44 protein-coding genes (1 of these 44 running past the window's edge) are annotated in these 57,671 nt (G+C 71.9%); 20 read left to right on the top strand and 24 right to left on the bottom strand.

The annotated features are described in order from the left end of the window. The 7 genes from CAP_RS23470 to CAP_RS45380 all read left to right on the top strand — a co-directional run. The coding region (locus CAP_RS23470) for a chemotaxis protein CheW (protein ID WP_044244874.1) at nt 1–348 on the top strand (348 nt) is incomplete at its 5' end. Further along, entirely contained in the window at nt 345–776 is a 432-nt protein-coding gene (locus CAP_RS23475) for a chemotaxis protein CheW (RefSeq protein ID WP_044244876.1), read from the top strand. The genes CAP_RS23470 and CAP_RS23475, both read left to right, overlap by 4 nt. Continuing rightward, complete coding sequence (locus tag CAP_RS23480; RefSeq protein ID WP_063748742.1) at nt 773–3,514, top strand: methyl-accepting chemotaxis protein; 2,742 nt, start codon at nt 773–775, stop codon at nt 3,512–3,514. The genes CAP_RS23475 and CAP_RS23480 overlap by 4 nt, the downstream gene beginning before the upstream one ends. Next, entirely contained in the window at nt 3,511–5,541 is a 2,031-nt protein-coding gene (locus CAP_RS23485) for a HEAT repeat domain-containing protein (RefSeq protein WP_052375726.1), read from the top strand. Before CAP_RS23480 ends, CAP_RS23485 begins: the two co-directional genes overlap by 4 nt. A 1-nt stretch (nt 5,542) precedes the next feature. Next, nucleotides 5,543–6,370, top strand: a complete 828-nt coding sequence (locus CAP_RS23490; RefSeq protein WP_044244878.1) for a CheR family methyltransferase — start codon at nt 5,543–5,545, stop codon at nt 6,368–6,370. Next, complete coding sequence (gene cheB / locus CAP_RS23495) at nt 6,367–7,545, top strand: chemotaxis-specific protein-glutamate methyltransferase CheB (protein WP_156041078.1); 1,179 nt, start codon at nt 6,367–6,369, stop codon at nt 7,543–7,545. Before CAP_RS23490 ends, cheB begins: the two co-directional genes overlap by 4 nt. Before the next feature lie 73 nt (nt 7,546–7,618). Next, nucleotides 7,619–9,427: a hybrid sensor histidine kinase/response regulator gene (locus CAP_RS45380; RefSeq protein ID WP_052375728.1), complete on the top strand. Its 1,809-nt coding sequence runs from the start codon at nt 7,619–7,621 to the stop codon at nt 9,425–9,427. A gap of 665 nt (nt 9,428–10,092) precedes the next feature. Here the strand turns inward: CAP_RS45380 and CAP_RS23505 are convergent. The 5 genes from CAP_RS23505 to dapA all read right to left on the bottom strand — a co-directional run bounded on the left by CAP_RS23505 (nt 10,093) and on the right by dapA (nt 17,768). Next, complete coding sequence (locus CAP_RS23505) at nt 10,093–10,797, bottom strand: hypothetical protein (RefSeq protein ID WP_044244880.1); 705 nt, start codon at nt 10,795–10,797, stop codon at nt 10,093–10,095. A gap of 254 nt (nt 10,798–11,051) precedes the next feature. Continuing rightward, the gene (gene glyS / locus CAP_RS23510) at nt 11,052–13,151 is read right to left on the bottom strand and encodes a glycine--tRNA ligase subunit beta (protein WP_044244882.1); all 2,100 of its coding nucleotides are present in this window, start codon (nt 13,149–13,151) and stop codon (nt 11,052–11,054) included. A 12-nt stretch (nt 13,152–13,163) separates the two neighbouring features. After that, entirely contained in the window at nt 13,164–15,881 is a 2,718-nt protein-coding gene (locus CAP_RS45385; RefSeq protein ID WP_052375730.1) for a serine/threonine-protein kinase, read from the bottom strand. A 163-nt stretch (nt 15,882–16,044) separates the two neighbouring features. Beyond that, nucleotides 16,045–16,845, bottom strand: a complete 801-nt coding sequence (gene dapB, locus CAP_RS23520) for a 4-hydroxy-tetrahydrodipicolinate reductase (protein ID WP_231511641.1) — start codon at nt 16,843–16,845, stop codon at nt 16,045–16,047. Next, nucleotides 16,842–17,768, bottom strand: coding sequence for a 4-hydroxy-tetrahydrodipicolinate synthase (gene dapA / locus CAP_RS23525; RefSeq protein ID WP_044244883.1), 927 nt, complete (start codon nt 17,766–17,768; stop codon nt 16,842–16,844). The genes dapB and dapA overlap by 4 nt, the downstream gene beginning before the upstream one ends. A 530-nt stretch (nt 17,769–18,298) precedes the next feature. On the opposite strand from dapA, the gene CAP_RS23530 reads away from it, so the two are divergent. Further along, nucleotides 18,299–18,481 carry a hypothetical protein gene (locus CAP_RS23530; protein WP_231511642.1) on the top strand — a complete coding sequence of 61 codons (183 nt, stop codon included), beginning with the start codon at nt 18,299–18,301 and terminating at the stop codon, nt 18,479–18,481. A 385-nt stretch (nt 18,482–18,866) separates the two neighbouring features. Here CAP_RS23530 and CAP_RS45390 read toward each other — a convergent pair whose 3' ends face one another. The 6 genes from CAP_RS45390 to CAP_RS23560 form a co-directional block, all read right to left on the bottom strand. Beyond that, nucleotides 18,867–21,107, bottom strand: coding sequence for a serine/threonine-protein kinase (locus tag CAP_RS45390; protein WP_081865186.1), 2,241 nt, complete (start codon nt 21,105–21,107; stop codon nt 18,867–18,869). 62 nt (nt 21,108–21,169) lie between these two features. Further along, on the bottom strand, nt 21,170–21,601 hold the full coding sequence (locus CAP_RS23540; protein ID WP_044244886.1) for a hemerythrin domain-containing protein: 432 nt from the start codon (nt 21,599–21,601) through the stop codon (nt 21,170–21,172). An 85-nt stretch (nt 21,602–21,686) separates the two neighbouring features. After that, the gene (locus CAP_RS23545) at nt 21,687–22,220 is read right to left on the bottom strand and encodes a hypothetical protein (protein WP_063748743.1); all 534 of its coding nucleotides are present in this window, start codon (nt 22,218–22,220) and stop codon (nt 21,687–21,689) included. A gap of 188 nt (nt 22,221–22,408) precedes the next feature. Further along, on the bottom strand, nt 22,409–23,107 hold the full coding sequence (locus CAP_RS55075; RefSeq protein WP_044244964.1) for a hypothetical protein: 699 nt from the start codon (nt 23,105–23,107) through the stop codon (nt 22,409–22,411). A gap of 36 nt (nt 23,108–23,143) precedes the next feature. After that, the gene (locus CAP_RS23555; protein WP_231511643.1) at nt 23,144–23,542 is read right to left on the bottom strand and encodes a YXWGXW repeat-containing protein; all 399 of its coding nucleotides are present in this window, start codon (nt 23,540–23,542) and stop codon (nt 23,144–23,146) included. Further along, nucleotides 23,524–24,489 carry a prepilin peptidase gene (locus CAP_RS23560; RefSeq protein ID WP_044244889.1) on the bottom strand — a complete coding sequence of 322 codons (966 nt, stop codon included), beginning with the start codon at nt 24,487–24,489 and terminating at the stop codon, nt 23,524–23,526. Before CAP_RS23560 ends, CAP_RS23555 begins: the two co-directional genes overlap by 19 nt. Before the next feature lie 97 nt (nt 24,490–24,586). On the opposite strand from CAP_RS23560, the gene CAP_RS23565 reads away from it, so the two are divergent. Further along, the gene (locus CAP_RS23565; protein WP_156041090.1) at nt 24,587–25,804 is read left to right on the top strand and encodes a formylglycine-generating enzyme family protein; all 1,218 of its coding nucleotides are present in this window, start codon (nt 24,587–24,589) and stop codon (nt 25,802–25,804) included. Here CAP_RS23565 and CAP_RS23570 read toward each other — a convergent pair. The 5 genes from CAP_RS23570 to CAP_RS23595 form a co-directional block, all read right to left on the bottom strand. Then, the gene (locus CAP_RS23570; protein WP_044244892.1) at nt 25,791–26,213 is read right to left on the bottom strand and encodes a CesT family type III secretion system chaperone; all 423 of its coding nucleotides are present in this window, start codon (nt 26,211–26,213) and stop codon (nt 25,791–25,793) included. The genes CAP_RS23565 and CAP_RS23570 overlap by 14 nt on opposite strands. A 65-nt stretch (nt 26,214–26,278) precedes the next feature. Further along, on the bottom strand, nt 26,279–27,481 hold the full coding sequence (locus CAP_RS23575; protein WP_052375738.1) for a hypothetical protein: 1,203 nt from the start codon (nt 27,479–27,481) through the stop codon (nt 26,279–26,281). Beyond that, on the bottom strand, nt 27,478–28,494 hold the full coding sequence (locus CAP_RS23585; protein WP_081865187.1) for an alpha/beta fold hydrolase: 1,017 nt from the start codon (nt 28,492–28,494) through the stop codon (nt 27,478–27,480). The genes CAP_RS23575 and CAP_RS23585 overlap by 4 nt, the downstream gene beginning before the upstream one ends. A gap of 187 nt (nt 28,495–28,681) precedes the next feature. Then, complete coding sequence (locus CAP_RS23590; RefSeq protein ID WP_044244894.1) at nt 28,682–28,909, bottom strand: TIGR04563 family protein; 228 nt, start codon at nt 28,907–28,909, stop codon at nt 28,682–28,684. 178 nt (nt 28,910–29,087) lie between these two features. Then, nucleotides 29,088–31,070 carry an aconitase family protein gene (locus CAP_RS23595; protein ID WP_044244896.1) on the bottom strand — a complete coding sequence of 661 codons (1,983 nt, stop codon included), beginning with the start codon at nt 31,068–31,070 and terminating at the stop codon, nt 29,088–29,090. Between the two features lie 256 nt (nt 31,071–31,326). Here CAP_RS23595 and CAP_RS23600 point away from each other — a divergent pair, with 256 nt between their 5' ends. The 4 genes from CAP_RS23600 to CAP_RS23615 are packed head-to-tail and all read left to right on the top strand — an operon-like array spanning nt 31,327 to nt 36,571. Next, nucleotides 31,327–32,688, top strand: a complete 1,362-nt coding sequence (locus CAP_RS23600; protein ID WP_044244898.1) for a protoporphyrinogen/coproporphyrinogen oxidase — start codon at nt 31,327–31,329, stop codon at nt 32,686–32,688. Further along, the gene (locus CAP_RS23605; protein ID WP_044244899.1) at nt 32,685–33,395 is read left to right on the top strand and encodes a glycosyltransferase family 2 protein; all 711 of its coding nucleotides are present in this window, start codon (nt 32,685–32,687) and stop codon (nt 33,393–33,395) included. Before CAP_RS23600 ends, CAP_RS23605 begins: the two co-directional genes overlap by 4 nt. A 30-nt stretch (nt 33,396–33,425) precedes the next feature. Then, nucleotides 33,426–35,318, top strand: coding sequence for a glycerol-3-phosphate dehydrogenase/oxidase (locus CAP_RS23610; RefSeq protein ID WP_231511644.1), 1,893 nt, complete (start codon nt 33,426–33,428; stop codon nt 35,316–35,318). Continuing rightward, complete coding sequence (locus CAP_RS23615; RefSeq protein ID WP_231511645.1) at nt 35,303–36,571, top strand: FAD-binding protein; 1,269 nt, start codon at nt 35,303–35,305, stop codon at nt 36,569–36,571. Before CAP_RS23610 ends, CAP_RS23615 begins: the two co-directional genes overlap by 16 nt. Here the strand turns inward: CAP_RS23615 and CAP_RS23620 are convergent. Next, the gene (locus CAP_RS23620) at nt 36,561–37,883 is read right to left on the bottom strand and encodes a S41 family peptidase (protein WP_044244901.1); all 1,323 of its coding nucleotides are present in this window, start codon (nt 37,881–37,883) and stop codon (nt 36,561–36,563) included. The two genes, CAP_RS23615 and CAP_RS23620, sit on opposite strands and share 11 nt — an antisense overlap. Before the next feature lie 346 nt (nt 37,884–38,229). Here CAP_RS23620 and CAP_RS23625 point away from each other — a divergent pair, with 346 nt between their 5' ends. From CAP_RS23625 to rpsT, 4 genes are all read left to right on the top strand, one after another. After that, nucleotides 38,230–38,817, top strand: a complete 588-nt coding sequence (locus CAP_RS23625) for an RNA polymerase sigma factor (protein ID WP_044244903.1) — start codon at nt 38,230–38,232, stop codon at nt 38,815–38,817. After that, nucleotides 38,814–40,313, top strand: a complete 1,500-nt coding sequence (locus tag CAP_RS45395) for a hypothetical protein (protein WP_052375744.1) — start codon at nt 38,814–38,816, stop codon at nt 40,311–40,313. Before CAP_RS23625 ends, CAP_RS45395 begins: the two co-directional genes overlap by 4 nt. A gap of 64 nt (nt 40,314–40,377) precedes the next feature. Further along, complete coding sequence (locus CAP_RS23635) at nt 40,378–40,575, top strand: hypothetical protein (RefSeq protein ID WP_044244978.1); 198 nt, start codon at nt 40,378–40,380, stop codon at nt 40,573–40,575. Nucleotides 40,576–40,584: 9 nt separating this feature from the next. Beyond that, entirely contained in the window at nt 40,585–40,863 is a 279-nt protein-coding gene (gene rpsT / locus CAP_RS23640; RefSeq protein WP_044244904.1) for a 30S ribosomal protein S20, read from the top strand. A 116-nt stretch (nt 40,864–40,979) separates the two neighbouring features. On the opposite strand, the gene polA is transcribed toward rpsT, so the two are convergent. The 3 genes from polA to CAP_RS23655 form a co-directional block, all read right to left on the bottom strand. Beyond that, a complete protein-coding gene (gene polA, locus CAP_RS23645) occupies nt 40,980–43,685 on the bottom strand; it encodes a DNA polymerase I (protein WP_044244905.1) in 2,706 nt (901 codons plus the stop codon). 75 nt (nt 43,686–43,760) lie between these two features. Beyond that, complete coding sequence (locus tag CAP_RS23650) at nt 43,761–45,077, bottom strand: carboxypeptidase regulatory-like domain-containing protein (protein ID WP_156041081.1); 1,317 nt, start codon at nt 45,075–45,077, stop codon at nt 43,761–43,763. A 368-nt stretch (nt 45,078–45,445) separates the two neighbouring features. Then, a complete protein-coding gene (locus CAP_RS23655) occupies nt 45,446–47,290 on the bottom strand; it encodes a S8 family peptidase (RefSeq protein WP_052375746.1) in 1,845 nt (614 codons plus the stop codon). A gap of 142 nt (nt 47,291–47,432) precedes the next feature. Here CAP_RS23655 and CAP_RS23660 point away from each other — a divergent pair, with 142 nt between their 5' ends. The 3 genes from CAP_RS23660 to CAP_RS23670 all read left to right on the top strand — a co-directional run bounded on the left by CAP_RS23660 (nt 47,433) and on the right by CAP_RS23670 (nt 51,462). Further along, on the top strand, nt 47,433–48,647 hold the full coding sequence (locus CAP_RS23660; RefSeq protein ID WP_044244907.1) for a pyridoxal phosphate-dependent aminotransferase: 1,215 nt from the start codon (nt 47,433–47,435) through the stop codon (nt 48,645–48,647). 99 nt (nt 48,648–48,746) lie between these two features. Further along, complete coding sequence (locus CAP_RS23665) at nt 48,747–50,306, top strand: Kelch repeat-containing protein (RefSeq protein ID WP_044244908.1); 1,560 nt, start codon at nt 48,747–48,749, stop codon at nt 50,304–50,306. Then, on the top strand, nt 50,275–51,462 hold the full coding sequence (locus CAP_RS23670) for a sulfate ABC transporter substrate-binding protein (protein ID WP_052375748.1): 1,188 nt from the start codon (nt 50,275–50,277) through the stop codon (nt 51,460–51,462). The genes CAP_RS23665 and CAP_RS23670 overlap by 32 nt, the downstream gene beginning before the upstream one ends. A gap of 41 nt (nt 51,463–51,503) precedes the next feature. On the opposite strand, the gene CAP_RS23675 is transcribed toward CAP_RS23670, so the two are convergent. The 4 genes from CAP_RS23675 to CAP_RS23690 all read right to left on the bottom strand — a co-directional run. Then, entirely contained in the window at nt 51,504–52,622 is a 1,119-nt protein-coding gene (locus CAP_RS23675; protein WP_044244909.1) for a S8 family serine peptidase, read from the bottom strand. Nucleotides 52,623–52,779: 157 nt separating this feature from the next. Continuing rightward, nucleotides 52,780–54,804 carry an HTTM domain-containing protein gene (locus CAP_RS23680; protein ID WP_052375750.1) on the bottom strand — a complete coding sequence of 675 codons (2,025 nt, stop codon included), beginning with the start codon at nt 54,802–54,804 and terminating at the stop codon, nt 52,780–52,782. Between the two features lie 11 nt (nt 54,805–54,815). After that, nucleotides 54,816–57,023, bottom strand: a complete 2,208-nt coding sequence (locus CAP_RS23685) for a DCC1-like thiol-disulfide oxidoreductase family protein (protein ID WP_063748744.1) — start codon at nt 57,021–57,023, stop codon at nt 54,816–54,818. A 1-nt stretch (nt 57,024) separates the two neighbouring features. After that, a protein-coding gene (locus tag CAP_RS23690; RefSeq protein WP_044244910.1) for a tryptophan 2,3-dioxygenase family protein crosses the window boundary here: on the bottom strand, nt 57,025–57,671 show its 3' portion. 472 nt of this gene lie beyond the right edge of the window; 647 of the gene's 1,119 nt are visible here — the last part of the coding sequence; the start codon falls outside the window, past its right edge; the stop codon is at nt 57,025–57,027.

Here is a 57,671-nt window from a genome sequence, read left to right on the forward strand (position 1 = left end):
GCGCTGCCGGCGCTGCCCGCGTCAGCGGCGCCCCCTGCCGCGCAGGGGCCAACCGAGCCGCCCGCGTCGCCCGAGCCGCCTGCGTCGCCCGAGCCACCTGCGCCGCCTGCGTCGCGCAAGGCGCTCATCGTGCGCCGCGGCGGCGAGGCCACGGCGCTCCTCGTCGACCGCCTCCTCGGCCACCGCGAGGCGGTGATCCGGCCCCTGACCGACCCGCTCGTGCAGGTCGTCGGCGTCTCTGGCGCCACCGACCTCGGCGACGGCAAGCCGACCCTGGTGCTCGACCTCATCGCCCTCGTGGGCGCCGTGAGCGGGCAGCGCACCGCGCTGCGCCCGGAGGGTGGATGAACGCGTTGCATGTGGTGTTCAAGGTGGGCGACGGTGACTACGCCTTGCCCGCGGACGAGGTGCTCCAGCTCGAGTCCTTCGAGGGAGCGACCCACGTCCCGGGCGCGCCGCCCTACGTGACGGGCATCGTCCAGAGCCGCGGCCGGGTCGTGCCCGTCGTGGACCTCCGCGTCCGCTTCCAGCTCCCGCCCGCCCCGCGCACCCTCGACACCCGCATCATCCTGGTCACCGTCGACGGCCGGGTGGTGGGGCTGCTCGTCGACAGCGCGCGCGAGGTGGTCACCCTGCCGGCCACCGAGGTCGCGCCGCCGCCGCGCCTCGTCGCCGAGCGCTCGGATGGCTTCGTCCGCGCCGTCGCCCGCACCGCGGGCCGACTGCTCATGCTCATCGACACCCGGAACGTGATCGGAGGGGTACCGCTGCCATGAACGTGCTTGGGAATGGGGGACTCACGGCTGGCCTCGCGGCCGCCCAGGAGCGCGCCGCGCGCGCGCTCGCCACCCTGCGCAAGACGGCGGCTTCGGCCCGGTCCGTCGCCGAGGCCACGGGCCGCGTCGAGGTGGCCCTCGACGAGCAGGCCACGACCACGGGCACGGCGAGGACCACCCTCGACGGGCTGAACGAGACCCTCGACCACACCGTCAAGCGCGCCCAGGACCTCGCCCGCGCGCAGCAGGTGATCGCCGACGTCGGCCGCGAGGTCGAGCAGTCGCTCTCCAGCACCGCCGCCTCGCTCCAGGAGGTCTCGGGCTCCATCGGCGGCGTCAAGAAGGACACCGCCGCGCTCGCCTCGCTTGCCGACGCGAACGCCACCACCCTCGAACAGTTGGCGCGCTCCATCAAGGGCGTCGCCGCCGACGCCGAGGACCTCGCCGCCGCGAGCGAGGAGCTGCTCGCCTCGGTGACCCAGACCGCCGCCTCCCTCGACTCCATGACCCGCCAGGGGCAGTCGAGCTCCGCGGCCATCGAGGAGACCGCCACCACCATCGAGCAGATGGCCCGCGGCGTGACCCGCCTCTCCACCGACGCGGGCGCCGTCTCCGAGCAGATCACCCGGATGTCCACCTTCCTCTCCGGCATGAACGCGGGGATGGCGGACGCCGCGAAGAGCTCCGCGGGCATGCTGACCGCGGTGGAGGAGACCGCGAGCACCGTCGAGCAGCTCGCGCGCTCCATCGGCGCCGTCGCCGAGCACGCGCGCGCCCTGGAGGGGATCGCCTCGTCGAACGCGGTCACCGTCGACGAGCTGGCCGCCTCCGTCGAGGAGGTCGCGGCGACGGCCGAGAAGAACGCCGCCGTCATCGACGCCAACGCCTCGGCGATCGAGGAGCTGGCGCGCTCCGCGCAGGTGGTCGCCGGCAGCGTCGAGCAGATCCACACGCTCGCCGCGAACAGCGCCTCGGCCTCGGCCCAGCTCGACGGGAGCGTGCAGCGCATCGCCGAACTCGCGGGCGGCGCCCGCGAGGCCGCCGATCGGGTGGGCCAGGGCGCGCGCGAGGGCGGCGCCACCGTGTCCCGCTCCATCGGCGGCTTCGGCAAGGTGCGCCAGTCCATCCTCGACGCCGCGGGGGTCATGAAGGAGATGGGCCGCCGCGCCGAGGAGATCGGCGACATCGTCCAGACCATCAACCTCATCGCCGACCGCACCAACCTGCTCTCGCTGAACGCGAGCATCGAGGCCGCGCGCGCCGGCGAGCATGGCCGCGGCTTCGCGGTGGTGGCCGAGGAGATCCGGGTCCTCGCCGACCGCGCCGCCGCCGCGAGCGCCGACGTCGCCAAGATCGTGCGCGGCCTGCAGAGCACGGCGCGCGAGGCGAGCGTGGCCACGGGCGAGGGCGTGCGCGCCGCCGACCAGGGCGCCGAGCTCGCGGGCGAAGCCGAGCGCGCGCTCGACGGCATCCTCCGGGGCATCAACGACGTGGTGGGCGCGGTGCGCGAGGTCTCCCAGGCGAGCGCGGAGCAGGCGCAGGCGAGCCGCACCCTCGCCGAGAGCACCGCCAAGCTCAGCGCCGAGGGGCGGGTCATCGCCAAGGCCGCGGGCGAGCAGGCGCAGTCCGTCAAGGCGCTCGCCAGGAGCGCCACCGAGATGCGTCAGATGGCGAAGCAGACCGTGCAGGCGACGTCCGACCAGGCGCGGGCCCTGCGCGATACGGCGCGCGGCAACACCCAGCTCACCCAGAGCGCCGAGCAGGTCGCGCGCGGCTCTCAGGAGCAGGCCACCGCCGCCGCCCAGCTCACCAGGACCGCCGCGCAGATGCGCGATCTCGCCCAGCGGACCACGGCGATGATGACCGAGCAGAGCCGCGCCGTCGCCGCGTCGAACAACGCAGCCCAGGAGGTCGCCAGCGCCACCGCGCGCACCGTCACCGGCCTGAACGAGCAGGCCAAGGGCGCCACCGAGGTCGCCCGCGCCATGAGCGACGCCCGCCAGCAGGCCCAGGGCACCGCGCGCGCCGTCGCCGAGCAGTCGCGCAGCACCCGCCAGGTGGAGGCCGCCGCGCGGCAGCTCGCCAAGCTCGCCACCTCGCTCACCAAGGCCAGCAGCGAGCAGGAGAAAGCCGCCGTCGACCTCGCGAAGAGCGGCGACGAGGTGCGCCTCATCGCCCGCCAGACCGCGCGGGCCGTGGACGAGCAGACCGACGCGATGCGCCAGGCAGCGCAGGCCACCACGCGGCAGGTGAGCGGCCTCGGAGCCGTCACCGGCACGATGCGCGAGCAGCTCACCACGAGCGAGGAGCTGGCCCGCGCCCTGGAGGCCATGAAGGCCAGCGCCCGCGAGGGCGCGGCGTCCCTCGGCAAGCAGGCGCGTCGCGCGGCCGACAGCGCCGCCGACGTCCGCAGCCTGGCCCGGCAGTCAGCGGAGATCGGCGACGCCGTCGCCGCGCAGACGGCGTCCCTCGCCGACCTCGTCGCCGCGGCCGGAGGTCCGGTCGGCTCCCCGGAGCCGCTCCTCAGCCCCTCGCCTGGCGGCCAGCCCCCCCCGGGCCGCGCGTCTCGCGCCCTGGAGGAGACGCTCGACGGCCGGCCCCCCTACGCCCTGCGCGACACTCGAGAAGTACGCGACACTCGCGACGCTCGCGACGCTCGCGATCCGACGCAGCCCGCGGTCGACACGGCGCACGCGGCGCCCGGGGATTCGCGTGAGGGGCGTGAGGAGGAACCGTGAGCGCGACCCGCCCCGACACGTCCCTGTCGACCGCCGAACGTGACCGCGTCGCCGAGGTGCAGCGCCTGGAGGGCACCGGCGCCGAGGGCGTGCCGGAGCTTCTGCGCACGCTCGACGATCCGAGCTGGAGCGTGCGGCGCAACGTCGTCGCAGCCCTGGCCCGCCTCGGCGACGTCGCGATCCCCACCCTCTTCAAGGAACTCTGCGAGAACCGCGCGAGCGAGGCCAAGATCGCCGCCTGCGTCGACGCCCTCGCCGCCTCCACGGGCGACGCCGACACCCCTCTCATCGACCTCCTCGCCCGCACCGAGCAGCCCGCGCTCGCCTGCGACGCCGCCCAGGTGCTCGGCCGGCGCCGCAGCGAGCGCGCCCTCGCGTCCCTCGCCGCGCGCGTGCTCGATTCCGACGACAACGTCGCCATCGCCGCCATCGAGGCGCTCGGCCGCATCGGCGGCCCGGTCTCGGTCGAGCCGCTCATCGCCGCCATGAACACCGGCAACTTCTTCCGGGTCTTCCCGGCCATGGACGTCCTCGGCCGCACCGGCGATCCCCGCGCGGTCGGCGCGCTCGTCGCCCTGCTCGACGAGCCCCTCTACCGCCAGGAAGCCGCCCGCGCGCTCGGCCGCACCGGCGATCCGGCGGCGCTCCCGCCCCTCGTCAACCTCCTCAGCCGCTCCGGCGACACCCTGCTGCGCGTGGCGGCCTCGGCCCTCGTCGAGCTGCATGACCGCGCCCTCGCGGCCGAGGAGCCCGGGGCTCAGGGCAGCGACCCCGAGTGGGGGCGCGCGCTCGCCGAGGTGGTGCCCTCGAGCCTCACCCCCCTGCGGAGCCGCCCCTCCATCGCCCGCCGCCTGGCGCAGTGCCTCACCGGCGCCGACGCGGCCGGGCAGGCCGCCCTCTGCCGGGTGCTCGCCTGGATCGGCGGCGAGCCGGCGATCGCGGTGCTCGTCGAGCTGCTCGACGCCGAGCCCCTCGCCGCGCAGGCCGCAGCTCAGGCCCTGCGCGACATGGGCCCCGAGGCCGAGCCCCTGCTCGGCGCCGAGCTGCGCGACAGCGGCTCTGCCCGGCGCGCGCGCATCCTGCCGCTCATCGGCCCCGGCGCCGTGCTCGTCGCCGAGGTGCTCTCCGCCCTCGACGACCCCGAGACGCGCGTCCGCGCCCTCGCCTGCGACGCCCTCGGCCGCGTCGGCGATCCCTCCGCCGTGCCCGCGCTCTTCGGGCGCCTCGACGACGAGGACCCCTACGTGATCCACGCCGCGACCGGCGCGATCCAGGCCCTCGGCGGCCCCGAGGCCGAGGCCCTCGCCCTCACCGCCGCGCGCTCCCCCTCGTGGATGGTGCGCCGCGCCGCCCTGCAGGTCCTCGGCCACCTCGGCAGCACCGCCGGCCTCGACATCCTCCTCGACGCCACCTCCGACCCCGACGACCGCATCCGCGAGGCCGCGGTGCAGGGCCTGCCGCAGAGCCACGACCCGCGCGCCGTCGCGGAGCTGCTCACCCTCACCCGCCACGCCGCCTCACGCACCCGCGCCGCGGCGATGCGCGCCCTCGGCCGGATCCAGCGCGAGCCGAGCACGGTCGAGGCCCTCGGGCGCGGCGTCGCCGACGCCGACCCCTGGGTCCGCTACTACGCCTGCCAGTCCCTCGGGCGCCTGCAGGAGCAGGGCGCGGCGGAGATCCTGGCGACCCTCGTCCACGACGAGGCGGGTCAGGTGCGCCTCGCCGCCGTCGAGGCCCTCTCCAAGCTCGACACCCCGCGGGCGCGCGACGCGCTGCTCGCCGCCTCGCGCGCCGAGGACCCCGAGCTGCAGCGCGCCGCGGTGCTGGGCCTCGGCGCGACGCGGCGCCCCGAAGCCCTTCCCACCCTGCTCGAAGCGAGCCGTTCCGAGGACCCCACGACCCGCCTCATCGCCCTTTCGGCCCTGCCCGAGTTCCAGGCCCCCGAGGTAGACCAGGCCATCACCCGGCTGACCGGAGACCCCGATCCCGACGTGCGCCGGCTCGCTGAGCGCACCCAGCGCCGCTGACATGTCCGCCCTGCGGCTGTCGCCGCACGTCGCCACCCTCCTCTGCCGCTTCGTCGAGGAGCACACCGGCATCCACTACGGCGAGGAGATCCTCGACCTGTTCGTGGAGAAGCTCTCCCGGCGCCTCGCGCTCTCGGGCCACGAGTCGGCGCTCGATTACTACTACTTCCTCCGCTACGACCCCGGCGGCCGCGTCGAGCTCGACGCCCTCATCGACACCCTCGTCGTCGGCGAGACCTACCTCTTCCGGGAGGTGGACCAGCTCGAGGTCCTCTGCGATCAGATCCTCGCGCCCGCCGTGGCGCGCGGCGAGCGCCCGCGGGTCTGGTCCGCCGCCTGCGCCACGGGCGAGGAGCCGCTCACCCTCGCCATGCTCCTCGACCGGCGCGGGCTCACCGGCAGGGTGGACCTCGTCGCCAGCGACATCAGCAACGCCGCGCTCGACCGCGCCCGCCGCGGCGACCTGTCCCGCCGCGCGGTGCGCTCGACCTTCCCCGAGACCTACCGTCACTGGCTGCGCACCGATACCAGCGGCGCGACGCACGCGCGCCCGGAGCTCGTGGACACCATCACCTTCCGCCGCGTCAACCTCGCCGAGCCCGCCGAGGTGAAGGCACTCGGCGCCTTCGACGCGGTCATCTGCCGCAACGTGCTCATCTACTTCAGCGACGCGACCACCCGGAGCGTGGTCACGTCGCTGCACGACGCGCTGGTACCCGGAGGCTTCTTGCTCGTCGGCGCGTCCGAGTCGCTCCTGCGGCTCGGGACGATGCTCACCTGCGAGGAGCGCGGCGGGGTGTTCTTCTACAGGAAAGAGGTGGGGTCATGACCACGAAGAAACCGACGGACACGCCGAGCGATCCGGGCACGCCGCGCGCTCCGGGCACGCCGCGCGCTCCGGGCACGCCGAGCGATCCGGGCACGCCGCGCACGCCGCGCACGCCGCGCGCCTTGCGGGAGGGGCTCGCGAGCGCCGCGCGGCTGCGCGTCCTCGTCGTCGACGACTCGGCCTTCGTGCGCAAGGTGCTGCGCGAGGTGCTCGGCGCGAGCGCCGACATCGAGGTGGTGGGCGTCGCGCGCGACGGCCTAGAGGCGCTCGAGCAGGTCGCCGCCCTCCACCCCGACGTGATCACCCTCGACCTCGTCATGCCGAACCTCGACGGCTTCGGCGTGCTCGCCAACCTCCCCGACGAGCGGCGGCCGCGGGTGGTGGTGGTGAGCACCCACGAGGCGCAGAGCATCCTCGGCCTCGCCGCCCTCGAAGCCGGCGCGGTCGACGTGGTGCAGAAGCCCACCGCGCTCGCGACCGACCAGCTCTACGAGCTCGGCGCCGAACTGGTCGCCAAGGTGCGCGCCGCAGGCCAGGCCCGCGCGCCCGAGCCGCTCACCGCGCCCTCGCGCACCTCGGCGCCGCTTATGCACGCGCCGGTCGCCGTGCGCGGGATGCAGCTCGTGGTCATCGGCACCTCCACGGGCGGCCCGCAGGCGCTCTCTCGCCTGCTCGCCGAGCTGCCGGGCGACCTGCCGGTGCCCGTCGCCATCGCCCTGCACATCCCGGTGGGCTACACCGCCGACCTCGCGCGCCGCCTCAACGACCGCAGCCGCCTCGACGTGGTCGAGGCCTCGAACGGGCTCGCGCTCCGGCCTGGTCTGGTCGTGCTCGCGCGCGCCGGCGTGCACCTCTACATCGATCGCACGACCGAGGGCTTCCAGGCGCGCCTCGATGCCCTGCCGATCTCGACCCACCGTCCGTCCGTGGACGTGCTCTTCCGCTCTGCCGTCGAGGCTGCCGGCGCGAAGACACTCGGCGTGGTGCTCACCGGCATGGGCAACGATGGAGCGGATGGAGCAAGCGGAATTCACGCTGCAGGCGGCACTGTTCTGACGGAGTCAGAAACGTCCTGTGTGGTATACGGGATGCCTCGATGTGTGGTCGAAGCGGGGGCTTCGACCACAAGCTGTGGCATTGAAAGCATGGCCGAAGAGATCCTACGTTGGCTCTGAGTCGGCCGTGCATGGGGTGCCAGGAGCGCGCGCTCGACGTTCCCATGATGCAGCGGAGAAGGGTTCGTTCATCGTGACAAGGCCTCGCGCCGCCAGCGCCCTCATCGTCGACGACTCCCCCTCCACGCGCCGGGCGCTCGCCGCGATCTTGAAGCGCGATGGCCTGATCATCCACGAGGCGGCCAACGGACTGGAGGCGCTGCAGGGCATGGCGCTGCGCCCCGACGTGGTGATCCTCGACGTGGAGCTGCCGGACATGCGCGGACCGGAGGTGTGTCGGCGGATCAAGGAGAACCCCGCCACCGCGCACACCCCGGTGCTCGAGGTCTCCGCCGCGCACGTCACCCCCCTCGATCAGATCCGCGGCCTCAACGAGGGCGCCGACGCCTACCTGCTCCTGCCCGTGGACCCCGGGGTGCTCACCGCCACCGTGCGCTGCCTGCTCCGGATGCGCGCCACGCTCGATCGCATGGACCGGCTCCACGCGCTCACCGCCGCCCTCGCCAGCGCCGCGACCACCACCGACGTGGCGCGGGTGCTGCTCACCCACGCAATGCTCGCGACGGGCGCCGACAGCGGCGCCGTGGCGCTCACCGCCAGCACCGCCAGCAGCAGCACGACATTCGAGGTGATCCTCGAAGAGGGCCCCCGACGCGGCTGGCTCACCCCCTCCACCCCGGCGGATCCCTCGGTGCGCAAGTCGTCGCCCCCGGCTCTCCCGCTCACCATCTGCGCCTGGACCGGCGAGGCGATCTGGATCGAGTCCGCCGAGGCCTACGCCGCCGCCTACCCGCACCTCGCGCACACCCTCGCGGGCAGCAGCGCGAGCAACAGCGCGAGCAACAGCGCGAGCAACAGCGCGAGCAACAGCGCGAGCAACAGCGCGAGCAACAGCGCGCGGGACGTCAGCCTCGACGACGCGCGGGACAGCGCGCGTGAAGGCGGGGTCGAGGCGCTCGGCGCGCTCCCGCTCATGGTCGAGGGGCACGCGGTGGGCGCGCTCGGTCTCGTGTTCCCCACACCCCGCACGTTCTCCGAGCCCGAGCGGGTCTTCCTCTCGACGCTCGCGCAGCACGGCGCCCAGGCGCTGGAGCGCGCGCGCCTCTTCCAGGCAGAGCGCGAGGCCCGCGAGCGCGCCGAGCTGGCCACGGAGCAGGAGCGCCGGAGCGCCCGCGCCCGCGAGGACATCATCGCCGTCGTCTCGCACGACCTCCGGAACCCGCTGCACCTCGTGGCCATGGGCGGCCAGATCATCCAGACCCAGGCCCCCCCGGGCCCCCAGGGCGAGATGATCCGCAAGCACGCCGAGCGCATCCTCCGCGCCGCCGAGCGGATGAATGGTCTGATCCGCGACCTGCTCGACGCCGCGAGCATCGAGGCCGGCGCGTTCCGGGTGGACCTCGGCGCGCAGCCCGTGGCCGCGCTGATCGCCGACGCCTTCGAGGCGGTGGCGCCCCTCGCCAGGGCCAAGTCGATCGAGCTGCAGCGCGACGCCGACCCCCTCGTCGCCGAGTGCGACCGCGACCGGGTGCTGCAGGCCATCGTCAACCTGCTCACCAACGCCGTGAAGTTCACGCCGGAGCGCGGGCGCATCCGCCTGGCGGCCGAGGGGCGCGACGGCGGCGTGGTCTTCTCGGTGGTCGACACCGGCCCCGGCATCGCCGCCGATCAGGTGACGAAGCTCTTCGACCGCTACGAGCGCCAGAGCCGCGCCACCGGCGGCGGCACCGGCCTCGGCCTGTACATCGCCAAGGCGATCGTGGAAGCGCACAGCGGCCGGATCTGGGTGGAGAGCATCCCCGGCGCCGGCGCGACCTTCTCCTTCTTCCTCCCCCACGCCCACCGCACCATCAGCACCCCCGCAGGCGCCGGCCAGCACTGAAGAGCCGAAGTGGCCACACCCCGGAGATGACGGTGGCTGACGGAGGTGGGCGGTCCCACAGGGGAGGGGCCATCCGCTCCGAAGGCGTCGCCGGGCCACTGTGCCTCGGGTCAGTCACCTGAGCCGCGCGCCTCGGGCCACTGTGCCTCGGGTCAGCCGCCCGAGCCGCACGCCTCGGGCCCCTGTGCCTCGGGTCAGTCGCCTGAGCCGCGCGCCTCGGGCCACTGTGCCTCGGGTCAGTCGCTTGAGCCGCGCGCCTCGGGCCCCTGTGCCTCGGGTCAGTCGCTTGAGCCGCGCGCCTCGGGCCCCTGTGCCTCGGGTCAGTCGCCTGAGCCGCGCGCCTCGGGCCCCTGTGCCTCGGGTCAGTCACCTGAGCCGCGCGCCTCGGGCCCCTGTGCCTCGGGTCAGTCGCCCGAACCGCACTCCCCGAGCGATTTGCCTGACCCACGGCCGCAGAAAACGAGGGGCGCAGGACGGTGGGGCGGAAGTGGGTAGGGGGCGCAGCAGCGCGCAACGAGGCGGGGCACGCCACGGAGGGCTCAACCTCGCGGGGATGGCGGTCAGGCAAGGGTGGGAGCACCCGGAGCGCGCGGGCTGCGGGTGCTGGCGTGCGGAGGTGGAGGCTGGCGCGCGGAGGTGGGAGAGCGGTCAGGTGTCGGTCGCGATCACGGCACCTTGGGAGGCTCCGGCGCCTGAGGCACAGGCGCGGGCTTCGCGATGGGACGCTTGCGGGGGCGGTTCGGGATGACCCCGTGGATGTCGCTCTCGCTGAATCCCTCGGCCTTGTAGCGGCGCTTCAGATTGGAAAGCTCGATGCCAGCATTGCGCGCGATCGCCAGGCGCACGCGGTCGAGCTGCTCGACCTGGAGCTGGGCGGCGTTCGCAGACTCCACGGTCCCGGCCAGCTCCAGCGCGGAAGCCCGCACCTCGTCGGCCGCGGTCGCGGCGCGCGCCGCGGGGAGCTGGGGATGGATGCCGGCGGTGAGCAGCTTGGCCAGCATGAGCATGCGGTTCGGCTGGGTGGCGACGTCCCCCTCGACGTAATAGCCAATGCCACCCGGGAAGAGCAGCGAGAGCGCCGGGTCGTTGCCGGGACGACCGACGGCGTTCCAGATCTCGTCGGCGACGCGGCCGACCGTGGTGCTCGCGCGCTCCGCCGCGACGTCGCGCGCCGCGATCAGGGGCTGCGCCGTCTCGCGCGCGGTCTCCAGCTCGGTCTCGACGTCGGCGTGGTGGGTGAGCACCGACACGAGGGTCTGGTCGGCGAGCGCTTGCCACACACCTCCCCGCGCTACGGCATTGGCACGCGCCACGCGCGCATCCGCGACGATGGCCTGACTCGAAGCATTCTTACGGATGGTCCGTCCCATGATGGTCTTCTCCTCGGTACCCTGGTGATCCTGGGTCGTTGACAAAGGGGGGCCACCCCGCGACGCATGTCGTGAGAGCACCCCTCGGGTTCGGATGAACCAGCTTGCTTCGTAAGCACGGCCCTGAAGCGTTCAAGGGCACCCCGGCGGAAACGTGGAAGACCACCGGAGATAGGTGGGAGGAGCCACTACCTCTCAGGCCCCGGCACTCGCGATGCATGGGCCCCGTGGCCGGTCGGCGCTTCAGGCAGGCTTCAGGAGGGCTTCGCGGTGTCGCCGAGGAGGTCGAGGCGGGCGAGGCTGGAGCAGGTCTCGGCGATGGCGCGCATCAGGCGGAGGCGGTTCTCGCGGAGCGGGATGTCGTCGGTGTTGACGTACACGTCGACGAAGTACTGGTGGAGCTTCGGCGCGAACTCGGCGATGGCGGCGAAGGCGTCGGCATAGGCGCCGGCGCGCTGGGCCTCGGTGAGGCGGTCGCGCAGGGCGAGGTAGCCGTCGTGCACGGTGATCTCGGTGGGGTGGATGCCCTCGCCGGCGGGGCGGACGGGGTCGCCGCTCGGCGCCTTGTCGGCGATGTTCGTGGCGCGCTTGAAGACCTCGCCGACGCGGGCGCGGGTCTCGGCGTCGAGCGCGGCGATGGCGGCGGCGCGGACGCGCACGTCGAGGGGCCTGTCGGCGGCGACGGCGAGGCAGGCGCTCACGGCGTCGGCGGGGAGGCGGTCTCCGAGCAGGCCGCGGAGGCGCTCGGCGAAGAAGTCGCCGAGGCGGGTGACCAGCTCGTCGCGGTGCAGGTCGAGCTGGATGCCGTCGTAGGTGTGGTAGGAGGCGCGGAAAGCGTCGGAGAGGCGCACATCGAGGCCCTGGTCGAGCAGGGTGCGGAGCACGCCGATGCAGGCGCGGCGGAGGCCGTAGGGGTCGGCGGCGCCCGTCGGGGTGATGCCGAGGGCGAAGCAGCCGCTGAGGGTGTCGAGGCGGTCGGCGATGGAGACCAGCGCAGCCTCGGGCGCGGCCGGGGTGGGGTCGGCGGCGCCGCGGGGCTGGTAGTGGTCGCGGATGACGTCGGCGACGGCCGGATCCACGCCCTGCGCCAGGGCGTAGGCGCGGCCCATCTCGCCCTGCAGCTCGGGGAACTCGCCGACCATGAGGGAGACGAGGTCGCACTTGGCGAGGTGCGCGCCAGCGGCGGCGGTGGCGCGGACGGGGTCGGGGAACTCGGCGAGCCGGGCGAGCTCCTTGACGAGGAGCTCGATGCGCTCGGCCTTGGCGAGCACCGAGCCGAGGCGCTTCTGGAAGACGATGCCGGCGAGCTTGTTGCGGCGCTCGGCGAGCGGGATCTTGAGGTCCTCGGTGTAGAAGAAGCGGGCGTCGGCGAGGCGGGAGCGCATCGCCCGGTCGCCGCCGCGGCGGATGTTCTCGGGGGCCTCGGCGGTGTTCACCACCGTGAGGTAGCGGGGCAGGAGCGCGCCCCCGCCCTTCTGGCGGACGCAGAAGTAGCGCTGGTGGCCGCGGGCGACCTCCAGGATGACCCGCTCGGGCAGGTCGAGGTACGCGTCGCTGAAGCCGCCGACGACGATGTGCGGCTCCTCGACGAGCGAGAGGTTCTCGCCGACGAGGAACTCGTCCTCGATGAGGTCCCCGCCGGCCTCGGCGGCCGCGGCGAGGAGGCGCTCGCGCATGACGGCGGCGCGCTCCTCGGCGTCGACGAGGACGTGGGCCGCGCGGAGGGCCGGGACGTAGGCCGCAGGTGAGGCGATGGGGAACTCGCCCGGAGCGAGGAAGCGGTGGCCGCGCGTCAGGCGGCCCGCGGTGAGGCCGGCGAGGGAGACGGGGATGACCTCGTCGCCGTGGAGCGCGAGGAGCCACTGGATGGGGCGGCCGAAGGCAATGTCGCCCGTTCCCCAGCGCATCGACTTGCGGAAGGGGATGGCGGTGATGAGGCCCGCGAGCATCTCCGGCAGAAGCTCCTTCGCGGCCCTGCCCGTCTCGCGGCGGGTGCCAGCAACGTACTCGCCGCCCTTGGGCCCCTCGACCCTGCGGAGCGCGTCGACGGGGACGCCGAGCTTCTGGGCGAAGGCCTCGGCCGCGCGGGTGGGGGCGCCGTCCTTGTAGGCTGCCTTGACGGGGGGACCCGTGACCTCCTCTTCGAGGTCAGGCTGGCGGACGGAGAGCCCGTCGACGATCAGCGTGAGGCGGCGCGGGGTACCGAGAGCGCGCACGGCGCCGTGCGTGAGCCGGAGATCGGCGAGGCGCTTCGTGGCGAGGTCGGGGAGGGCGCGGAGGGCGGCGTCGACAAAGGAGGCAGGCAGCTCCTCGACGCCGATTTCGAGCAGCAGATCGCTCGCGTCGGTCGGCATGGCGCGCGGACGCTAGCGCTTTCCAGCTACCCGCGCGAGGATCTTCTTGAACGCGGTGTCCTGTCCACCCTTCGGCGCATCGGCGTAGCCGAACAGGGACGCGGCGCCGGACCGGGCGATGCACTGCACGTCGGCGGCGAAGTCCTTCTCGGCGCTGGCGAGCGCGGGGTCGTCGGGGCCACTCCCGGCAGCGGCTGCCGCTGCGGCAGCGCCGAGCGCGTCGAGCGTGGCGTCGAGGGGAGGACAGGGCGCCGGGGGCGCGGGGAGCTTCGTCGCCGGAGGCCCCGCGCAGCAGCGGGCGCGCATGACGGCGAAGGAGGCGAGCTCGTACCAGCCGAGCAACGCCCACTCGCGCATGCCGTCCGACACGGCGCTGCCCTGGGCGCCGAGGACGACCAGCTTCTTGAGCTGCGCGGCGCCGCGGCGGGGGTCGGTCTCCTCGCAGACGAAGCCGAACTCCGGGGGGCGCGCGGCGCTGAAGGTGGCCGCGGGGAAGAGCGGCACCATGCAGGCGTCGAGGTCGGCGGGGGCGGCGGAAGGCGCGGGCGATGCGGGTGATGCGGGCGATGCAGAAGAACCCGCAGGCGCGGCAGCGGAGGCGGCAGCGCTGGGCTCCAGAGCGCCGGGCGGCGCGGCGGAAGGCGCGGCGGAGGTGCCGGGTGAGGGGGGGAGGTCCGCCGCGGTGGGGGCGCCCGCAGGCTCGGGCGCGGCGGAGGGCGCGGCGGAGGGCGCGGTGGAGGCCGCGGTGAAGGCCGTGGAGGGCGCGGTGGGGGACGCGGCCGGGGGAGACTCCGGGGCGTTCATGCGGCTCCAGAGCCAGGCGGTGAGGCCTCCGCCCGCGAGCACGGCCGCCACGAAGACCACGGCGGCGAGGCCCTTGCGGTCCTTGGCCCGAGGGGGTGCGCCAGCGCCGCTGGACGGGACGAGCTGCACGGAGGAAGGCACGCTCGCCTCGCTGGGAGGCGTGGCGGAAGCCGGAGCCGACTCCGAGGGAGAGGGGGCGTCGCCGGCGGGCTTCGGCTTGGCCAAGCGAGGTCCGTCGAGCTTCTTCCAGGAGCCAGGGACGGCGAAGAGGTCGTTGTGGCCGACCTGAGACTCGTCTTCGAGGAGGCCCGGCAGATCGGGGAAGGCCTTGGGGGCCGCGGCGGCCTTGGCGGCGGCGTCGGACCTGGCGGCAACGTCGGGCTTGGCGGCAGCGTCGGGCTTGGCGGCGGCGTCGGGCTTGGCGGCGGCGTCGGGCTCGATGGACGGGCGCGAGGGCCTGGTGCGGACAGCCTTTGGAGGATCGTCCGACGCGGCCGGGAGGCGGCCCAGGGCGAGGTCCGCGGCGCGCCGGGAGATGACCTCGGTGACGACCTCTTCGGGAGGGAGGTCGTCGTCATCGTCGTCGTCGTCGTCGCGGGTGTCGACCTCGGGAGGGGTCGGTGAGCGCGGCGTCGGCGGGATCTCCTCGGCATGCGCAGGCGCAGGCGACGCAGCGGCAGCGCGTGATGCGGTGGAGGTCTGCGGCGACGCGCCGGTGGCTCCGCCGGCTGCCGGTGAAGAGGCGCCCTTGACGGCGACGTCCTTCGCGGCAGCGCCTTGTGCAGCGCCGGCCTTCGCGGCGGGCGCCGTGGCGGCTTTCGCGGTGGCAGCCTTCACGGCGGCGGCTTGCGCAGCAGCGGCCTTCGCGGCTGCGCTTGGGGCAGGCGTGGCGGGCGTGGCGGGCGTGGCAGGCGCAGCAGGGGTCGAGGTGCCCTTCGCCGCGGCATCCTTCGCCGCGGCTCCCTTCGCGGCGGCTCCCTTCGCGGCGGCTCCCTTCGCGGCGGCCCCCTTCGCGGCAGCATCCGCAGCCAGTGGGGTTGCGCCCTTCACTGCGGGCGGCGCGGGCGTCTTGATGGAGGCCGGTGAAGACGCGGCAGCCCCCATGCCCAGGCTGGCCAGGGCGAAGAGCTTCGACGGCGACGCGACGTTGCTGCGGGTGGAGGTCGGTGGGGCGGCGGTCTCGACGCCAGGCTCGGAGGGCGTGGGGGCGCGGACGCCACCGGGGCGAGAGCGAGGAGGGCCGCGGCGCGAGCTGGCGGGGCCCACAGAGGCAGCCTGGATGAGGTCTTCGAGGAGCGGGCTGATGTCGCCGCGGATGCGCGTCACCGCCTCCTGATCACCCTCGCTGTCGTCATCGTCGTCGTCATCGTCGTCGCGCTGCGGGCGCTCTTCGAGGGGCGGGATCTTCGAGAAGCGGGTGGAGGGGCGCCAGGTCTCCAGAGCACTGCGCAGGGCCGCAGCGTCGGTGGTGCGCGCGTCGGGGTCGCGGGCGAGGGCGCTGTCGAGGATGTCCTGGAGGGCCTGGTCACCGACGTCGAAGTCGGCGAGGGGCGCGAGGACCGCCTCGTCGATGCTGCGGCGGATGTCGGACTCGTCCCCGCCGATGAAGGGCTGGGTGCCGGTGAGGGCTTCGTAGAGGGTGACGGCGATGGCCCAGGTGTCGTCGTGCGCCGAGATGCCCTCGCCCGCGGCGCGCTCGGGGGAGTGGTAGGCGAGGAGGTAGGGGGCCTTGCGGGCGTCGACCAGCTCGCCACGGGAGGTGGCGTTCGGGCCGCTGAGGAGCATGCAGCGCGGAGAGACGTGGCCATGCACCTTGCCGGCCGCGTGCATGCGCTCGATGCTCTTGGCGAGGCGGATGGCCCAGGCGACGGCGTCCACGTCCTGCAACGCCCCTTCGCGCGCAATCCGGGATGCCAGCGTCTCCATACGGGCACGTCAGACTAGTGCGCTCCGCGGGCGCTGACTACTTTCGCGCGCGCCAGGAGGGGTCGGGAGGGCTTCCGGCGTGGAAAACCCGGGGCTGTCGACGGAAGACAGGGGACCGGCGCCGGGAGAGAGGCGGTCTGACGCGGTGCGTACGACGTCGTGGTCAGATCACGTCGGCCATGGTGTAGCGGCCGGGAGGTCGGCCGTGGAGGGCACGGGCTGCACGGAGGGCGCCGCGCGCGAAGAGGTCGCGGTTCGTGGCGCGGTGGGTGAGCTCGATGCGCTCGCCAGGGCCGAGCAGGTGCACGGTGTGGTCGCCGATGACGTCGCCGCCGCGGACGGCGAAGATGCCGATCTCGTCGGAGGCGCGGGGGCCAGCATTGCCCTCGCGTCCATGCACGGGGCGGAGGTTTTCGGCGTCGGCGCGGGCCACGCGGACGGCGTCGGCAAGGCGGATGGCGGTGCCGCTCGGGGCGTCGACCTTGGCGCGGTGATGGGTCTCGACGATCTCGACGTCGAGGTCGGGGCCGAGGAGGCGCGTGGCCTCGGCGGCAAGCCTGGCGAGGACGTGGATGCCGAGGCTGGTGTTGGGCGCCCAGAGGACGGGGACGTGGCGGGCCGCGTCGTCGATCTGGCGGTCCGCTGCGGGGTCGAGGCCCGTGGTGCCACTGACGACAGCGACGCGGGCGCGCGCCGCGAGCTGGAGGAGGCGCGAGAAGGCCTTGGGGCGCGAGAAGTCGATGACGATGTCGGCGCCGAGGAGGCCCGAGGAGGTGTCTTCACCGAAGGCGACGCCGAGGTGTCCAGCGCCCGCGACCTCGCCCGCGTCACGGCCCGCGAGCGGTGAGCCCGGCGAGACGACGGCGCCAACGATCTGGAAGCCCGCAGCCGCGGCGAGGCGGATCACGCTCTGCCCCATGCGGCCCGCGGCGCCATGGACGGCGAGGCGGAGGGGCTCGCTCACGAGGCGGAGCTTCCCGTGGAACTTCCGGGCGGGGCGACGCCGAGGCGTTCGAGGGCCTGAGCCGTCTTGGCCTGGGTCTCAGCACTCGCCGGGACGAGGGGGAGGCGCACGGCGTGGTTCATGCGGCCGAGCCAGGCGAGGGCCGCCTTGGCCGGGGCAGGGTTGGGTTCGAGGAACATGGAGGCATGGACGTCGAGGAGGGCGAGGTGACGGGCGCGGGCAGCCGCAAACTCGCCCGCCGCGACGAGGCGGGGGACGTCGCTGACCTCGCGGGGGAGGACGTTGGAGGTGACGCTGATGACGCCGCGGGCCCCCGAGGCCATCATGGGGAGGGTGAGGGCGTCGTCGCCGCAGAGGATGGCGAGGCGATCCCCGAGGCGGCGGACGAGTTCCTGGCAGCGGAGGACGTTGCCGGTGGCGTCCTTGAGGCCGACGACATTGGGTGCCGCGGCGCAGATCTGCTCGGTGGTGTCGGCGGTGAGGTCGACGACAGTGCGGCTGGGGACGTTGTAGAGGACGATGGGCGCCGGGATGGCCCTGGCGACGGCGAGGACATGCTCGCGCAGGCCATCCTGGGAGGGCTTGCTGTAGTAGGGCATGACCAGCATGACGCCATCGGCGCCCGCAGAGAGCGCGGCGCGCGAGGCGGCGATGGTCTTGCGGGTGGAGAAGGAGCCGGTGCCCGCGAGGACGGGGACACGCCCGGAAGCCACGGCGACGACGCGGCGGATGACGGTCGCCGCTTCGTCCTCGCTGAGGGTGGGCGCCTCGCCGGTGGTGCCGCACGGGACGAGGACGTCAACGCCACCGGCGATCTGGGCCTCGACGAGCGCGTCGAGCGCGTCGAGGTCGAGGGCCTCGCCGTCGGGCGTGAAGGGGGTGACGAGAGCCGTGAACGTGCCGGCAAGGTGGAGCTCGGGCATGGCGGCCGGACGATGCGCGACCCGCCCTGGGTCGTCAAGGAATCGGCAGATCCAGGGGCGACTCTCCAGCCCCTCCATGCAGGGGGAGGACTGGCACGCAGAGCAGTTCGTGGCGATGTTCGGGAGGTCGCAGGAAGGGCCCTGTTCTTCCAGGGGACCTCCTCCTGTTCGTCATCGGGTTTCTCCTCTGTGACGTCCCTCGTCCGCCGGGAGCGCGCGCTCCTCGGGACACGGGGGAGGTCGGCAGGCGCGCGCGGGGCAGGGCAGGCTGCGCTCGTTCACAAGGCACATTTTCCTGCAGAAACCCGGGTCCACGCGGCCGCATCCGAGGATCCAGCAGGCGCGCCCGACGGGTGCGGGGCGAGGCGCCGCCGGGGGCGCCCGTCATGGCAGCAGACATGGATGCCTCGAGCACGATCCTCCGGGTGGGGGTTGCACATCGTCGAGGCGAAACACACGTTGATCTCATGCAGACACTACGAGAAACGGAACTCCTGGGGTTTGTGCAGCTGGAGCTTGGCTCGCTCTCCGTGCGAGTCCCGGTCCGGTCTGCGAAGGCCGAGACAGAACAACCACTCGCCTCCTTCGAGTCGGAGGGCGACGCCTGCGCCATCGTGGTGCGCGGAGACACCTCCTCGCAGGACGTCAACACCGCCATGAAGGAAGCCGTCGAGGTGGCCGCACGCCACTTCTCTCGCAAGCTCCTCAACTAGGTACTGCGTACCCTGGTTCAGGGACCTTCGGTCCCTACGCTCCCGATGGTCGCTACCCCCGTGACTTGGCTCGAATGCTGAGCCGAGGACCCGGGACGAACTGCTGGGGGACGGAGTACGAGTCACGGTGCATCCCTGCGGGGGCCCTTCACCCCTGCGTTCCCCGATGGTCACCACCCATGTGGCCAGCAGAGAGCGCAGCGCGAGGGACCTGAGGGTTGCGCAAGGCGGTAGGGGCACGAACCCCTGCGGAGCGTGCCAGATGACGACAGGCTGAAGGCCGGACGCTGGCAGGTGCCGGACGGAGAAGAGCCCGCGATCGACTCCAGGAGCAGACCTGAAGGCGATGCGGGCTCTCAACGTTCAGTCGACGTTCAGTCGACGTTCAGGGCGCCGGCGGGGGGAGATCGTCGCCCGGAGGGAGCGGGATCTCGATGGTCATGTCGTCGGTCTTCGCAGGCTTGCGCGGGCGCGGCTTGCCCGGCACGGGCGTGGGCGTCGCGGTCTGCGAGGGGAGCGGCGCGACGTTGGTCTTCATCGGATCCACGGCTTCGACCGTCGCCCCCGGAGAGGCCGTGCTGGTGGTCGTGGTCGTCGATGTGGCAGGAATCTCGGGGGTCGGCGCAGGCGTCGGATCGGGCGGGGTGTCGAGGGCCTGCGCGGGTTGACCGGTGCGCTCGGGAGGAGGGATGGGGGTCTCGGGCGGGGGCTGGGAGCTGATCACGGCCCACACCACGACACCGGTGAGCGCGATCAAGGCGAAGGCGAAGACGCGCACCATGCGCCGACGGCGGCCACCCCCGTCGAGCTCCGGAGGCGGGGAGATGGCCGCCATGCCGCTCACCGTGGACTGCATGTGCGGCGCGTCGACCGGCTGCGCGTGCGGCGCGGCCTGGGGCGGGGGCTGCGAGACGACGCGCGGCGCGGGAGGCGCAGGCGGCGGGTTGCTCGCAGGAGGGTTCGGGTGAGGAGGGAGGTCGCCCTGGAGGACCGGAGAGATGGGGCGGGCGTTCGGACGCGCAGGAGGCGGAGGCTCCTCGAAGGAGATCTCCTGGCTCTCGAAAGGGGCACGCGGGGGCGTGGACGGTGACACCGCAGGCGCGGGTGGGGGCGCGGGCGGAGGCGCGGAAATGTGCGCAGGCGATGCAGGAGGCGCAGGCGGCGGCTCGGCGGATGCCTGAGGTGGCGGAGGAGCCGGTGGCGCCGGGGCCGGCGGCAGTTCGGGTTCGAGTTCGAGGAGGTCGTCGGCCTCCGCGGTCGGCGCGGTCGGCGCGACCGGCGCGACCGGCGCGACCGGCAAGGGAGCCTTGGGATCCTTGAGGACTTCCTCGATGTCGGAGGCGTCGAGCTCGACGGTCCTGCGCGCACCACGCGTGGCCGGAGGAGGCGGCGCGGACGGCGCGGACGGCGCGACCGATCGGGTGGCTTCGGGGCTCGACTTCCGCGGGGGCGGCGGCGGCGGTTTGGAGGGGAGAGGGGTGCTCGCGCTGGAGAGATCGTCGGACGCGGAGGCTGGTCGGGGCGGGCGCGAGGGCTGGCCCGAAGATGCCGCCGTGTCGGGGATGGAGGAGAGCCTGGGAGCCGCAGGGATGCTCGGCGCCGAGAGGGGCTTCACGCGGCCCGAAGGCGGCGGGGCCGAGGGGCGCGTGCCCACGACGCTCGATGGGCGCGGCAAGGAGGCCGAAGGACGAGGGGCAGCCGGTGCGGTCGGCGCCGCGACGGTCGCTGGCTCCGCGGAGGCCGCGGCCGTGGCGTCGGTGACGCTCGGGGCCTCGGCAGTCAGGCCCGCGACGCGCGCGAGCGCCTCGGCGAGATCGCGCGCGCTCACGAAGCGGCCGGCGGGGTCGCGATCGCAGGCCTTGGCGAACCAGGTGTCGAAGGCGGCGGGGAGGCCCGCCTTGACCTTGGAGGGGACGGGGACCTCGCCGATGGAGATCTTGATGAGCAGGTCGCCGACGCCCTCGCTGTCGAAGGGCAGCTCGCCGGTGATGCACTCGTAGGCGATGACGCCGAGGGCCCAGAGGTCGGTGCGGAAGTCGACCTCGCCGATGCCCTTCACCTGCTCGGGGCTCATGTAGTGAGGCGTGCCGACCAGGGTACCGACGCTGGTCTTCTGCATCACCCGCTTGGGGTCGCTGACCTTGGCGACGCCGAAGTCGAGGACCTTGATGATCTCCTCGTCGTCGTTGGCGATGATGAAGAAGTTCTCGGGCTTGAGATCGCGGTGGACGATGCCCGCGGCGTGCGCGCGGGTGAGGGCGCGGGAGACGTGGGTGACGACGCGCGAGGTCTCCTGGAGCGAGAGGCGCTTGCGCTTGCGGAGGCGCTCGAAGAGGTCCTCGCCTTCGAGCATCTCCATGACGATGAAGGGCTGCTCGCCGTCGATGCCGTGATCGAGGATCTGGACGACGTGGGCGCTGCGGAGCTGCGCTGCTGCCGTGGCCTCGCGGCGGAAGCGCTCGCGGGCGTCTTCCTTCTTCGCGAGCTCGGGATCGATGAGCTTGACCGCGACCTGCGTGGAGAGGGCAAGGTGCTCCGCGACCCACACCGACGCCTGGGAGCCTTGGCCCAAGGGTCGGATGAGCCGGTAACGCTCGCTCAGTACCCTGCCTACTTCGAACGACATCCCGGAGGGTGGAGCCTACGTCGTCGGGCGCGGCTCTGTCGAGGTTTCACGCTGCGAGGCCTTCAGGCGCCCTGGCGGACGGTGGCCTTCATGAGCTCACGCCATTCCTCGTGGGTCAGCTCGGGATAGATGTAGTCGCCCTCGAAATTTGTATGGTGCAGCATGAGCTTGGCCACGTGGACGATCACGTGGGCCACGTCTTCTTCCTGGGGTGCCTCGGCGAGCGCGCGGGCCGCGTCGCGGATGGCCGCGTGCTGCTTGCAAGCGACCTGCACTTCCTCGCCGAGGCCGTGATCTTCGAGGTGGGGGAAGATCGCCGACTCCTCGTAGCAGAAGTGCCGCTCCATGGGCCCGCGGAGGAACGCGAGGAGGCTCTCTCGCTCGATGGTCGCCGCTTCGCGCGACTGCTCTGCGAGGCCAATGAGCTTGTGCGCCATCTCGCGTGCGCGGTCCTCTTCCTGGAAGAGTTCCGCGAGCATCCGATCGTATTCCATGGCCTGGGGGGTGGTCGTAAACCAATTCCTCCGGGGGGTCGAGAGGCGCGAGGGTCGCCGCACCCGGAAGAACGCGTTCCGTCGTTCACTCGGCGGCGTCGTCCTCGGCGTCGGTGTTCTCGGCGGCAGCCTTCTTCGCCTTCTCGACCTTCTCGCTCTCGGCCTTCCTCGCCTTCTCGGCGGCGGCGCTGACACGGACGATCTCGGCGAGGCGGGAGACCACGCCGTTTGCAACCATGGTGAGGACCTGCTTCTCCAGGGCGGCGCGCTCGGCAGGGCGCCCTCCGAAGGAGATGCGCGACTTCGCGGTGGCGCCGCCCTGGATGCGGCCGATGAGGGTGCAGCTCACGCGGTGGACGTCGCCGCTCGCGGTCGAGGTGAAATGGACGATGCGGGCATTGAGGACGATGCGCTTGCCCTCGCCGAAATTGGCCTTGCGCGCGGCGCTCTGGAGGAGGGGCTTGAGGGCCCTGACGAGCTGGTCGTGGCGCTCCCCGGCCGGCGCTTCGACCGTCTTCCACGCGACCTTGGGCTTGTTGCGGGCCTCTCCAGGGGCCGGCGCCGCGACGACGGCGAGGCCCATGAAGAGCGCGAGGAGCCAGGTGGGAGCACGGCGCATGGCCGTTGCCTAGCGGCGACGCGAGGCGGTGGCCAAGTTCGCGCCTCGGCCCGGAGCCGCACGGCGCGCCTGTACTCCGTTTCCCAGGTTCGTCCCGGGTCCTCGGCTCGGCGTTCGAGCAAAGTCACGGGGGTAGCGACCATCGGGAGCGTAGGGACCGGAGGTCCCTGATCCAGGGTACGCAGTACCTAGAAATCGTGGTAGCCGAGGGGGGCTTCGGGGAGCTTGGCGGCGCGGGCGGCGCCGCGGAAGACGTAGTCGGAGTAGCTGTAGGGGCCGTCGGACCAGACCAGGAAATCCTCGGGGAGGACGCCCTCCGGCGCGCCGTCGCACAGCTCGGGCGCGGCGAGCACGGGGCCCTCCTGGTAGATGGGGGAAGAGGGGTGCTCGATCTCCTCTTCGGCTTCCTCCATGGCGGTGAGGGCGCCGGCGTGGCGCTCGGTGTCGAGGTCGTCGACGGCGTGGAGCTCCCAGTCGAGCAGCACCAGCTCGGGGTGTGGCGGCTCCTCGGGGCGCGAGGCGAAGGGCGCGTGCGTGGCGGGGGCGATGCCGGCGGAGGCGAGGGCGGCGAGGAGGCGCTGACGGTGGGCGCGCGCGGCGTCACCAGGGGTCCAGAAGGCCGTGAGCGCAGCGACGACGTCTTCGGTCTTCGCTTCGCGCCAGAGACGTGGGTCGCGGGAGGCGGGATCGAGGTCGGGCGCGCGGCGGCGGAGGGCCACGAAGGCCTCGGCGTGCGGCGCGAAGGTGGGGAGGTCGGCGAGCGCGACGTCGATGGCCCAGTGGATGCGGTGGTCCACTTCGAGGACGTAGCGGTGACGGCCGAGGGCGCGCAGGAGGCGGCCCACGTCGTCGGGGGTGCGCGCGGCGAAGGACCAGGCGAGCATCATGATGGGCACTCCCCTAACCCGAAACAGGCGCGGGTTTCAGCGCTTCTTGTCCGGGAAGTGCCAGAGGCCGCCGAACCAGACCAGGCCGCCGTCAGGGCGGCGCACGGTGGTGGCCGGCGCGTAGTAGGCGCCGGGGAAGGGCTCCTCCCAGCGGCCGGCGACCCAGACCCAGCGGCGGTTGTGCCACTGCCACTCGCCGTCGATCCAGACGGGGTCGTCGATGCCCTCGGGGGGTAGCGGGACGACCTCGACGTGCGCCGGAGGGGGCGGATAGGGGACGATGGCGAAGGGGTCGTTCTCGGTGTGGCGGCCGAGCTGCGGGGTGGGGATCTCGTTGCCGCAGGCGGCGGGCGAGAGCAGCGCGCACAGGATGAGCACGGCGCGCGCGCTCCGGAGCAGGTCGGGGGGACGCAGGGTCATCCGGTGTCGATCCATGCAAGGTACGCTCCGATGATGTCGCGGCCCACGAGGAGGCACTCGAGGGTGGCCAGCGCAAGGAAGGGGCCAAAGGCCATGCGGGCCTGGCCGAAGCCCTCACCGGGCTCCTCGGCGAGGGGGTCCTCGGCGAGCTCTTTCTCGGCCTCGGCGCGCTCGTCGTCGGTCATGGCGGCGAGCTCGGCGCGGATCTGCTCGCGCTCTTCGCGCACGGCCTCGGGCTCCTCGATGCGGCCGCGGACGAGCAGCACGGCGATGGCGGCGAGCGTGCCCTGAACGGCGCCTGCGCCGAGGACGAAGAGGGCGCCGCCCCAGCCGAACCAGGCGCCGGCGAGGACGAGGAGCTTGGCGTCGCCGAGGCCCATGCCGACGCGCCCTCCGCGCAGGCGTGGATAGATGACGACGAACGGGAGCCAGACGATGACGAAGCCCACGGCGGCGCCGAGGAGGGCGTCGAGAAAGCCGAGGTCGCGCAGCGAGGCGGTGGCGACGCCGAGCACGGCTCCCCCGAGGGTGATGCCGTCGGGGATGTACATGTGCTCGAGATCGATGAAGGTCGCCGCGAGGAGGCCGAGGGCGAGGGCGAGGTCGGCGACGTAGATGGCGAGGCCGCGCGCGATGGAGGTCTCGGGCGGGAGGCGGAAGACGATGGCCTCGACGATGGCGAGCGAGAGCAGGCCGCCGACGGCCTCGACGAGGGGGTAGCGGGCCTTGATCCTGGCGCCGCAGCAGCGGGCGCGGCCTCGCAAGAGGAGCCAGGAGAAGACCGGGATGTTGTCCCAGGCGCGGATGGGCTTCTTGCAGGCAGGGCAGGTAGAGCCGGGGTGCACCACGCTCATGCCGCTCGGGACGCGGTGGATGACCACGTTGAGGAAGCTGCCCCAGATGAGGCCGAAGCAGAGCGCGAAGGCGCGCAGGAACCAGGGGGGAAAGTCGGCGATGGTCACCTGGCACGCAGCATAGCGCGCGCTTTTTGACGGGGGGGGATTCCCGCACCATAACGCGGTCGCCGTGTGGACCCCGCAGAGGAGCAAGCTCGCCGCCGTGATCTTGGTCGCCACCGCCGCCGCGCTGGGAGGCTGCCGGCGCGCGGGCTCGGAGGGTGACACCGGGGGGGGCGCGTCGGACGGGGGCGCGTCCTTGACCCTGAACCCGCAAGGGAAGGTGCTGGAGGCCGCCGAGAACGAGGCGGCGACGGCAGGAAGCGCGGTGCGGCGCGCGCCCGCCGCGCCAGGGCAGGAGCGGATCGATGTCCCCGGGGGGAAGCTCACGGCGGGGAGCATGCCGGGCGACAAGGGGCGAGATCCGACGCTGGAGCCGGCACTGCTCGAGGTGGAGCTCGGGGGGTTCAGCATGGATCGGTTCCTGTACCCGAACGATCCAGGCAAGCCGCCGCTCACCGGGGTGACGCGCGCCAAGGCGACGGAGCTGTGCCAGCAAGCAGGGGGTCGGCTGTGCACGGAGCTGGAGTGGGAGCGGGCGTGCAAGGGGTCGGAGGGGTCGCCCTACGCGACGGGCGCGGCGTGGGATCCGGCGTGCGAGAAGGAGCCGGCGTCGTGCGCGTCGGGGTTCGGGGTGCTGGGGATGGGGGCGATGCGGGAGTGGACCGCGAGCGACGTGGGGGAGATCGAGGATCTGCAGGCGCGGGCAGGGGCGGTGCGCGGGGCGGCGCGCGGGGCGCCGGCGCAGGACCGGCGGTGCGCGCACCGGAGTGCGGTCGATCCGAAGGCGTCGGGAGACGACCTGGGGTTCCGCTGCTGCCGGGGGGCGCCGAACGCGGCGACCATTCCGTCACCCGGGTGGCAGCAGACGTACCGCAAGGCGACCATCACCCCGGCGCAGGTGGCGGAGATGATCGCGAGCGTGCCGCACCTGCAGGACATCGCAGGGGTGGAGATCAGCTTCTTCAAGGAGCCCGATGACGTGAACGCGGCGCTCGCGCGGAGCGATGGGGGGGCGCCGGCGAACACCACGTTGACGACGTCGCCGCTGCTCTGGAGTCCGGTGCCGGGCGAGGAGATCCTGGTGGTCGCGGGCAAGGCCGATAAGCACGCGTTCGTGCTGGCGTTCTACCGGTTGCCAGGAGACCGCTACCGGATCGCGTCGTCGCTGGTGCTGAAGGAGGAGAAGGGGCCGGTGGTGCTCGGGTTCAACGGGTACATCCGCAAGCGGCTGCCCTGGGCGACGTGCGTGGAGTGCCGCGGCGAGTCGGGGCACGTGACGTACCGCGACGATCACCGGGTGGTGATCATCCAGAAGTAGACGAGGGCGTGGGAGGCAGGGCGATGACGCCGGTCACGGCGCGGCGGTAGGTGGTGGCGTACTGGATGAGCCGCTCCACGGCGTCGGCGAGCTCGGACTGGTCGAGGGATTCGGTGGGGAGCTCGGCGCAGAGGAGCGGGGTGTCGTGCTCGTCGAGCGCGAACTTGACGAGGCGCATGTCGCGGTTGGCGCCGAGCAGGCGTAGCGGCAGCTCCTTGACGAGCCTGGCTTCGTCGCCGAGGACGTCGAGCATGGAGAGCACTACCCAGCTCTCGGCGTGCTGGACGAAGAAGGGCGGGAACGCAGCGACACCCTCCTCGCGCGGGCGGACGCGGAGCGTGGAGGGATTCTCGATGTCGGCGCGGTAGCCGAGCCCGTCGATCCAGCCCTTGAGGGTGCCGAGGTCCATGGTGGGGGACGATCTGGCACCAGGGCCGGCCGGGGATCAAGCAGCCGGCACGGGCGGGCCCCGGATCAGGGGGCCGGCGCGCTGGAGGCGAGGCGCGTGGCTCCGGCCGGCGCGGAGGCGCGGGCCTCGATGAGCGAGAGGAGGGTGAGGCGGCGCTCGTCGAGATCGACGAGCGTGCGGGGGGCGAGGAGCCAGCCCTCGAAGCCGGTGGGGAGCGCGGGGGGCTGGGCGAGGGGGGCCGGCGCGAGCGAAGGGGTGCTGCCCGGGGCGAGGAGGGCCGCAGCCTCGGCGCGCCCGAGCTTGCGCAGGGCGTCACGCAGCTCGGGAGGGAAGCGCATGACGGCGGCGAGGCGATGCATGAGGCGGTCGAGGGCGTGCTCGGTGACGCGCGCGGGGAAAGCCTCGGCGTTGTCGTCGAGGATCAGCGTGGCGGCGGCGTCGTCGAGGCGGAGGTGGCGGCGGAGAATGTGGCCGCTCAGGTAGTCGAGGACGAGGGACTCGACGTAGCCCCGGAGGAGCGGAGCGCGCTCACCAGTGAGGGGGAGGGGCGTGACGGGGGCCGCTGCCCAGCGCGCCCACTGGTCGACGTCGTAGGCGCCCTCGACGGCGAGGAGGCGGGTGCGGCACGCGCCGCTCGGGAGGCGGGGCTCCCAGGTGGGACCGGGCGGGCCAGGCGCAGGGGCCTGGGCGAGGGCCTCGACGGTGCCGTCGTTGAGGATGACGAGCTCGCGCAGGAGTTCGGGCGCGCCGTGCTGTCCTTCGGTGAGGGCAGCGATGTCGCCGAGGGGGATGCGGCGCAGGGCGGCCGAGGGGACGACGTGCGCGCCGAGGGCGGTGGCGAGGCGCGCGAAGGCGAGAGGGCGGCGCCACGCGCGGGAGTGGCCGCGGTGCGCGAGCTGCAAGGAGATGGTGCGCGGGGGGCCTCCGCCGAGGTCGAGCCGGGCCTCAAGATGGGCGAGGGAAGCGCGGTCGGAGGAGCGTGTGCACGCGGTGGAGGCGCCCCCGGGGAGGCGCAGGGAGAGGAGGCGGCCCGTGGCCAGCGCGCGCGCGGTGGGGTCGTCGGCGGGGTGGGGAGCGGCGGGGTGGGGAGCGGCGGGAGCCTCGGCGGGTGCGGTCGTGAACGAAGCGGGCACCACGGCGGCAGGCAAGGACGCGGTGGATGCCGCGGGAGGTGGGCGGGAGGGGTCGGCGTCGCGGTTCGCTGCGGGAGAAGGCTGGCAGCCCGCGACGAGGAGCGCGAGGAGCGCGACGACGAGTGCCGGCCTCATGCCCCGCGGGCAGGCGGCTCGGCGAGCGTCTCGGTCACGGGCGAGGGAGACACTTGCTCCCGCTCCGGGGAGGAGGACGTCGGCGCGAGGACCCGCTCCTGGAGGAAGTGCTCGACGCGCTCCCGCACCAGCTCCTTGCGTTCGAGGGGGACCACGTGGGTGCCGCCAGTGACCATCAGGAGCTCACCCTGGGGGAGCATGGCGGCCATCTCCTCGGCGAGGCGGGAGGGCGTGAAGGAGTCGCGGTCGCCGCCGATGACGAGGGCCGGGATGTCGAGCCTGGGGAGGAGGTCGGAGGCCGAGTGGTCGCCCGCGCTGCGCAGCATGCGCAGGAACATCAGGGCGTCGATGTCGACCATGTGCCGCATGTAGGGCATGAGGTCTTCGGGGGTGATGGAGCGCCGATCGACCTCGCCGGTGAGGAGCGCGAACCGGAGCGCGAGCGGCGGGGGGAGGCGGCTCCACAGCGCCCGCGCCAGCTCCGGGCGGGCCTCAACGCGCTCGATGACGCGCGGGAGGATCTGGGCGAGCACGTCGGTCCCCTTGAAGGAATGGGTGACCCTGCCGGGGGCGCCGCAGATGAGCACCAGGCCGCGCACGCCGCCCGGGTGGTGCCGCATGTGCTCGAGCACGACCTGGCAGCCGAAGGAGTGGCCGATGAGGACCACGGGCTCCTGCGGCGCGGAAGACGAGGGGCCGAGGGGCGAGGGATCGCCCGCGCCGATCGCGGCGCGCACGGCGGCGAGGTCGCGGGCGTGGTCGGTGACCTCGATGGCCGAGGGGTCTACCGGCAAGCCGCTGCGGCCGTGACCCCGGTAGTTCCAGTGCGCGAGGTCGACGAGGCCCGCGAGGTCGTTCCAGAGGTACTTCCAGATGAACCCGTCGCAGGCGATGCCGTCGCACAGCACGGCCCGGACACGCGCGCCATCGCCCGCAGGAGGCTCGTCGCGCTCACGGGTGCGAACATAAATGCGTGTGCCGTCGTGTCCGACGGCGAACTGCTCACGAACCATCGCGCCTCGCGCGGGCCACCGCACTTGCGCGGCAGCCGCGCCAGTACCTTGTACCCTGAATCAGGGGCCCGTGGGCCCCTGCGCTCCCGATGGTCGTGGTCCCCGGCGTCTTCGTAGATCGTCGCGTCGATACGCCGGGACGAACTCGGGAACCAGGGACAACCAGGGACAACCAGGGACCAGGGGACTAGCCCGCGTCCTCCTCGTCGTCTGCCACGTCGTTGACGCTCGGGAGCTTCTTGATCTCCACCCGCGCCAGCTTCCAGGCACGCTGCACGACCCAAGACAGAGAACGATCGAGCCTCGCCGCCTCCTCTTTGATCTCCTGCAGCATCGACTCCGGGAAGTAGAGGCTTTGCTTACGTTTATCAGTCTTAGGCGCTTCGTTCTTCGCCAGCGTGTCCTTGTCGGTCATACGCTCTTGAGGCTCCCGGTTCCGCTACGCGTGCGTACGTTACCGTACGGGCCCCTTCCGTGAAAAGGTTTCGTTTTTCCGGCCAACTATTTCTTGGGGTGCCCGTAATTACCGCCTTGCTGCCGTCTGATCCAGGCTTTTTCAGGGCGCGTTGCGGTGAAGGAGAACTGCGACCGTGTCACAGGTCGGGGCTGACGATGCGGCCCTCGATGGCGCTGGCCGCCACCACCAAGGGGCTCGCGAGGTACACCTTTCCGGGGCCGCTTCTCCCAGGGAAATTGCGGTTGATGGCGGACACGGTGACCTGATCGGGGCTGTTCGAGACGCCGGGACCCGCCTTGATGCAGGCGCCGCACGAGGGGTCGACCAGCTCCGCGCCGGCCTTCTGGAAGATGTCGAGGTAGCCCTTGGACTCGGCGTATCGGCGGATGTCCTGCGAGCCGAACTGGATGTAGAGGTGGACGCCGTCGGCGACGCGGCGCCCCTGCTCCACGGCGCGGCGGAGGACCGAGGCGTACATGTCCATGTCGGCCTTCTTGCCGCCGGTGCACGAGCCTCCGTAGGCGATGTCGATCTTGACGTCTCCGCCGGTCACGTCGCGGAGCTGCCCGAGCGGCACGCCGTTGCGGGGGTCGCCAGGGGTGGCGACCATCGGCTCGATGCGGTCGAGGTCGATGTCGAAGGTGGCCATGTACTCGGCCCCCGGGTCGGCGCGGACGATGCGCGCGCGCACGTCGTCGGCGCGGAGCCCGCGCTGCTCGACGAGGTAGCGCACCACCACCTCGTCAGCCTCGATGATGCCGGTGAACCCGCCGGCTTCCACGGCCATGTTGGTGAGGGTGGCGCGCTCGTCGAGGCCCATGGCGCGGACGCCGTCGCCGGCGAACTCGAGGACCTTGCCGATGCCCTCGCCGCTCTTCCAGAAGGGCTGGGAGAGGAGGTAGAGCATCACGTCCTTGGCCGTGACCCCGGGGCGCAGCTTGCCCCCGAGGTTGAAGCGCGCCGACTGCGGGACCGCCACCCGGATGTCGCGGGTCAGCCAGGCGTTGGCCATGTCCGTCGAGCCGACGCCGAACGCGAAGCACCCGAGGGCGCCGGCCATGCAGGTGTGGGAGTCGGTCCCGGCGACCACCTGGCCCGGCAGGGCGAGCTCCTCGATCACCTTGTTGTGGCAGATGGCCTCGGAGCCGACGGTGCGGCCGTCCCGCACCACCTCGCCATAGAGCTTGATCCCCTGCCGCTCCGTGAAGGCCTGCTGCACGGTGGCGAGGGAGGCGGCCTGCTCGCGGAGGCCGAGCTTGATGTGCGCCTCGGGCATGATGCGGTCGAGGAAGGTGAGGTGGTCGCGGAAGGCGTAGACGGTCTCGGGTTCGGTCACCTGCGCGTCGGGCCCGAGGCTGGCCCGGAAGAGCGACTCGGCCATCGGGGTCACGTACTCGTGCGAGAAGCGGATGTCGGTGCGGATGAAGAGCGCGTCGCCGGGCGCGACCGCCGGGACTCCGAACTCGCCCGTCTTCGCGTCGACGATGGCGTGGGCGGCGATGATCTTCTCGCAGAGGGTCATCGGGCGCGGGGCGGTGTCGATCCTGGGCGGGGACACCTCGCCCGCGAGGCGGGCTTTGTTGTAGGTGAAGAGGCCGCCGTACGCGACGACATCGGCGCTGATCGGGTCGAGGCCGCGGGTGAACTCGTCGATGGCGATCTCCTCGCCCTTCTGGATGCGGTCGAGGATGGAGAAGTCGGTGGTGGTGAGCAGGCCGATGTTCTGGCAGTTCTGCCCGTAAATCTTCTCGATGCTGCGCGCGACCACGAGCTTCACGCCCGCCTCCATCTCGGAGTACGGCGCCGTCTCGCGGGAGCTGCCGCAGCCCTTCGAGCGGCCGCTGACGATGACGCCGAAGCCGCCGTTCTTGATGGAGTCGCGCTCGACGACGTTGCCACGCAGGCCGACCAGGCAATACCGGGCGAGCGTCTCGTCGTAGTAGTAACAGACCCAGCCCGGGGTGATCTCGTCGGTGGAGATGTTGTTGACGAGCGGTTCGCGCGCAGGATCCACGGCGACGTCCTCGCCTGCGAGCTGACGTTTGAAGGTCTCCAGGTCCTCGGTGAGGTAGAGGATCCTTCCCTGGATCTGGACGGATGTGCGGCGCGGAATGGGCATCGAAGACCTCTGTGTCCTCCGTAGCCGCTCCGGCGCTGAGCGCCAACCTTGAGATCCAACTGGTTGTCACGGCGCGCCGCGTCGCCCGGGTCGCAGAGGCCGCGGGTGCGCTTGACGGAGCGCCGACAAGGTGGTCTGGTCAGCGCCGAATCGCGCCCAGGGCCACCTCGGCAGCCCCGGACATCTGGCCAGAACGACAGGCCGCGCGCGGACTCCTTCACGGGCTGCGCCTGGCAGGCCGGCTCGCTCGATCTGGATGACCCGACTCAGAACCCGAACCCCAGTGGCCATCCTCGGCGCCGGGCTGACCGGCATGTCGGCCGCCTACCACCTCGGTCGCGCAGGGGTGGCGTGCCGGCTGTTCGAGCAGCTTCCCCGGCCCGGTGGGCACGCGATCACCTTCGAGGAGGAGGGCTACCGGTTCGACCGCACCGGCCACCTCCTCCACCTGCGCGACCCCGAGATCCGGCGCCTCGCGCTCGGGTGGATCGGGCCCGATCACCTGGAAGTAGAGCGCGCGTCGCGCATCTGGTCGCACGGCGTCTACACCCGCTACCCCTTCCAGGCGAACACCTGGGGGTTGCCGCCCGAGGTGGCTTACGAGTGCCTGCTCGGGTTCATCCGCGCGCAGGCGGCGCATGCTGAGCAGGCGACACAGGCGGGGGGGAACGCGCGCGGGCCGCGCAACTTCGAGGAGTTCTGCCTCCGCCACTTCGGCGAGGGGATCAGCCGGCACTTCATGATCCCCTACAACGCCCGGCTCTGGGGGGTACCCGCCACCGAGATCACGGCCGACTGGTGCGCGCGCTTCGTGCCGCTGCCGCGGCTGGAGGACGTCGTCGCGGGGGCCGTGGGGATGCAGGGGCCGGAGCTCGGCTACAACACGCGCTTCGTGTACCCGAAGCGGGGGATCGGGCAGCTCGCGGAGGGGCTCGCGCGCGACCTGCCCCGCGAGGGCGTGTGCAGAGGCGCCGAGCTGGGGCGCGCGCCGCAGGCAGTGGACTTCAGGGCGCGCGAGCTTCTGTTCGAGGACGAGGTGGTGAGCTACGACGTGCTCCTCTCGTCGGCGCCGCTTCCAGCGCTCGTGCAGTTGCTCGTGCAAGCCCCCGCCGAGGTGACCCGCGCAGCGGCGGCGCTCCGCTGCACCCATCTCTACTACCTCGACGTGGCGCTCGACGCGCCCTGCGGCAAGCCGCTGCACTGGGTGTACGTGCCGGAAGCGAAGTACCCGTTCTACCGGGTGGGGTGCTACTCGAACTTCTCGCCGGAGATGGCGCCGCCCGGCAAGGCGGGGCTCTACGTGGAGCTGGCCGATCGGTCCCCGCCAGAGATGGAGAAGCTCCTGCCCGAGGTGAGCTCAGGGCTGACCGAGATGGGGCTGATCGACGGGCCCAGCGTCGTCCGCTTCGCGCGGTTGCGGCGCATCGATCATGCCTACGTGGTCTTCGACCATGCCTATTATGCGTCGCTGGAGGTGGTGCGTCCCTTCCTCGCGGGACAGCAGATCCTCTCGGCGGGCCGGTACGGGGGGTGGAACTACTCGTCCATGGAAGATGCGCTGCGCTTCGGTCGTGACGCGGCGGAGGAGGCCATGACGCTGCTCGGAGGCCGAGGATGACGGCGCCGGAGATCTCGATCGTCATCCCCGTCTACAACGAGGAGGCGATCCTGCACGCCGCCGTGGTGGACCTGCGCGAGCGGCTGCTGCCGCTCGGGTGGAGCTACGAGGTGGTGCTCGCCGAGAATGGGTCGCGCGATGCCACGGCCCAGATCGGCGCCGACCTCGCCGCGAAATACCCCGAGGTGCGCTGCCTCTCCACGGGCACGCCGAACTACGGCGCCGCGCTCCGGCAGGGCATCGCGCAGTCGCGGGGGCGGATCGTGATCTGCGAGGAGATCGATCTCTGCGACACGGCCTTCCACCAGCAGGCGGTGCGCGCGCTGCGTGCAGGGGAGTGCGACATGGTGATCGGCTCCAAGCTGATCGCGGGCGCCCAGGACGAGCGCCCCTGGGCGCGCCACGCCGCGAGCCAGCTCTACAACGGGTTGCTGCGCGCGACGCTCGGGTTCCGCGGCACGGACACCCACGGGCTCAAGGCCTTCCTGCGGGAGCCTCTGCTCCCCGTGGTGCGCGCTTGCATCGTCGACCGGGATGTCTTCGCGAGCGAGCTGGTCATCCGCGCCTACCGCGCCGACCTGCGGGTGCGCGAGATCCCGGTCCGCGTCCTGGAGAAGCGCCGGCCGTCGATCAACCTCACCCGGCGCGTTCCGCACGTCCTGCGAAACCTGGCCCGGCTGACCTGGGCGATCCGTGTGCGGGGCTGACGTGGCGTAGGCGTGCTATACGGGCCGATTGTGAGCAAGCCGCAAGAAAGCGCCGATTGGCTCCCCGCTCCCGCAGACTGGGGCGGCACGGCCCCACCTGGTTCGCCCGGTGACGAGGCGGACGGGGATCAGGCCCCGCACGTGCAAGCGTCACCCGTCCGCCTGCGCCGGGACGACACGGACGTGGACGTGGTGGTGATCGGCGGCGGGGTGAACGGCGTCGGCGTCGCGCGGGATGCCTCGCAGCGCGGGCTGCGGGTGGCGCTGTTCGAGAGGAACGACCTCGCGTTCGGCGCGAGCGGGAACTCCAGCGGGATGATCCATGGCGGACCCCGCTACCTGACCAACGACCCGCACGTCACCGAGACCTCGTGCCGCGACTCGGGGCACATCCAGGCGATCGCGCCTCACCTGCTCTTCCGCATCCCTTTCCTCGCGCCCGTCGAGCGCAGCGCGAGGTCGCGGGTGATGTTCACGCTGATGGACGCCTTCTTCGAGGCGTACGACCGCTATCAGCCCTTCAAGCGCGGCAAGCGGCACGCGCGGCTCAGCGCTGACGAGCTGCGGCAGCTCGAGCCCGGGCTCGCAGGGGACCTGATGGGCGGGTTCAGCATGGACGAGTGGGGCATCGACGGCGCGCGGCTGTGCGTGGCGAACGCGGTCGATGCCATGGAGCGAGGCGCGAAGGTCTACGTGGGTCACACCGTGGAGCGCGTCGAACGACGGGAAGACACCGGCGCCGTCGTGGCAGTCCGTTACCGCGACCGTCACACCGGGGCGGGCGGGCGGCTCCGGACCAGTGTGGTGATCAACGCGACGGGCGCGTGGTCCTCGATCACCGCGGCGCTCGGCGGGCTCCCACCGACGGCCTCGCGGGTCCGGCCCGGCAAGGGGATCCACATCGTCTACGACCGGCGGCTCACGAGCTACGCCATCATGGGACAGACCATCGATGGCCGGCAGATCTTCATGTGCCCCTGGGAGAACGTGACCGTCATCGGCACGACAGACGACGACTTCTACGGAGACCTCGACGGCGTGCGCGCGAACAGCGAGGAGGTCCGTTACCTGGTGCAGGGGATCGCGCGGGTGTTCCCGGCGATCCGGAACGCGCGCGCCATCGGCACCTATGCGGGCGTGCGTCCCACCTTGCACGCTTACGGTCCGAGCGAGGATGAGCTGTCGCGCGATCATCAGATCATCGACCACGCGGTCCACGGCGCCCCGGGTCTGTTCTCCATGATCGGGGGCAAGCTCGCGAGCTACCGGCTCTTCTCGGAGGAGATGGCCGACGTCCTCGCGAAGCACTTCGGGATCGGCTTGCGCTGCGCGACGCACGTCACGTCGCTTCCCGGGGGCGACGCCACGGTGGATCCGTTCGCGCTCGCAGAGCGCGCAGGCATCGACGCGGTCGCGGCGCGTCGGCTGGTGTACCGCCACGGGTCACGCGCACTCCACGTCGAGGAGCGGATGAAAGCGCGGCCGCGCGAGGCCGTCGCGGTGTGCCCTTGCGAGCCGGTGACGGAGGCGGAGGTGCGGTACACCGTCCGCCACGAGCTGGCGCGGACCGTGGATGACGTGTCGCGGCGCACCCGGCTGGGGCTCGGAGCCTGCGGCGGGATGCGCTGCGCGGCGCGATGCGGGCAGATCGTGGCCAGCGAGCGCGGGCTGCCTCCCCGAGAGGGCATGCGGCAGGCGATCAATTTCCTGGAGCGGCAAGCCCTGACCCGCGTGGTCGCGCTCGGGCCGGAGCAGGCACGGCAGGAGGCGTTGGCGATCGCCAGCGTGCGCTCCGAGCTGGGCCTGATGGGCGACGACGACCTGGCGACCGCGCCGGCGTGGCGGCAGATCGCGCAGAGCGAACCTGGAGAGCAGAGCGCGCACTCGCGGGCTCAGGGAGAGGTCGTGTGCCCCGATCCGTGATCGTGATCGGCTCCGGCGTCGCCGGGACCGCCGCCGCTTGGGGCGCCCGGGGCAGGGGCAGCAAGGTGGTCCTGGTGTCTGCCGGCGCAGGGGCGAGCGCGTTCGCGGGCGGCGCGGTGGACGACGTCCCGTGGGAGCAGCGGACGCGGGCGGCGCACGCGCTGGGGCTCGAGGCGCATGCCACGGCAGCCAAGCTGCCCGGCGCGCTCCTGGAGTTTGTGGGCGCGCTCGGGGTGTGGGATGTGCCCGCCGCGCGGGGATGCTACCTCGCCACGATGGCGGGTCGGGTCCGACCTGCCCGGGGGCGCGACCGTGCCTTGCTCGACCTCGAAGCGCTGGGTCGTGGTGGCCGGGTCCTCCTCCCGCGGGTGTCGCGGCCAGGGTGGGACGCAGACGCGCTTGCGCGGGCCCTCGGGGACGACCCTTTCGCGAAGGCGCTGAAGCTCCAGTTCGAGGCGGTCGATGCTCCCGTGCTGCGCTTCGACGAGGAGCGACGCGTCACCGACGCCGATCTCGCTGCGCGGCATGACGACCCGGCGCGGCTCGCGTGGCTCGGTGAGAGCTTGCGAAGCGCCGTCGCTGAGGGGACCGGTGTCGCGGCGGTGCTGCTCGGGCCCTGGCTGGGCCTCGGCCTCGGTCGCGCCGACAAGCTCGCCGCCCTGGTGGGCTTGCCGGTGGGGGAAGCGCTCATCGGCGCCGGCTCTCCGGCCGGGTTGCGCTTCGAGGTGGCGCGGGATGCGCTCTTCAAGGCGGGTGGGATCGAGGTGATCTCGCGGCGGGTCCGGGCCGTCGGCGTCGCCGGTGGAGACGCCTCGGGAGGTACGGCGCGGTTCGCGGTCAGCCTCGAAGAGAAAGACGCTTCGCTCCGTGCCGACGCCGTGGTGCTGGCGACCGGGGGGGTGAGCGGCGGAGGTGTGATCTACACGCCTGCCGAGCATGGCGCCGGCGCAGACCTGCCCTCGGGAGGCCGGGTCCCGTTCGCGCTCTCGCTCACCGCTCCCGTGCGGCTCGGGGATGGGCGCGGGGCGCTCGAAGCAACGAGCTCTCTCTTCGGTCCTGCCCTCGACACGGTGGCGTGGCCGACCGGTAGCAGGCAGAGCCTGCTGGAGGCCGTGGGCGTGCAGTGCACGGGGATTCGCGCAGCACACGGCCTGTTCGCGGCAGGCGACGCGATCGCCGCCCGACCCCGCACGGTGCTCGAAGCTGCGGCCACCGGCTGGCACGCTGGCGTGGAGGCTGCGTCTACCGGGTGACCGGAACTGCCTTGAGCAGGGTCTGGTAACCGACGGAGAGCACGAAGTCCTTGCCCTTCGAGGGATCGGAGGGGACGTCGCGGCTCATCTCCAGCACGGTCCCGGCGATCGTGATCACCGACTGGGATCCACCACCGAGCGCGGTCTCTTCAGCGTCCAGGTGACCCTCGAGATCGCGCTCCCGCATCACCTCTGCCGGGGTTCCGCCTTTCGCTGGCTGTATCAGCACGTCGGGTCGCACGCCCTGCGCCTGGATCGATCGGCCGCTCGGCGTGTAGTAGCGCATCGTGGTCAGCCTCATCCCGGCACCTCCAGGCAGCTCGAAGATGGTCTGCACCGATCCTTTGCCGAAGGTCGTGTTGCCGATGAGGGTCGCGCGCCGGTTGTCCTGCAGCGCTCCGGCCACGAGCTCTGAAGAACTCGCGGAGTACTCGTTCACCAGCACCACGACGGGCAGCGATGCGAAGGCTCCCCCGGAGGTCGCGCGCGCTTCGTCCACCACCTGGTTGCGGTGGCGGGTGGAGTAGATGGTCCCTTCGCCGAGGAATTCGTCAGCGACACCTTCGGCCTCGTCGACGAGACCCCCGGGGTTGTTGCGCATGTCGAGGATGACGCCCCTGAGCGGCGTCTTCGACGCAGCGCGCAGCTTGCTCGCGCTCCGGAGCAGCTCCTCGTGCGTGCCTTCCTGAAACTGCTTCAGGCGGATGTACGCCACGTCCTTGTCGAGCCGCTTGGCCACCACGCTGGTCACGTGGATCTCCTCACGCTTCAGCTCGAAGCTGATCGGCTCGGCGACGCCTGGACGGCGAACGAGGATCTTCACCTTCGACCCCGCGGCTCCCCGCATCATGGTGATCAAGCGGTCCAGGCGCTCACCGCGCGTTGGCTTGCCGTCGATGGCGACGATCTGATCACCCGAGCGGATGCCCGCGCGTTCCGCTGGAGAGCCCTCGATGGGTGCGATCACCATCGGCGCCTCGTCCCGGAAGTCGACCTCGACGCCGATGCCGCCGAACCGTCCCCCCGTCTCCTCCTGGAACGCCGAGAACTCTTCTGCGTTCATGAAGGCGGAGTGAGGATCGAGCTCGGCCACCATTCCCTTCACGGCCCCCTCGACGATCTTGCTGCGCTGCGCGGGCTCCACGTACTGGTTCTCGACCAGCACCAGGACCCGGGCGAGCTGCTCGAACGGCGCATAGGGGCTCTGCGCTTGCGAGGTCGCTCGAGCCAGATGCGAGGTGACCACGCCGCCCGCGAAGGCGGCGAGGGTGAGTCCGAGCGTGCGCAGCCACTTGCCGGCGGAGGGTCGCATTGGCCGGACGATAGCAGGGCAAAGGCGCCGAGCCCGAGCCGAGCCACCCCGAGCCGAGCTGTCCGGTGAGCGCTGCCCCTCCGGTTCCCCGCCGTCCCTCGGAGATCCCCCCTCCTCTGCCGGGTGCAACCAAAGAACCCGGCGCATCGTTTGTCCCAGAGGGAGTGATGGGCTATCTTCGCGCGCCGCAGCTTGAAAGTTACCGCCTCATCGCCTCGATCCGCGTGCGGAAGCCTTGCGCCGTCAGGGATGCTTCCTGTACGGCCGACAGGCTGGCGCGAGTATCCGGTAATGACTTTGCCCTCGCTCCCCCGCTGGAAGGCTCCAGCACTCCGAGGCGCCTAGGATGGTCCAACCGACCGACCGAGAACTTGTCGACCAGGCCCGAGGCGGCGACGCAGGCGCTTTCGGCTTGCTCGTCCGCCGGCACCAGAAGCGCATCTTCCGTCTCGCGTTCCACCTCGTGCGATCAGGTGCGGAGGCGGAGGACGTGACACAGGAAACCTTCGTGCGCGCCTACCAGGCCCTGGGTCGCTTCGATGGGCGGAGCGAACCCTTCACGTGGCTCTACCGGATCGCCGTGAACCTCTCGCTCAACACGATCCGCGCGCGCAAGCCGACCCGTGACTCCACGTCCTCGGACGACCCTCGCGTGGAAGGGCTGCTCCGTGAGACGCGGCTCACCTTCGGCAGCGATCCGGCCACCGCCTCGCAGCAACGGCAGCTCGCAGCCGCACTCTGTGACGGAATCGATGCGCTCTCGGACACCCTGCGGACGACGTTGATCCTTGTGTGCATCGACGGAATTGCGCACGAGGAGGCCTCGAAGATCCTGGGGTGCCCGGAGGGCACGGTGGCCTGGCGCGTCCACGAGGCGCGACGCAAGCTGCGTGAGTACCTCGCGGCGCGAGGTTTCGGAGGGGACGCCGTATGAACCTCGACCGCAAGCTGGATCTCGATGGCGTGCTCCGTGACTGGCCCGCTCCCGATCTGGGAGACGACGCCGCGTGGGAGGAGCGCGCCGCACGCATCACGCGCGCAGCCACGGCAGGGGCAGCCGCGCGGGAAGCAGACTTGGAACTGGTGCTCGCTGAGCCCCCCCTCGAGCCCGAGCTGGGGGAGCCCAGGGAGCAGCCCACACATGCGCAGGTAAGGCAGGCAGGAGAAACGAAGATGTCTCAAGCTTCAGACGATCAGGACGAGGGGCGACCGTCCATTCCGGAGGCGCGCAGCAGCACGGCATCGATCGCTCCGGGCAAAAAGCGCATGTCGCTGAAAGAGATGGCGGAACGCGCGAGCCAGTCGGGCTTCGCAGGTCCGCCGAGCCGCACCAGCGACCCCTCCGTCTCGATCCCTCCCGGGCGAAACTCGGGCGCGCTCTCCACGCCGATCCCTCCCGCGATCTCGACGCCCCTCCCTCCGGCGCTCTCCTCGCGTCCTGCCTCCATCCCGCCGGCGGGGAAGCCGGCGGAGGCAGGCCGTGAAGATTCCGGCGTCATCAACCTGAAGGCCGTCACCGACGCGGCTTCGCCTGAACAGAAGGCGAAAGCGGCGAAGGCGCAGCCTGCCTCCTCGGACCTGGACTTCGACGATGCTGCGTCGCGCGACGCTGCCGAGGGACCCAAGGCCGAGCGACGTCCGGCCGCCGTGCCGATCACTGCGGCGAAGAAGAAGGGCTCGAACGGCCTGCTCGTCGGCGCCGCAATTGCCGTGGTGGGACTCGCAGCGTCGTTCGCCATCCTCCGGGGTCCGAGCAAGCCCGCGGAACAGCAGCCGCAAGCTGCGGCGCAGCCCGAGCAAACCGCGCCCCAGGCAGCCGCGAAGCAGGCAGCAGAGACACCGGCTGCGGCACCCACGCCCACGCAGCCATCGGCGATGGATCCCTCGCAGTTGCCAGAGGCGACGGCGGCCACCGAGAATGGCAAGCTGGCTCAGGGCCCCGCGGGAGCCGCTCCTTCAGGGGCAGCCGCCGCGGACAGTGCAGCCCCCGCCGCTCCCGCTGCCACGGTTGCCCAGGCCTCCACCGCAGCCGCTGCCAAGCCCGCAGCGGGTGGGAAGCCCGGGGACCTGAACAGCGCCATGCAGGCTGCCGTGGGCGATCAAGCAGGGAAGACCGGCGAGACGGAGGCGCCCGAACCTGCTGCCGGCAGGCCCCTCAACCAGACGGTGCCCGAGCAGCCTCCCCAGGGGTCGATCCAGGCGGCCATCCGTTCGGTGATGCCGAGCGCAAAGGCCTGCATCGCTGGCGCGGACGATGTGTCCAAGGCCCAGGTCACCTTCTCCTCCTCCGGCACGGTCACCAGCGTGAGCGTGACGGGCTGGGCTGCCTCTCACGGTCAGTCGGGCTGCGTCAAATCAGCCTTCCAGGCGGCGAAGGTGGGGGCATTCTCCAAGCCGAGTTTCTCGGTCCCCGTGACGATCCGGCCCTGATCACGCGAGCACACCCGAACAACCCATTGACATGAGGGGTGACGAGGCTATGCTCCGCGCCCCCATGGTTTCCGCGACGCAGCAGACCAGCCGAATCCGACAGCGCAAGGCACGGAGGGAAGGCACCGTACGCAAGCGCTACGAGCGCGCGCACGGGACGCCCAAGTTCCCGGTGCACCTCCCGGGCTACGACCCGAGCGCGCCGGACGCCCCCAAGACCGCCACCCAAAGCACGGCGGCCCAGACCGACGCGAAGAAGTAGGAGCTTTTCATGGCCAACCACGCATCTGCCGAGAAGCGCAACCGCCAGCGCATCAAGAGGACCGCGCGCAACCGCGCTGCCAAGAGCGAGCTTCGTACGGCTCTGAAGAAGGCCCGGAGCTCGGTCAAGGACTCGGTGGCCGAGGCCAGCACCGCTGTCATCACCGCCCAGAGCGACCTCGATCGTGCCGCAGCCAAGGGGATCATCCCCAAGGAGCGTGCTTCGCGCCTGAAGGCCCGCCTCGCAGCGAGCCTGCACAAGGCGTCGAAGTCCGCCACCGCAGGCTGATTTTCTCGTTCACCGCGACGAGCACCTGACCCGCTTCTCCTCTCGGGGAGCAGCGGGATTCAGCTCTTTTGTGCTCTCAACGAGAAGCGTGGAGGCGCGTGCCTCCACCGCGAGCCTCAGTGGGCGTCGGCCCAGCTTGGTCCCTGACCCACGTCTACGACCAGCGGCACGTCGAGCGGATAGACCGTCTCCATCAGCTCGCGCACCTTCGCTGCCGCCTCCGCAGCGGCGCCGGCCGGCACCTCGAAGGCCAGCTCGTCGTGCACGGTGAGCACCATGCGCGCACCCGGCACGACGGGCTTCGCGAGCTTCACCATGGCCAGCTTCAACAGGTCCGCCGCAGTCCCCTGGATCGGGGTGTTCTGCGCGATGCGCTCCGCGTAAGCACGACGCATGCGGTCGCTGCTCCGCAGCTCGGGCAGCAATCGACGCCTCCCCAGCAGGGTGTGCACCGACTCGGTGCGCCGCGCCTCGGCCATGGTCCGCCCCATGAACTCGTGCACGCCGCGGTAACGCTGGAAGTAGGCATCGATGAAGCGCGCCGCCTCGGTGCGCGAGATGCCGAGGCGCTTTGCCAGCGCCGTCTCACCCATCCCGTAGATCACACCGAAGTTGATGGTCTTGCTCTGCCGACGCATCTCGTCGGTCACGGAAGCCGCATCGACGCCGAAGATCTCCATGGCGGTGCGGGTGTGGATGTCCTGTCCGGTGCGGAAGGCCTCCACGAGCACGGGATCCCTGGAGAGATGCGCCAGCACGCGCAGCTCGATCTGCGAGTAGTCGGCGCTCACGATCACGCTCCCGGGTGGCGCCACGAACGCGCGCCGGATGCTGCGGCCCAGCGGCGTGCGGATGGGAATGTTCTGCAGGTTCGGGTCCTGTGACGAGATCCGCCCCGTGGCCGCAACGGCCTGACCCCAGCGCGTGTGAATGCGCCCCGTGTCGGGGTGGATCAGGCGCGGCAGGGCGTCGATGTACGTCCCCTTGAGCTTGGCAATCAGGCGGTGCTCCAGCACCACCGCGGGGAGCGGGTGATCGTCTGCCAGCGCTTCGAGCACGTCCGCGTCTGTCGAGCGGCCAGTCTTCGTCTTGCGCTGTGACTTCAGCTTCAGCTCGTCGAACAGCACCGCCTCGAGCTGCTTCGGCGACGCGAGGTTGATCTCGTGGCCCACGATCTTCTGGGCCTTCTCCTCGATCGCCGTGAGCTCCAGCGCCATCTGCTCGCCGAGCCCCGTCAGCGCGGCGGGATCGACCAGCACGCCCACGAACTCCATCTCCGCGAGGACGCCGGACAGAGGAAGCTCGAGATCATCGTGCAGCTTCTCGAGCCGCTCGGCGTGGAGCCTTGGGCGCAGCTTGTCGCTCAGCGCGAGCGCGGCCGCCGGGAATGGGGCTGTGACCTTCGCGGCATCACCCACCTCGATCTCGTCGAGCGACCGTGAAGGTTGCCCCTTGCGCTTCGGCGCCACCGTGTCGATCGACGGCACCTTCAACCCCGTCTCTCGCTCGGCGAGCCCCGGCAGATCGTTCTTTCCCTCGGGATCGAGGAGGTAGCTCGCGAGCATCGTGTCGAAGGAGAGCCCGCCGAGCTTCATCCCGCGCCGGAGCAGCGCCACCTCGCAGAACTTCAGGTCATGCCCCACCTTCGACACCGCAGGATCGGCGAGCACCGGCCCGAGCACCGCGCTGAGATCCTCCATCCCGAGCTGCGCAGGGGCGCCGAGGTAGCGGTGCCCGGTGGGGATGTACACGCCCTGCCCAGGCTGACAGGAGAGCGATATCCCCACGACCTCCGCAAACATCGCATCGCGGCTCGACGCATGAACTTCGAGCGCCAGGCGCCCCGCGCGCTTCACCTCGTCGACGAAGGTCACCAGGTCTTCTCGCGAGAGGATCACCCGGTGGCTGGCCTCCCGGGCCTCGGGCGTCGGCGCTCGCACCGCCTTCAGGAAGCGCGTGAAGCCAAGCTCGGTGAAGATCTCCCGGAGGCGATCCACGTCCACGCCGCCGCCGTAGCGCAGCTTGTCCAGGTCGAGGTCGACGGGCGCCGTTCCATCCAGCGTGACCAGCTTCTGCGAGAGGAGCGCCTCGTCCTTGTTCACCTTCAGCGCTTCCCGGATCCGCGGCTTCTTCACCTCCTCGATCCGGTCGTAGAGGGCCTCCATCGTCCCGAACTGCCCGAGCAGATCCGCCGCCGTCTTCAGGCCGACACCGGGCACCCCTGGCACGTTGTCCGAGCTGTCCCCGACGAGCGCGAGCAGATCCCGCACCTGCTCAGGCGGCACCCCGAATTTCTCTTTCACCTCTGCGGCGCCGTAGACCTTGTCCCGCATCGCATCCCAGAGCATCACCCGCTCCTCGTCCACGAGCTGCATCAGATCCTTGTCGCTGGAAGCGATCACCACCCGCAGTCCCTTCTCCTTCGCGCGCGCCACCGCGACGGCGAGGAGGTCGTCCGCCTCCAGCCCTTGCGCGATGAAGATCGGGATCCGGTACGCCTCCACGATCTCCTTGCAGCGCGCCATCTGCGTCGTCAGCTCCGGGGGCGGCGGCGGACGGTGCGCCTTGTAACGAGGATCGAGCTCCCCGCGGAAGGTCTTGCCCCCCGCATCCATGGCCACCCCGAGGTAGGCCGGTTTCCGCTCCTCCACGAGCTTCGACAGCATCGCCACCGTCCCGTACGTGGCATTCGTCGGCTCCCCGCTCGTGCTGGTGAGCGGGCTGATCGCGTGGAAGGCGCGAAAGACGTAGCCCGAGAGGTCGACCAGGTAGAGGACGTCGGGCGCGCCGGCAGGCGGGAGCGCGGTGGGACGCGTGGACATGGTTCCTGGCTTTAGCCCAGCTCCGGCGCGGCCGCACGCAGAGCCCTCCGCCTGCGCGGAAGCCCTCAGCCCACCTCAGCGAACGATGACCTCGCGCGTGAGGGTCAGCTCGAGGACCTGCCCCCCGCGGTCGAGGGAGACCGAGACCCTCGTCCCTGGCGCGCCGCGCAGGCGCTGGACGCACTCGGAGAGCCCCAACCCTGTCGCGTCCACGCCATCGAGCCGCACCAGGCGATCACCCGCGGTGAACCCTGCCCGTGCGGCTGGCCCGCCCTCCACGACCCCCACCACCTGAACCCCTGTGGCTCCTGGCAACAGCGTCGCGCCGATGCCCACCAGCTCCTCGTTGGGCCCCCCGTCGGTCTGCTGCCGAAGCGCCACCTCGACCCGCGCCGCCGCGGTCCCTCGCGCGTCCAGAGCGGGCACGATCTTTGTCATGTATCCCGCGTGCTGCACCCGCACCGAGAACGGGCCCCGCGCCGGGACCCCCTCGAGCGCGAAGGTCCCCGCAGCATCCGTCACCACGGGAGCGATCGCATTGGCGCCTGACGACGTGACCGCGTCGAGCTGCACCCGTGCCTCCGCGAGCGGCGCGCGCGTCTCGGCGTCGATCACCCTGCCCGAGAGCGCCGCCCCCCTGGACAGCACGAGGCGCACCTGTGCCGTCGTTCTGCCGACCTCCACGGTGATGCCGCCACTCCTCACGGGCGGACGCCCCTCCGCGCTCACCGCGAGCACGAACGTCCCCGGAGGCAGACGCTCCCACCGGAACGTGCCCCCCGGGTTCGAGATGGTCCTCGCCTGGTTCCCGAACCGCTCCTGGGGATCGACACTCGACACGAAGGACTCCACCGCCAGCAGGTAGTGCTCCACGGATCGCCCCTGCTCATCCACCACGATCCCCTCGATCACTCCGCCTGCGGTGAGCTGCAGCGTGGTGCTTCGGCCTGCCGTCAGGCGCGTTCGCTCGGAGGGTTGATGCACCACCGCGAGCGTGGCGACGGCCATGCACCCGTCCGCCTCCGGGGGCAGCTCGAAGCGTCCCTCCGTGTCCGTGCCTGCCGCGGGACCGCCGTTCTCACAGGAGACGAAGGCGCCGGCCGCAGGATTGCCCTCCGGATCCAGCACGAGCCCGCGCACCGAACCGGAGGGTGGGGCCCCACGCGTCGCTGCCGCCGCAACTTCCTGCGTGGGGACACCAGGTGCCGATCCTGCTTCCGGCGCCACCGGCCCCCCCTGTGCTTCCCCTGCTGGCACCTCGCGCGCCGGTTCCTGCGGTATGAGCGGCGCTACTGGCGCTGGCACCAGGAACCACGCAACCAAGGGCAGCGCCAGCAGCGCGAGCGACAGCAGCGCGGCCGAGAGCCATGCTCTGCGGCGGGTACGGTCCATCACCGTCAATTCAATCAGCGTGGCTGCGCACCTTCGGTCTCCTGGGCATCCCCGGCGGGAACGGCAACCCCTTCCCCTCGCGGCTCCGCTGGCGCGGCGCCCTCTCCCACGTTCGCGGGCTCCCCCTCCGGGCCCAGCTCCCCGGCCGGGCCCAGCACGGCTCCTTCGGGCTCCCGAGGCCACGGCGTCTCGCTCGCAGAGCCGCCGCAGCCCGCTATCGAAGCCATCACCAGGAGAACCAGCACAACACCGGACCGCATGGGCGGCATCCTAGCTCGTTTCTGTCCGATGGGCTTTCGGCGCAGATCCGCGGCGGCGCGCGCCCCCACCCGTCGCTGACGATACGCGGCCTCGAAGCCGCCCCTGGCTCAGCGCTCCTCGACCAGGTTGGTCCGGGCAATCCACAGGCATGCGGCAGCGTTCACCGCGCACCAGACCACCAGCCCCACCTGGCCGACCGGACCGGAGACCTCACCGAGCACCACGATCGAGGTCAGGTACGCCGCCGTCCCCGTGGCGAACCCGGCCACCGCGGGCCTGAGCTTCTTCACCCCGAAGAACAGCGCCGTCAGGCCGAACGGGATCAGCGCATTCGCGAGCGGCAGCCACCGGTGTACCGACAGACCGATCAACAGGTCGAGATCCGCGAACGGCCGCGCCAGGAGATCCACGGGCAGCATCGCCCGCGTCAACACCCACGGCGCGAAGAACAGCAGCCCGGGGCCTGCGATCAGCGCCGCAAGGAGGAAGCTCGGCCGCCAGGGGCTCACCGACCCCCGCCCCTTGCGCGCCACGCCGTGCGCGAGGAACGCCGTGAGCGCCAGCAGCGCCACGAACCGCACGACGGCGTGGATCTGCGTCACCCGCGCCACCGCGGCGTCTGCATGCAGCAGCCCGGCGCCGTAGAGCTTCTTCGCGCCCTCGGACTCGTCGACGACCCGCGCCGTCGCCCGCAGCACCTCTTCCACCGCCTTCGGCTCGGTCACCCCGAGGCTCATCACCAGCGCCGCGGCGCCCGCGACATGAGGCGACGCCATGGAGGTGCCGCTGAAGGCTGGAAACCGCTCGCACTTGTTGCGGCCCCCGTTGCACACCGTCTGCTGGGTGACGTTCACGCCGGGCGCCGCGATGTCGACCTCTTCGCCGCGCGAGGAGAAGCGCGCGATCTTGTCGTCCTCCCCCGTCGCGCTCACCGCGATCACCCCCTCGGTCGCTCCCGGGAAGCCCACCGGTCCGCCGGTGTTCCCCGCCGCCGCGATCACCACCGCCCCGCGCGACATCGCGTGCTCCACGGCGCTCTGCAGGACCTTGGAGTTGCGCGGCCCGCCGAGGCTCAGGTTGATCACGTGCGCGCCGTGATCGGCCGCCCACCGGATCCCGTCCGCCACGTCGGCCGTCGTGCCCCAGCCATTCGCGTTCAGCACCTTCACCGGCATGAGCCGCGCGTGGAACGCCAGCCCGGCCGCGCCGAGACCGTTGTTCGTCGACTGCGCGATTGTCCCCGCCACGTGCGTACCGTGCCCGTGGTCGTCGCTCGCGTGCTCCGACTTGTCGACGAAGCTCCACCCCGGCACGCACGCCGTGTCCGCCAGGTCCGTCCCCTTGGTGAAAGGCCCGTGCGTCTCACAGGCGATCCCCGTATCCACCACGGCGACCGTCACGCCCCGCCCAGTCGCGAAGTCCCACGCCCTCGGCGCCCCGACCCGGCCCATGTGCCACTGGTTCTTCAGCAAGGGATCGTTCGGCGTGAAGAGCGCCTGCACCCGCGCGAGCGGCTCCACCGCCTCCACCCGCGGATCGCGCGCGAGCCGCTCCATCACCTGTTGCTCGTTCCCCTTCGCCACGCTCGCGATCTGGATCTTCGTCTCTCCCGCAAGCGCGGTCGGGACGAACGACACCCCCACCCCCGTCGCGAGATCGAGGAGCCCCTCCGCGTCGAGGTCGTCGCGCGCATCCACCACGATCTGGCCCGGGATGTCGTAGCTCGACGCCTCGAGGTCCGGCATCTCCAACCCCAGCACCGCATCGGTCGCGAGCCCCACCGGCTCCACCAGGTTCACGGGGCTCCGCGCCGCCGGGCCGCGGAGATCACCGGGACCGGTGAGGGGGCCCGGCGACACCGGCTCGTCCGCGCGGGCAACGCCGGGCAGCGCCGACGCGACGACCGCCAGAAGAGAGGCGGCGAAGACGGTGAGGGAACGGTGCGTGTGCATGCGGATTCTCCTTCGGCCAGGGTAGCGCGGACCTCTGCCGACAGCCATGCGCTGCGCAGAGACGGGCAGAGAGGGGTCCCCTCGACCGCCCCCGGGCGGCGGTCCGTGGCGCTCGGACGGCGGAAATGGTAGCGGCGACCTCATGGAGTTCCTCATCCCCACGCGGACGTCGCGTCCCAGCGACGACCCGATCTTCGCCTTGAATACCGAGGCGCGCGCCAGGGCCGCGGCGGGCGAGGCCATCATCAACGCCACCGTCGGAGCGCTCCTAGACGACGAGGGACGCCTCTCCGTGCTCGGCAGCGTCGCGCAGACGCTGCGTGAGGTCCCGCCGAACGTCGGCGCGGGCTACGCGCCCATCGAGGGCGACGCCTCCTTCCTCAAGGCCGTCGTCGCTGACGTCATGGGCCAGCGCCCTGAGGCCGACTGGACAGTCGCCATCGCCACGCCGGGCGGCAGCGGAGCCCTCCGCCTCGCCATGGCGGACTTCCTCGACACCGGCCAGGCTGCGCTGACCACCTCGTACTTCTGGGGTCCCTACCGCACCATCGCCGACGAACTCGATCGCGGTCTCGCCACCTTCCGGATGTTCGACGCGAACGGCCGCCTCGACGGGGCCGACCTGGAGCACACGCTCTCGGCCCAGATCGAGGCCCAGGGCCGCGCCCTCCTGTTCATCAACTCCCCCTGCCACAACCCCACCGGCTACTCCTTCGACGCCGACGAGTGGCGACAGCTCGCCGCCATCGTGGGCCGCGCGGCCGACCGCGCCCCGGTGACCTTGCTCATCGACATCGCCTACGCGCGTTATGGCCAGCGCTCGCTCGACGAGGCCGTCGATGCGCTCCTCGGCCTCGCCGGCCGCGCGCTTCTCCTCTTCGCCTGGTCTGCCTCCAAGTCGTTCACCCAGTACGGCCTGCGCGTCGGCGCCTTGCTCGCCGTCCACCCCGATCCCGAGGCGCGCCGCCGCATCCGCAGCGCCCTCAGCTACTCCTGCCGCGGCACCTGGTCCAACTGCAACGCAGGCGGCATGGCCGCCATCGGCCGCGCCCTCACCGACCCCGACCTCCGCGCCCGCACCGACCAGGAGCGCGCCGCCCTCAAAAGCTTGCTCGACCGACGCGTCGAGGCCTGGAACAGCCTCGCCACCGATGCCGGGCTGCGTTATCCGCGCTACGATGGCGGCTTCTTCACCACGGTCTTCTGTGCTGACGCCTTCGCCGTCGCGGCGCGCCTCAAGGAGGAAGGCATCTTCGTCGTCCCCCAGACCGGCGCCTTGCGCGTTGCGCTCTGCTCGGTCGCCGAGCGCGACATTCCCCGGCTCGTCCAGGGAATCGCCCGCCACGTCACGCGCTAGTCCCGGCCCGAGGGCTCTGGTATCCATCCAGGTTCCCCCTGGAAGGCGTAGAGCCCGCGCGTCGCGGTCCGTTCAGCCTTCCACCCAGACCGCCCGCCCATGCGAACCTTGTCCCGCTCCCTCTCCCTGCTGACCTCCGGCCTGAGCGCGCTCGCAGCCAGCCTCCTCGCCCTCGCTGCCTGCTCGGACTCGCTGCACCTCGACCCACAGCCGGTCCCTGGCTCGACCTCGGTCGGTGGCGGCGGCCAGGGTGGCAGCGGCGGTAGCGGCGCGCCGTGCCAGTCGAACTCCGACTGCACCTACCCCACCAGCATCTGCGACACCTTCCGTGGCGAGTGCGTCGGGTGCCTCGAGCACAGCGACTGCACCCACCAGCCCGGCACCATCTGCTCCGAAGGTGCCTGCCGCTGCCCCGATCCCGACCAGTCGTTCTGCCCCGCGGTCCCCGGTTCCACCGAGTCCGTCTACCAGACGGCACGCTGTGTCGACCTCACCAGCGCGTCGGCCGACTGCGGGAGCTGCGGCCACGCCTGCTTCGGAGCCTGCACCGCGACAGGCGCGTGCGCCGATCCCTGGGAGCCCACCTCGCTCCTCGGGGCACCCGCCCCGCGCTTCGGTCACGTCGCCGTGTGGGCAGGCGAGCGCATGATCGTCTGGGGTGGCAGAGGCGCGGGCAACAGCTACCTCAACAGCGGCGGCATGTACGATCCCGCGACGCGCACCTGGACGGCCACGAGCACCGCGAACGCTCCCCTCCCGCGCAGCGCCATGACGGCCGTCTGGACCGGCTCACGCATGATCGTCTGGGGTGGTGAGAACGGCGGGCCCCTCGCCGATGGCGGCAGCTTCGATCCCACCACCAACACCTGGCAAACGCTCCCGGCATCGACGCTCTCCGCGCGGTATCTCCACACCGCCGTCTGGACGGACAACCAGATGATCGTCTGGGGTGGTCACAGCGGCACGAGCTATCTCGGCAACGGCGCGGCCTACAACCCGACCACCCGCGCGTGGAGCGCCATCGCCGACGGCTCGACGATGCGCATCTACCACACGGCCGTCTGGACGGGATCTTCGGGCACGATGGTGGTCTTCGGCGGACAGGGGGTGAACCCGAACATCGGACCTGACGTCATCACCCTCGACGCGCTCGGCGTGTTCACCCCGAGCGACGGAGGTGGAAGCTGGAGCGGCGCCAATCCCCTGAACCCGCCCTCGGCGCGGTATGGCCACACCGCCGTCTTTGCCATCCCCCCCGGCCAGACCGGTGGGTCGATGTTCGTGTGGGGCGGCACGGATGGCGCCGGCAACTACCTGGGGGATGGCAACAAGTACGACGTGGTCGGCTCGGGCTGGACGGCCATGCAGGCACCAGCGCCCGCAGCACGGACCGACCACACCGCCGTGTGGATTGGCGGCGAGGTGAACCAGATGATGGTCTGGGGCGGCTTCAACGGGGGCCACCTCGACAGCGGCGGCCTCTACGATCCCATCCTCAACACCTGGCGCACCGACCTGCCCCGAGGCCCCGAAGCCCGCTCTCTCCACACGGCCGTGGTCACCAGCGAGCACCGGATGATCATCTGGGGTGGCAGCGCCGGAGGCGTGCTCAACTCGGGAGGCGTCTTTGACCCTGCCGCCTTCCTCGCCACAAACTGAACCCACAGGGCGCCCCACGGTCCCTGCAGATCCCCAGGGCGCCCCTACGGCTGCAGCGCGTCTCGTCGCCGCGGTCGCGACCTCTCTCGCTGCCATCCTCGCCGCGCTCTCCGCCTTCGCTGTCCGCGTCCCCGTCGCCCTCGCCGTCCTCGTGGGCTGCGCCGCCTGTACCCGCGGGCGTGACGACCCACCGACGGACCAGCGCCTCGTCCTCGCCGCCTACTCCGCCGCCCGCGAGGTCCTCGAGCGCGAGATCATCCCCGCCTTCACCGCGGACCACCTCGCGCGCACCGGCAAGCGCGTCCACATCGAGAGCTCCTACCTCGCGAGCGGCGCCCAGGCCCGGGCCGTCATCGCCGGCTTCAACGCCGACGTCGTGGCCCTCGCGCTCGCCCCCGACATCGACCGCATCGCCGCCGCTGGCCTCATCACCCACGACTGGACCGCGCGCCCCCACGGCGGCACCTTCGCCACCACCCTCGTCGCCTTCGCGGTCCGCCCCGGCAACCCCCAGCACATCACCGGCTGGCCCGACCTCGCGCGCCCTGGCATCTCGCTCCTCATGCCGAACCCGCGCACGAGCGGCGGCGCCATGTGGAATGCAGCGGCCCTCCACAGCGCCGCGCTGCGCGGCCACGCCGGCGTCTCCGCGCACGACGACGCGGCCGCCGCCGGCTACCTCCGCGCGGTGCTCCGCAACGTGGTCATCCTCGACAAGGGCGCCCGCGAGAGCATCATCACCTTCGAGAAGGGCGTCGGCGACGTCGCCGTCACCTACGAGAGCGAGATCGTCGCTGGGCGCATGGCAGGCCGGCAGAGCGACACGGTGATCCCCTCTTCCACCCTGCAGATCGACATCCCCGCCGCCATCGTCGATGCGTACACCGACCGCCACGGCACGCGTGACGTCGCGGAGGCCTTCCTCGCCTTCCTCCAGACGACGACCGCGCAGCGCGCTCTCGTTCGCTACGGCTTCCGCAGCGTCGATCCTGCCGTCGCCGCCGAGCCCCCGCCCGCCGGGGAGCCTCCCCCCCTCACGCCTCCCGATCTCTTCCGCATCGAGGACATCGGCGGCTGGCCCCGCACCCAGAAGACGCTCTTCGGCGAGGCCGGGCTCTTCACCCGCACCTGGGAAGCCATCTACGCCTCCGAGTGACGTCAGCGCGCAACGTCAGCGCGCAACATCAGCACGTGACGTCAGCGCGCAACGTCGGCCGAAGCGCGCTGCATCGCCCACTCCACCGCGCGCTTCGGCTGGAGCACGCCGGCGCCTTGCACCGAGCGGTCCACATTCTTGAGCGGCTCCGCCGTCGTCAGCAGCCCCTCGCGCAGCTCGGCCGGCGTGAGCCGAGGGCACGCCTCCAGCATCTGCGCCGCGACGCTCGCCGTGATCGGCGAGGCGAACGACGTCCCGTCCACGTGCTGGTAGTCCTGAGAGATGTACTTGCACCGCTCGATCCGGCCGGCCACCGCGCGCAGAAGCCCCTGCACGCTGTGCTGCTCCTCGGGCGACGCGATCCGCCGCGTCTCCGAGAACCCGTGCTCCACCGTCGCCTCCTCGAGCACCGTCAGCATCTGGAACAGCGCGATCGCCTCGCGCGCCACCAGGGTGCCCGGCAGCATCGGCGCCGGTACCCAGATCGCAGGCGCCAGGAGATCCGGCTTGTGCACGCCTTCCCGCGGTGAGCCGAAGCTCGACGGCCAGGGCGCGTCCTCACCCTCGTCGCCGCTCCCTGCGATGCGCCCGCCCCCTACCGTGATCGCCTCGGCCGCCGCACCCGGCGCTGGCGGCACCTGCCCCGCCGTGTTCCCGGCTGCGGCGAACACGGCGATCCCCGCGGCCACCACGTCCGCCACCGCCCGCTCCACGTCCGCCCGATCTGGGTCGTTCGGGAACACCCCGAGGGACACGTTGAGGATCCGGATCCCGAGCTGCGGGTACCGCAACGGCAACCGGATCGCGTGCGCCACGTGCTTGCCGCGCACCCGCCCCCCGTCGATACCCGCCTTGATCAGCACCACGTCCGCCTCGCTCGCGAGCCCCCGGTAGCGCCCTCCGGACACGTACCCGTTCCCTGCCGCGCTGCACGCCGTCATCGTCCCGTGCCAGCCGAAGGGCTGCGCCGTGAAGAACTCGCTCCCCACCGGCTCGTCCCGCGCCGCATCCGCGTACGCTTTGATCCTCCGGCGCGGCTGCATCAGGTCCGGGTGCGGGTAAAACCCCACGTCCACGAACCCCATCACCACCCCGCGCCCGCGGTGATCACGGGACGCCTCCAGCCGCTCGGGGATCGACAGGAACTGCGGCCTCAGCATCGCGCTTCACCTCGCCTCACGTCACGTCGCGTCACGTTCCCTCGCGTTCCACCCCCCTCGCGTCTCAGCTCCTCGCGCCACGCCACCTCGACCGCGTTCGCGCGGGCCACCGTAGCGCAGTTTCCCTTGGCCGCACGCCGTTCGTCGCCCCTCGCCTTCAGTCTCCGGCGCTCTCTTCCTTGCGCAGCGGCGGCAGCGGCGGCAGCCCAGCGCGCGGCCTGTAGCCCGGCCGACGGTAAGAGAGGATCGGGACCGTCTCGTTCGCATACGGTGCCTTGCTACCAGGGCGCGGGCACTGATCCCGCACCCAGAGCACATCGAACGCGACCAGCTCGTCCTCGGCCTTCCCCGTCCGCTCGTGGTAGCGGAGCAGGTACTCCTGCAGCCCCTGCGGCTTCCTGAACACCTTGTTCCGATCGAGCCGGATCCGGTTGAAGTAATCCTGCCGGATCTGGTTCAGCCCCTCGCCGCGCGAGTCGGTGAGCACGAGATCCGGCGGCCCCCCGGTGAACGGATCCACGTGCCGCCCGTCCACCGTGATCGCGTCGACCGCGAGCACCCCGTCGTCGGTGATCGGGTTCGCGGAGAACATCCCCCAGGCCTGGAACAGCCGCGGGTATCCGATCGTGGCCCGCACGAACCAGGGCATGTACTCGTCGTGCTTCAGCGCCGCCGCGACGCTCTTGTTGTCGTTGATGAGCTGACTCGTCGCGCAGAGCCCGAGGTAGATCACCACCCCTTCGCGCGCGAAGCGCCTCACCCGCCCGAGCTGTTGCCCGAGGGGCGTCTCCACAGGCAGCGCCGGCACCGGCCGCGGCGGCAAGGTCAGCCCGAAGAACCGCGCCACCGCCTCCCGCCGCCGGGCTGCGAACGCCAGCGCCTTGACCGGCGCCCCCAGCGTCACCACCCGCAGCACGGGCCACACCACCTTGCCTCCCGGCAGTGCCTGCGCAATCTCCCCGAGCGCCGCGGCCCCCGTCCACACCTGCCCCGACGCGGGGTCCCGCGCCGCCACGAGCGCCGCGCCACGCGCACCGGACGCACCGGACGCACCGGACGCACCGGACGCACCGGACGCACCGGACTCACCAGACGCCTCGAAGCGCAGAAGATCGAGCCCGTCCAGCCGCGCGAGCACCCGCCCCAGCGCGAACGCGAGCGGCGAGCTGCCATCGAGCACCACGACCCGCGGCGACGCACGCTCCCGGTACCACCGCGCGAGCGCCTCCCACTGCGCGGGTGCCAGGAGCAGGAACGACCAGCCGATCATGAACCACGAGAAGGGCCCGAGGCGCATCATCACCCCGAACGTCCCGTGCAGCCCCCACATCAACAGCATCGCCAGCGAGCGCGTCACCCGCCGCCCGAAAGGCCACAGGATGAGCGGTACAAGCGCCGCCTCCACCACGAGCACGCCCCACGTCAGCGGCTTCGTCGCCCAGAGCGGCAAGGTCTCGCGCATCAGCACCGCGAGCCCCGTCACCATGCGGTCGAGGTGCAGCACGTAGTGCACTGTGTCGCCCGCACGCCAGATCGCACCCGCCTTGTTGACGACGTTGAAGTAGTAGATGCACGCCACGTTGAAGACCGCGCACACCGCGGCCCACGACACCACCGTCCCCGCCCCCACGTCTCCTGCGTCTGACGCCGGAGCGCGCACGTTGAGGTCGTCGATCGCGCGCTCCTGCCGGGCGCGGTACGACCTGAGCCAGGCGTCCACCGAGAACCGCGCGCCCGTGGGCAAGAACATCGTCCACAGCGCGAGCAGGTTCACCACCACGTAGCCGCCGTTCTCCACGAGCGGCATCCGCCAGTCCATGCTCGTCACGAGCACGAACGACAGCACCGCGAACAGGCGCGACTTCCACCCGATCGCGTAGCAGAAGAAGCACGCGACCGAGAGCGCGAACGCGACGTGCACCTCCGCGAGCGACGAGAACGCGTGGAAGAGGCTGAAGCTGTAGCTCCCGCTCGGGCGATAGAGCACGTAGAGGTGGTAGTGGTTCGCAAGCACCCCCTCGTTCGAGTACGCCCAGCCCGCCTCGCGCCACCGGCGCAGCCCCTCCGCCACGAGCAGGCACCCGAACACGATCCGGAACACGCCGAGCGTGCGCAGGTCCGCCGTCCCGTAGTGCGCGAGAAACCACTGCTTTGCGCGGCCGAGGCGCGCCCGGAGGTGCACGGCTTCCCCGCTCAGCGGCGCACGCCTGGCCGGGCGAGGGGCACCGCGTCCATCCCGGTGCCGAGCCCACCGCGCCCATGGGTGAACAGCTTCTCGCGGGTCCCCGCCCCCACCGCTTCACCCTCTGGTGCCCCGCCTGGAGGTGCGATTGGCTTGACGACCCAGTAAGCATCGAGCCCTGCCACGATCGGATCGACCCCTGTCCTGCTCCGCAGCGGACCGCCTTTGCCCAGGTAATCGCGGAACGCCCGCTGGAACTCCAGGAACTCCGGGCGCCGGACCCGATCCAGGTAGCTCGACCAGAGCTGCCCCATCCGGAGCGGCCCTCGCGCCGCCAGGTCCACCTCCGGCGCGCTGCCCGTAAACAGATCCATGGCTTCTCCCGCGCGCGTCTGGGCGTCCACGATCATCATCTCGTTGGTCCGCCGTGGCTCGGGCGCCATCACGTCCCAGCGCCCCAGCATCCTCGAAAACGACGACACGGTGGCGAGGAGCGGCGGCTGCGGGAGCCCTGCGAGCGCGGCAGGCACGGGGTTCTGCCGCGCCGTCTGCACCACCATCGCCGCCAGCACGAGCGCCGCCGACAGCTCGCGCAGCCCCCCCGCCACATGGCGCACCGTCCGCCGCGCTGGCGAGACCTCGGGAACTGCGTGCACGAGCGCGACCGCGCCTGCACTGCCCGGCGCCTCGGCTTCACCCGCGACCGAAGCCTGGGCACCGCTCACCTCGCCCGCGTCGGCGACGTCGCCTGTGCCGGAGCCCTCGTCTGCCTCCGAGGCCGCGCCCTCGCCGGTGAGCCCTGCCGCGCCCTCCACGGCCCCCACCTCGGGGGACACGGCCCGCGCGGGTGCCGCCGGGATCGCGCACGACGTCTTGCCCATCAGCACGCTGATGCGGTGCCGCTTCGTCGCCACCGCGTTGTAGAGCACGTCGAACGCCGGCGCGACGACCCGCAGCGGCGCGGCCAAGATCCCGAGCGGCAAGGCCGTCACGATCTCCGCGACGGCGCGGGTCCGTAGGAAGACGCGTCCCTCCACGTCCACCACCACCACGGTGCGCTGCACCAACTCCTCGGTGATCTCTGCCGGCAGGGGCGCGCGCTCCACCCCCTTCTTCCCCGCCCGCCGCACCAGCATCGCCGAGAGGTCATCGTTCCCCTGGAAGGTGATGTTCGTGCGCAGGTCGAACCGCTTGAGGAGCCGCGCGAGCCACAGGCACATCCCGCAGTCCGCGTCGTAGATCACGGTGAGCATGCGCCCTGGCTTCGGAGAGCGCTCGAACGCCGCCCACGCCTCGACCGGCACCACGAGGGCCGCCGCCGCCACGAGCGCGCCGCCGTACAGCCCGAGTTCGAAGAGGAGCGCGAGGACGAGCCCATGCACCACCATCAGCGCCGCCGCCGCGAGCCTCGTCCACCTGAACGCGACGGGCACCACGAGCAGCACCGGGATTACGATCTCCGCGTAACGCAGCCCGAAGGTGAGGCCCTTGAGCACCCCCGCCCCGAGCGCCCCGCGCACCCACGCCCCGAGCCCGCTCACCCACAGGTCTCCGTGCAGCGCGTAGTGGAGCGCGCTGCCGTCGCGCCACGCCTCCCCTGACTTCTGCAGCGCCGAGCATGCATGGATCGCGACGATCTGCAGGAGCACCCCGAAGGCCGCCACCGTCACGGGCGACCACCCCGGCAGCCGCACGGCGTTCACCGTCCGCTCCGGCAACGCCCGCCGGTCGTTCAGCTCTGCAGACGTCTGCTCGTCCCGCAGCGCCATCGACGCGCGCAGGCTGTCCAGCGAGAAACGGCTCCCGCACGGCAGGAACGCCGTGAAGGCCAGAAGCGCGATCGACGCGTAGCTCCCCACCCCCTCCGCGAGGGTGTTGCGCGCCGTCAGGCTCACCGCGAACACCAGCGCGAGCACGTGGAACACCCGCGTCCGCCACCCCACGAGGAACGCGAGGAAGACGAAGAGCGCCACGAGCAGGCCCACGTACGCCTCTCCTTGCGTGGACAGGGCGTGGAACAGGCTCCACACCTCCTCCTTGCCGCGCAGGTTGAAGAGGTGGTTGTGGTTCGGGAGCACCCCCTCGTTCGCGTAGAAGTCCCGGGCGACCTGGAGGCGGCCGAGGACGTCTAGCACCAGGACGAGGCCCATCACCACCCGGAACAGGCCCAGAGAGCGCGCGTCGATGCGCGCGAAATGGTCGCGGAGCTTCGTCAGCACGTCAGTCCTCGATCCGGAAGCCGTAGTCTTCGGCGCGCGCGATCGACGGCACGACCGGCTTGCGCAGGAGCACGGTCCGCACCGCCCAGATGTCGTGAAACACCCGGTAGCGAAGCGCCGTCTGGTCCAGGTAATCCACCCCCGCGGAGCCGCCCGTGCCGGTGCGCCGACCGATCACCCGCTCCACCATGCGCGCGTGCCGCTGCCGCCAGATCAGCATCGCCTGCTCCATGTCGATCACCGCGTCCAGGATCTCCCGCGGCCACGCGAGCCGGGGCAGCTCGCGGTAGCTCTCGATGAACACCAGGCCTGCGCGGATGGCGCGGCGCTTCTCCCGCGTCGCCTCGTCGGCCCCTGGATCGTCTTCCGCGAGCAGGAACGCCTCCGCGTGGCGCACCTCCGCCTCGTAGCGCTCCCGCAGCCGCTCCACGTCGGCCGGCGTGAGCGCCTTGTCGAGCGCGATCTGCACCCGCCGCTCGATCTCCCCGCGCATCGAGGCGACGAACTTCTCAAGGAAGCGCCGCACCACCTGCGGATCGCTGGGGCCGTCCACGGGCGTCCGCGACAGCCAGCGGTAGAGCACCTCCCGGAGCGGCGGACCGCTCGCGAGCCGCGTCTCCACCCGCGCGAGCGCCACCGAGGCCGAAC

This window comes from Chondromyces apiculatus DSM 436 (assembly GCF_000601485.1).
Taxonomy (GTDB): Bacteria; Myxococcota_A; Polyangia; order Polyangiales; family Polyangiaceae; genus Chondromyces; species Chondromyces apiculatus.

Excerpts from the sequence above, each read along its gene's own strand:
- CAP_RS23475 (WP_044244876.1), top strand. The coding sequence starts at position 345 with ATGAACGCGTTGCATGTGGTGTTCAAGGTGGGCGACGGTGACTACGCC.
- CAP_RS23480 (WP_063748742.1), top strand. The coding sequence starts at position 773 with ATGAACGTGCTTGGGAATGGGGGACTCACGGCTGGCCTCGCGGCCGCC.
- CAP_RS23490 (WP_044244878.1), top strand. The coding sequence starts at position 5,543 with ATGTCCGCCCTGCGGCTGTCGCCGCACGTCGCCACCCTCCTCTGCCGC.
- cheB (WP_156041078.1), top strand. The coding sequence starts at position 6,367 with ATGACCACGAAGAAACCGACGGACACGCCGAGCGATCCGGGCACGCCG.
- CAP_RS23505 (WP_044244880.1), bottom strand. The coding sequence starts at position 10,797 with ATGGGACGGACCATCCGTAAGAATGCTTCGAGTCAGGCCATCGTCGCG.
- glyS (WP_044244882.1), bottom strand. The coding sequence starts at position 13,151 with ATGCCGACCGACGCGAGCGATCTGCTGCTCGAAATCGGCGTCGAGGAG.
- CAP_RS45385 (WP_052375730.1), bottom strand. The coding sequence starts at position 15,881 with ATGGAGACGCTGGCATCCCGGATTGCGCGCGAAGGGGCGTTGCAGGAC.
- dapA (WP_044244883.1), bottom strand. The coding sequence starts at position 17,768 with ATGCCCGAGCTCCACCTTGCCGGCACGTTCACGGCTCTCGTCACCCCC.
- CAP_RS45390 (WP_081865186.1), bottom strand. The coding sequence starts at position 21,107 with ATGTCGTTCGAAGTAGGCAGGGTACTGAGCGAGCGTTACCGGCTCATC.
- CAP_RS23540 (WP_044244886.1), bottom strand. The coding sequence starts at position 21,601 with ATGGAATACGATCGGATGCTCGCGGAACTCTTCCAGGAAGAGGACCGC.
- CAP_RS23545 (WP_063748743.1), bottom strand. The coding sequence starts at position 22,220 with ATGCGCCGTGCTCCCACCTGGCTCCTCGCGCTCTTCATGGGCCTCGCC.
- CAP_RS55075 (WP_044244964.1), bottom strand. The coding sequence starts at position 23,107 with ATGATGCTCGCCTGGTCCTTCGCCGCGCGCACCCCCGACGACGTGGGC.
- CAP_RS23555 (WP_231511643.1), bottom strand. The coding sequence starts at position 23,542 with ATGGATCGACACCGGATGACCCTGCGTCCCCCCGACCTGCTCCGGAGC.
- CAP_RS23570 (WP_044244892.1), bottom strand. The coding sequence starts at position 26,213 with ATGGACCTCGGCACCCTCAAGGGCTGGATCGACGGGCTCGGCTACCGC.
- CAP_RS23575 (WP_052375738.1), bottom strand. The coding sequence starts at position 27,481 with ATGAGGCCGGCACTCGTCGTCGCGCTCCTCGCGCTCCTCGTCGCGGGC.
- CAP_RS23585 (WP_081865187.1), bottom strand. The coding sequence starts at position 28,494 with ATGGTTCGTGAGCAGTTCGCCGTCGGACACGACGGCACACGCATTTAT.
- CAP_RS23590 (WP_044244894.1), bottom strand. The coding sequence starts at position 28,909 with ATGACCGACAAGGACACGCTGGCGAAGAACGAAGCGCCTAAGACTGAT.
- CAP_RS23595 (WP_044244896.1), bottom strand. The coding sequence starts at position 31,070 with ATGCCCATTCCGCGCCGCACATCCGTCCAGATCCAGGGAAGGATCCTC.
- CAP_RS23600 (WP_044244898.1), top strand. The coding sequence starts at position 31,327 with ATGACCCGACTCAGAACCCGAACCCCAGTGGCCATCCTCGGCGCCGGG.
- CAP_RS23605 (WP_044244899.1), top strand. The coding sequence starts at position 32,685 with ATGACGGCGCCGGAGATCTCGATCGTCATCCCCGTCTACAACGAGGAG.
- CAP_RS23620 (WP_044244901.1), bottom strand. The coding sequence starts at position 37,883 with ATGCGACCCTCCGCCGGCAAGTGGCTGCGCACGCTCGGACTCACCCTC.
- CAP_RS23625 (WP_044244903.1), top strand. The coding sequence starts at position 38,230 with ATGGTCCAACCGACCGACCGAGAACTTGTCGACCAGGCCCGAGGCGGC.
- CAP_RS45395 (WP_052375744.1), top strand. The coding sequence starts at position 38,814 with ATGAACCTCGACCGCAAGCTGGATCTCGATGGCGTGCTCCGTGACTGG.
- CAP_RS23635 (WP_044244978.1), top strand. The coding sequence starts at position 40,378 with ATGGTTTCCGCGACGCAGCAGACCAGCCGAATCCGACAGCGCAAGGCA.
- rpsT (WP_044244904.1), top strand. The coding sequence starts at position 40,585 with ATGGCCAACCACGCATCTGCCGAGAAGCGCAACCGCCAGCGCATCAAG.
- polA (WP_044244905.1), bottom strand. The coding sequence starts at position 43,685 with ATGTCCACGCGTCCCACCGCGCTCCCGCCTGCCGGCGCGCCCGACGTC.
- CAP_RS23650 (WP_156041081.1), bottom strand. The coding sequence starts at position 45,077 with ATGGACCGTACCCGCCGCAGAGCATGGCTCTCGGCCGCGCTGCTGTCG.
- CAP_RS23655 (WP_052375746.1), bottom strand. The coding sequence starts at position 47,290 with ATGCACACGCACCGTTCCCTCACCGTCTTCGCCGCCTCTCTTCTGGCG.
- CAP_RS23660 (WP_044244907.1), top strand. The coding sequence starts at position 47,433 with ATGGAGTTCCTCATCCCCACGCGGACGTCGCGTCCCAGCGACGACCCG.
- CAP_RS23665 (WP_044244908.1), top strand. The coding sequence starts at position 48,747 with ATGCGAACCTTGTCCCGCTCCCTCTCCCTGCTGACCTCCGGCCTGAGC.
- CAP_RS23675 (WP_044244909.1), bottom strand. The coding sequence starts at position 52,622 with ATGCTGAGGCCGCAGTTCCTGTCGATCCCCGAGCGGCTGGAGGCGTCC.